This window comes from Rhodococcus coprophilus NBRC 100603 (genome assembly GCF_001895045.1).
Lineage (GTDB): Bacteria > Actinomycetota > Actinomycetes > Mycobacteriales > Mycobacteriaceae > Rhodococcus > Rhodococcus coprophilus.
Map to the genome: position 1 here is coordinate 228092 of NZ_BDAM01000002.1, position 57671 is coordinate 285762.

The following is a 57671-nucleotide window of genomic DNA, read 5'->3' on the forward strand; positions in this document are numbered from 1 at the left end:
GCCGGTGTCCGCGGTGACCACCACCGTGTCGGAGGCCGGGAGCGAACCCCGCGAGGTGGTGCGGATCGCTCCGGTCGCCAGGCAAGAGCAGAACGTCGTGTTGACCACTCGCTCCGAGGTGTTCCAGCAGATCGGCTCCGAGCCGCGCCAAGATTTCTCGACCCCCGAAGTGACCCTTCCCCTCACGGCCACGGTCACCCAGGCGGTGTCGGACAGCGCGCCGAGCACCCTGGTCGACATCACCGTCGGCGAGGCGACGTCACCCGATCCGATGCTCGGTTCCTCGCTCGCCGACGCCACGGGGTCCCGGGCGGGCCTGACCATCGGCCCTACCGGCGCGATCAGCGCACTCCGGCTGGCGCCGTCCGTGGAGACGGCGAACATCGCGCGTTCCGCGATCGAACAGGCCTTCTACCAGTCCGTCTACCGCACGATCTCGTTCCCGGATTCCGAAATCGGTGTGGGAGCGGTGTGGCAGATCCATCAGCAGGTCATGAGCGCCGGCGTCACCATCGACCAACGGAGCACCGCCACGCTCGTGTCTCGGGACGGCGACCGTCTCACGGTCGATGTCCGGGTCGAACAGACACCCAGGGAGTCGGTGTGGATGCTGCCCAACGGGCAGGGCCAACTCGACATCGAGCAGTACACGATGGCCGGGGAAGGCGCCGTGACGTTCGACCCGGCGCTTCCGTTGCCGGTCGACGGAGCACTCGTCCTCTCCGGTGACCAGGTCTACGTCGACCCCGAGGGCACGACCCGGCTCGCCCAGTCGCAGGTCGACCGGGTGGAGTGGCACTCCCCCGAGAATTGATCGCTTCTGTACAACGAAAAACGGTGCCCTACGCGGAGATCCGCGTAGGGCACCGTTTTCGGTGCCGGCCCTGGTATCAGGGGCAGGCAGGGGTCTGCAGCTGTGCGGCCGCGACGATGCCGCACGCGTTGTTCTTCGACAGCTTCCAGACGCCGTCCTCAGCCACGAAATCGACGGTGCCGGTGGCAACCTGATCGCCGAGCTGGGTCTCGATACCGGCGGTCGCGGTGCCGTTCTCGTTGTCGTTGACGTCGATGATGGTGATCACCGCGCCGGCCTGCTTCGCAGCGGCGGCAACCTGGTCGATGAGGGTCGGATCGAGCTCGGCGCCCTGCACCAGGTCGGTCTTCTCCTCGGCCGGCACGGTCTCGTCGAATGCGCGGTCGAGCGAGGCCTGCAGTTCCTCGGGGGTCGGGACGGGCGGGTAGTCCGCAACGACCTCGGTCGTCGTGGTTGCCGTCGTGGTCTTCGCGGTGGTCTCGGTGCTACCTCCGTCATCCGAGCTGCAGGCGGACATCGTGAGGGCGGCGGCGAGCGCCACCGTGGCCACGGTGATCTTGCGAAGCTTCAACTTGTCGTCCTTCTCGTTTCTCGGTCGTGCACGAGTCTTCGTGCCCGGTTCATCCGGTTGCGATCGTCCGCAAGAGTACCCGGCGGTAGTAAGAACTCCATCAGCGTAGCGAGAACCCGTGTCAGTTCAAGCTCGCGAGCGGGTCGGCGGCTTCGAGTTCCGAATCGCCTTCGGCGAGTGTACGAGCAGGTCCCGGTCCTGTCGATCGGGTCTCGAATCGCACGGTCACGACACCGTGGCCGGCGCCCTGGACCCAGCCGTGCCCATATCGGGGGTGGAACACGTCGGTGCCCGGACGCCATCGGTCCGCAGGCACGGGCAAGTTCGCCGGTTGCTGCTCGTCGTCCGATGTCGGTTCCGACGGGTCGCTCTCCATCCGGTCGAGTTCCGGGAACAGTGTGTCCTGCGCCGACGCGGACAGCCCCGCGTACCCGACCCCGACGAGACGGATCGGGCCGATGTCGAGCGGATCGAGACTCAATCGCTGTGCGGCGGTGGTGAGCACGTGCAGATCTTCGGTGGCATACGACAGCGTCGACGACCGTGTGAGCACGGACATGTCGGCTTTCCGCAGCTTGAGCACCACCGTGCGGGCCGCGCGACCGTCCTTGCACAGCCGGCTGTGGGCAGCCAGTGCGCTCGCCGATATTGCGCGCCTGAGGTCCGGGAGCGCCACGATGTCGGTGGCGTAGGTTGTTTCGGCACTGATCTGTTTGGACTCCGCCCGCTCGGCGACGGGCCGGTCGTCGTGCCCGTTCGCGAGCCGGTGCAACCCGGGGCCCACGGTGGGCCCGAGGATGGACGCCGCCTCTGCGACGGGCAGTTCCGCGAGGTTACCGATGGTTTCGATTCCGAGTTTGCGCAGCCGCTCCTCCGAGACCGGCCCGATCCCCCACAGCTTGCGCACCGGAAGACCGTGCAGCAGCGACAGTTCCTCGTCCGGGCGCACGACGAGAAGGCCGTCGGGTTTGGCGAGTCCCGACCCGATCTTGGCGATCTGCTTCCCGGAGCCCGCCCCGATCGACGCCACCAGGCCGGTGCGCTCGCGGACGTGCTCGCGCAGCCGGGTGCAGAATCGTTCGACCTCGTCGGCGGACGCTCCGGCGAGTTCGGTGGGTTCGGCGAACGCTTCGTCGAGAGAGAGCGTCTCGAGGATGGGTACGTGCGCGCGCAGCGTCTCGAACACCACCGAACTGAGGTGGTGGTAGACGACGCCCCGCGGTGGCAGTACCACCGCCGACGCCCCGATGAGCCGGCGCGCGCGGCTCATCGGCATGGCGGATCCGGCCCCGTAGACGCGCGCTTCGTAACTCGCCCCGGCCACGACGCCGCGGGCACCGAGTCCGCCGACGAGCACCGGCCGACCCCGCAGGGTCGGCCGGGTCAGTTGCTCGGCGGACGCGAAGAACGCGTCGAGGTCCAGGTGCAGAACCCAGCGCCGACTCACGGAGGCGGGCATGTCTCCAGGTTAGAGGCTCGCACCGACGCGCTCGTTCCCCGCCCGCCTGCGCTCACGCCTTGGTGATCGACGCGCGGGCTCCTTCACCCAGGTCGATCGGGTCGGCTCCGGCGGTGCCGAGTTCGAATGTCGTGGCGAGCACTTCGCCGGCGATCAGATCCCGATGCCGGGCAGCCCATTCGGCGCGCTCGGCGGGCACCTCGAACTGCACCGAGATACGGTCCGACACGTCGAGACCGAGGTTCCGGCGAGCGTCCTGCAACTCGCGGATGCGGTCCTTGGCCCAGCCTTCCGCTTCGAGTTCCTCCGTCACATTCGTGTCGAGGACGACGAGCCCGTTGCCGCCCGGCAGTGCCGCAGTGGATTCCGGTTCCGCCGCGACGAGCCTGCGCGTGTACTCCTCGGGCAGCAGCTCGATCCCGGCCGCGGTGACGATGCCGTCCTCGGACTCGGTCCAATCGCCGGCCTTGACGGCCTTGATGACCTTCTGCACGTCCTTGCCGAGCCGCGGACCGGCGACCCGTGCGTTGACGACGACCTCGAAACGGCCGTGCGCTTCCACATCGTCGGTCAGCACGACCTGCTTGACGTTCACCTCGTCCTTGATCAGGTCCACGAACGGCTCGAGGTGCGCCGAACCGGGTGTCGCCACCGTGACCAGCGGAAGCGGCAACCGCACCCGCAGGTGCTGTGCCTTACGCAGCGACAGCACCGTCGAGCACGCACCCCGCACCTCGTCCATCGCGGTGACGAGCTCCGGGTCGGCGGGCAGTTCGTCCGCGGTGGGCCAGTCGGCGAGATGCACCGAGCGTTCCCCGGTCAGTCCCCGCCAGATCACCTCGGTGGCCAGCGGAAGAAGCGGTGCCGCAAGCCGGGTCACCACTTCGAGAACCGTGTGGAGCGTGTCGATCGCGTCGCGGTCCTCGTCCCAGAACCGGGTGCGCGAACGTCGCACGTACCAGTTGGTGAGGGCGTCGCAGAACGTGCGCAGCTCGTCGCAGGCGCCTGCGATGTCCACGGCCTCGAGCGCGTCGGTGATGACGTCGCGGGTCTCGGCGAGCTTGGCGAGGATGTACCGGTCGAGCACGTTCGTCGAGTCGGTCCGCCACGTGCCCGGCGTCGAGGCGTAGAGCTGGAGGAAACTCCAGGCGTTCCACAACGGCAGCAGTGCCTGCCGCACACCTTCACGGATGCCCTGTTCGGTGACGACCAGGTTGCCACCGCGCAGGATGGGCGACGACATGAGGAACCACCGCATGGCGTCGGAGCCGTCGCGGGAGAAGACCTCATTGACGTCGGGGTAGTTGCCCTTCGATTTGCTCATCTTCAAGCCGTCCTCACCGAGGACGATGCCGTGGGCAGCAACGGTTTTGAACGCCGGACGGTCGAAGAGCGCGGTCGCCAGGACGTGCAGGGTGTAGAACCACCCGCGCGTCTGCCCGTTGTACTCGACGATGAAGTCGCCCGGGAAGTGCGAGTCGAACCAGTCGGTGTTCTCGAACGGGTAGTGCACCTGCGCGAACGGCATCGAGCCCGACTCGAACCAGCAGTCGAGCACCTCGGGGACCCGTCGCATCGTCGACGCGCCGGTCGGGTCGTCCGGATTGGGCCGGGTGAGCATGTCGATCATGGGCCGGTGCAGATCATCGGGCCGCACGCCGAAGTCACGCTCGAGTTCGTCGAGCGAACCGTAGACGTCCACACGCGGATACTCCGGGTTGTCCGACACCCAGACCGGGATCGGGCTGCCCCAGTAGCGGTTCCGGCTGATGTTCCAGTCGCGTGCGCCCTCGAGCCATTTGCCGAACTGGCCGTCGCGGATGTGTTCGGGCACCCAGGTGATCTGCTTGTTCAACTCGACCATGCGGTCGCGGAACTGGGTGACGGCGACGAACCACGACGGGACAGCCATGTAGATCAGCGGCTGACCGGAACGCCACGAATGCGGGTACGAGTGCTCGATCGTCTCGTGGCGCAGCAGCTTTCCGGCCGCCTTGAGGTCCTTGATGATCACCGGGTTGGCGTCGAAGACCTGCAGTCCCTCGTACGGCGGCACCATCGAGGTGAACTTGCCGCCCGGGTCGAGCGGCTGCACCAGCTCGATGCCGTTGCGCTGGCAGTACTCCATGTCCTCTTCACCGAAAGCCGGTGCGAGGTGGACGATTCCGGTACCGGAATCGGTAGTGACGTAATCCGCGGCGATGACGTGGTGCGCGTTGTCGCGGCCGACGAAGAAATCGAACGGCGGCTCGTACGCGAGACCGACGAGATCCGACCCGGCGTACTCGGCGAGAACCAGCGGCTCGTCGCCGAACTCACGGCTGTAGTGGCCGAGCCGGTCCTTCGCCAGCAGATAGGTTTTCGCGTCGTCGCCCTCGCCGGTCCGCACCGCGACGTAGGTGATGTCCGGGTGCACCGCGATCGCGAGGTTGGACGGCAGCGTCCACGGCGTCGTGGTCCAGATCAGCGCGTTCGCGCCGTCCAGCTCGGTGCCCGGTGCGTGCAGCACCATGTCCACGGTGACGGCAGGGTCCTGACGCATCTTGTAGGCGTCGTCGAGCCGCGTCTCCTGGTTGGACAGGGGTGTCTGCTCGTACCAGCTGTAGGGCAGCACACGGAAACCCTGGTAGATCAGGCCCTTGTCGTACAGCGACTTGAACGCCCACATGACCGATTCCATGAAGTCCAGGTCCAGGGTCTTGTAGTCGTTGTCGAAATCGACCCAGCGGGCCTGCCGGGTGACGTAGTCGCGCCACTCCCCCGTGTACCGCAAGACCGACTGCTTGCAGTAGGCGTTGAACTCGGCCAGACCCATCGTGTCGATCTGCGACTTGTCTGTGATGCCGAGCTGCTTCTCGGCTTCGAGTTCGGCCGGAAGGCCGTGGCAGTCCCAGCCGAAACGACGGTCGACCCTTTTGCCACGCATCGTCTGGAATCGCGGCACGAGGTCCTTGACGTACCCGGTGAGCAGATGGCCGTAGTGCGGCAGGCCGTTAGCGAAGGGCGGACCGTCGTAGAAGACGAAGTCCTCGGCACCCTCGCGGTTGGTGAGCGAGGCCCGGAACGTGTCGTCCTTCGCCCAGTGCGCGAGGACACGCTCCTCGAGGTCCGGGAAGTCGACGCCCGAATCGCGCGGGAGCCCGTAGTCGACTCGCGGGTAACCGGCGCCGGCTGCGGCGTCCGAGGTGTGATCCGGTGCGGTGTTTTTCTCGATCACAGCGTAGATACCTCCGTGCCTGGATGTTCGGCACGGGGACGATCACCGTGCACTGCGCACGGTCACCGCGGTACCACCCCGCTTGCGCCGTTCCGTACGGAACGGGCCACTCGTTCTCCGGGCTGTGACGGGCCCTCCCGTTCGGTTCTACTAAGCGACGCACCGCATGGCGCACCGCTGTTCTTCCGAAGGCTCCCCGGTGATGGCCGGATCGACGCCGCCCCGCTGCGCGGGGATCTTGCCTCATGTTGCGAGTCTTGCTTTTTCCATTGTAGGGAGTGATCAGCCGTCCGAGGAATCCCGGTCTTCCCGGGACTGCTTACGCTTTTTCGACGAGCGGGTCGTGCGTGTCGCGCCCTCTCCGGCCGGGGCGTTACGCGCGCCGAGTGCGCTCGCCAGCAGGAGCACTGCTCCGATCACGCACACCGCGATGCAGCCCCAGGCCCACGCCACCGAACCGGTGATCAGCGCGATGACGAGAAGACCGAATCCGATTGCCGCGAGCATCAGCGTCACGACCAGCACGACGCTCCTCTCAGCTTCGGGACTTCACCGATTGCAGAACAACCCGGTCAGTTGGCGCCCTTCGCGAAGGACGAGGAACCGAACGACGACGAGTTGGACTGGTTGAACGCGTCCTGGCCGCCGTCGACCGGGACCGCGGACCCACGCTGTTCGAGTTCCTCGAGCTGCGATTCGAGGTACGACTTCAGGCGCACCCGGTACTCGCGCTCGAACGTCTTGAGCTGCTCGATGCGTCCTTCCAGCACGGAACGCTGCTGGTTGATCGTCGCCATGATCTCGGTGTGCTTCTTCTCGGCGTCGGCCTGCAGAGCGTCGGCCTTCTCCTTCGCCTGACGCAGCTGCGTCTCGGACCGGGTGCGCGCATCGGAGAGCATCGCGTCGGACTTCTGGCGCGCGTCGGCGATCATCGCCTCGCTCCGCGTCCGGGCGTCGGAGACGAGTTGCTCGGAGTTCGTCCGGGCGTTGCGGACCAGCTCTTCGGCCTCGTTCTTGGCGTCGCCGGTGAGACGGTCGGCCATCTCCTGCGCGAGCCCCAGCACCTTGGCTGCCTGCATGCTCGCGTCGCCGGTCGTCGGCGCTGCGGCCGCCACGGGGGCGGGCGTGGGTGCCGGCTCGGGCTTCGGAGTCTCCACGGCGCGCACGGGCTCGGGCTTGGCGGGCTGTGCAACCTGGTTCGACGAGGTCGACCGCGGAGCCTTCTTGGCTTCGGCCAGTTCTTGGTCGAGTTCGGCCACACGCTGACGCAGGTCGGCGTTCTCCTCGATCAGGGAGGTCAATTCCTGCTCGACGAGGTCGAGGAATGCGTCGACCTCGTCCTCGTTGTACCCGCGCTTCCCGATAGGGGGCTTGCTGAACGCGACATTGTGCACATCAGCTGGTGTCAGCGGCATGGAAGGGTCCCTTCACGCGTCAAATAAGCGGTCAAGCAGGCGTTCGGTGATATCGACAGTGCGTCACGCGTATCAAAACCCACTGTATCTGGCATTCCATTCTGGCACATCGCGGTCGTCGCGAGCCTCGTGGCCGCGCCGAGTCGGCGCGTCATACGACCCCGCCGCGCGGCAGGAAGGCCATCAGGAAGTACACGATGAACAGCAGGACCATGATCGAAAGGTCGAGTCGGACACCGCCGAGATTGAGCGGTGGGATCAACCGCCGCAACAACTTCACCGGTGGATCGGTGACCGTGAAAATCGCCTCGAGTATCACCACGACGAACCCCGAGGGCTTCCAGTCCCGCGCGAAGGTCCTGATGAACTCGACGATGATCCGCCCGATCAGCAGAAGCCAGAAGATGAAGAGCAGGAACCAGAGCACCTCGAATACGGCCACGTTTCCACAATGCCCGACGAATAGCGCCTAGCCAAACCGAAACGCCCGGCCTGCAGTGACCTGCATCATGGCCGGGCGTGTCCGCGAGTCGCGAGGGAGGAGACTCGCGCGCAGTTACTGCTGGTTGTAGAAGCCGGTTTCGGCGATGCGCTTGCGTTCTTCGGCAGAGACGTCGATATCGGCGGGAGAGAGAAGGAACACTTTGGTCGCGACCTTGTCGAACGAACCACGCAACGCGAAGGCCAGGCCCGCCGCGAAGTCGACGAGTCGCTTCGCGTCGGCGTTGCTCATCTCCACCAGATCCATGATCACCGGCGTCCCGTCGCGGAAGCGCTCACCGATCGTGCGCGCCTCCCCGTAGTCGCGGGGACGCAGGGTGGTGATCTTCGACAACGGTCCGCCTTCGTCGAACAGGGCGCCGCGGCGGGGCTCCGCGCGGTCGATTCGGGTCTCGGCGCCCAGCGACGACCGCACCGGCACGCGGGCCGGAGCCACGGGCCGGGGCGCACGCGCGGTGATCGGCTCCACGCGCGGAGTCCGCGCGGGCGGGTCGTAGTGATCGAAGTCGTCGTCCGCGAACTCGCGGACGCTCTCTTCCCGCCGAACCGGCGGGTATTCGTCGCGATGCGACGGTGCATACGAGGAGTAGTCCGGTTCGCCGTAGTCGCGATCCCGCTCACGACGCGCACTCGACGGATCGTCGAGGTAGTCGTCCTCGTAATCCTCGAGCGGCACCATCCCGAAGTAGGCCTTGAACTTGTGGAGCGTGCTCATTCGATCGCCCTTCCCTCGCGCGGCGGTTCCCATCAGGCTATCGGCCGGGTACCCAGAACTGCCGTTCCGACACGCACGCAGGTAGATCCCCACCTCACAGCGTGTTCAAGATCACCCGACATGCCCGCCGAGAGTTCTGTTGCGCCGGGGTGTTCGGCGAGCAGACTCGTGTGGAGTCCGGCCAGCCGAGCGAACGCCGCGTCCGGTTCCCACCCGAGCGGCGGGACACCCATCAGTCCCCCGAGTTCGAGTTCGGGGGCGGAGGCGACGGCGTCTGCGAGAGAACCGAGTTCGTCGGCGACGACACCCCCGCGCTCACGGTCACCGTCGAGGCTGACCTGCAGAAGCACCCGGATCGGCGTCGATCGCTCCCCCGAATCCTGAGCTGCGGCAACGCCTTTGGCGAGTGCGGACGCGAGCCTGAGGCTGTCGACCGAGTGCACCGTGTGCGCCCACCGCGCGACGGCGCGGGCTTTGTTCCGCTGGAGCCGGCCGATCATGTGCCACTCGACCTCGCCCGGCACCGTTTCCCGGAACTGCGCGATCTTCGCCGCGGCTTCCTGTTCGCGGGATTCACCGAACGCGCGGCACCCGAGTTCGTACAGGAGTACCGCGTCGGTGACCGGAAAGTACTTCGTCACCACCAGCAGTGCGACATCCGACGGTTCGCGGTCTGCCGCACGGGCGGCGGCATCGAGGCGCTCGCGCACCGCGACCAACCGGCCCGCAAGTTCCGCACGACGATGCTGGCGGGATTGTTCGGCCGCGTTCACGCGGTGTCCTCCTTCTCACCGCCCGCGGTGATGTTCTCGAGCCAGATCACCGACGCGAACCGTCCCGTGGGCGAACTACGGCGGTGGCTGAACAGCGTCGGGTCCTCGATCGTGCAGCGGGGATCCTCGACGACCGACGTGACCCCGTTTTCCGCCAGCTGCCTCCGCAGGCCGGCACGCAGGTCGAGACCCGGTGTACCGCGCTCGGTGCGGGTCGCGCTACCGGGAAGGTGGGCCTCGACGTCGTCACGCATCGCGGCGGGAACCTCGTAGCGTGCACCGCTGGCCGCCGGGCCGAGCAGTGCCCCAATGCGTTCCGGTCGCGCGCCGAGTTCGCGCATGGCATCCAGCACGCGCGGCAGGATCCCGATCCGGGCACCGACACGTCCGGCGTGCACTGCCGCGACGACGCCTGCTTCGTCGTCCGAGAGCAGGATCGACACGCAGTCCGCGCTGAGCGCGACCAGTGCGAGATCGGTTGCCCGCGTCACCAGGGCGTCGGTAGCGGGCACCTCCCCCACGACCGGACCGTCCACGACCGTCACGTTGCGACTGTGGATCTGTTCCATCCACACGAGTCGTTCTTCGGGCAACCCGATCGCCGACGCCAGACGGCGACGGTTCGCCGCGACAGCGGCGGGGTCGTCACCGACGTGAGCGGCGAGATTGAAGCTGTCGTAAGGCGGGGCCGAGACCCCGCCGGCTCGTGTGGTGACGACCCGGCGGGAACGCAACCCGGTATGCGAATCGCTCAACGGCGCATGAAGATAGGCACGTCGACGTCGTCACCGTCGTCCTCGTCGTCGACGGGACGCGTCTGCTGGCCTCCGGAGGCGGGCGGAAGTCCACCACCGGATGCGGGACCGGAATCGCGCACCGTCGCCGTGTCTGCCGTTTCGCGGTCGGACCGGCCGAGGTCACCGGCGCGCCCGGCACCGATGCTCCCGGGGCGGGTGCCGGAGGTCTGCGTCGACTGCGTGGACTCGACGGGCCGGCGCGCGGGCGGGGTGCCTGCGTCGAACCCGGCTGCGATCACCGTGACGCGCACCTCGTCTCCGAGCGAGTCGTCGATGACGGTGCCGAAGATGATGTTGGCGTCGATGTGAGCGGCTTCCTGCACGAGCGAAGCAGCCTCGTTGATCTCGAACAGGCCGAGGTCGGATCCACCGGCGATGGACAGCAGCACGCCGCGCGCGCCTTCCATCGACGCTTCGAGGAGCGGGGAGTTGATCGCGGCCTCGGCCGCCTTGATCGCACGACCCTCACCGCGCGACGAACCGATACCCATGAGCGCGGACCCGGCGCCGGACATGACGCCCTTGACGTCGGCGAAGTCGACGTTGATCAGACCCGGCGTGGTGATCAGGTCGGTGATGCCCTGGACGCCGTTGAGGAGAACCTCGTCGGCGGAACGGAAGGCATCCATGAGGCTCACGGCGGCGTCCCCGAGCTGGAGCAGCCGGTCGTTGGGGATCACGATGAGCGTGTCGCAGGACTCGCGGAGCGCCTGGATGCCGTTGTCGGCCTGGCTGCCACGACGCTTGCCCTCGAACGAGAACGGACGCGTGACGACGCCGACGGTCAGGGCACCGAGCTTGCGGGCGATGCTGGCCACGACGGGCGCACCGCCTGTGCCGGTGCCACCACCCTCGCCGGCGGTGACGAAGACCATGTCGGCGCCCTTGAGCACCTCTTCGATCTCGTCCTTGTGGTCTTCGGCGGCCTTCCGGCCCACCTCGGGGTCGGCGCCCGCGCCGAGTCCACGGGTCAGTTCACGGCCGACATCGAGCTTGACGTCGGCGTCGGACATGAGCAGAGCCTGCGCGTCGGTGTTGACGGCAATGAACTCGACTCCCTTGAGTCCCTGTTCGATCATGCGGTTGACCGCGTTCACGCCGCCACCGCCGATACCGACGACCTTGATTACGGCGAGGTAGTTGTGCGGGGGCGTCATGGGCTCTCGCCTTCCTGGGTTTTCGGGCCACGCTTCGATCAATCGTTGTCGCCACCGTGAAAACCCTCAACCATAGCTTGAAGGTGATGTCAAGTGCGCGACTGGTTCGAAACGCTATGGCACCGCGACGGGGATTTGCTAGTGGACTCGCCGGAGAGAGCACACGAATTTCGCGCCGGTTTTCTCAGCGCACGGTCGGGAGGTCCGGGCTGGCGACATCGAACTGCTGCCCCGGCTGGGTGAGCAACGGAAGAATCACCGCTGCCTTACGTTCCGATCTTTCCACACTGCCCCACACCACGACCCGGCCGTCCACCAGAACCAGGGAGATGTCCGTGTCCGACCGGGCCTCCACGGCCTCGACCTGTACGCGGACCTCGGGCGGCAGCGCCTCGAGCACCTGCACGGCCGCGACGGTCGCGGGATCGCCGGTACCGGGGGTCGCGGTGACAAGGCGCGGGGTCAGCAGCGGCGGGGGTTCGACAGCGAAATCGACGCCCTCGACGTCGACCGAGTGGGTTCCGTCGGTCGCCTCGAAGTACAGAACCGCCACGCGTTCGGTCACGGTGACCCGCAACGACGACGGATACTCGCGCTGAACGCGGACGGAAACGGCACGGGGAAGGGTAGCCACGCGCTGCGCTGCCGCGGCGGTGTCTACCTGAAGCAGCGGTGTGCCCTCCGAAACCGCGAGCACATCCAGCACCTCCTCGCGGGTCACCGCACCGAGCCCGTCCACGGCGATGGTGCGGACCGACAGCAGCGGCGAGAACCAGGCGACCGCGATCGCGGCGAGGAGGGTCGCGACCACGGCCGCCCCGAGGAACACCGTCCGTACCCGCACGGAGCGCCCGGAGGGCCGTCGCGCGGTGTTGCGGTCGCGTCTGTCCCGCGTTCGGGTGGAGGTGGGCGTCACGAGCCGGCCGGCTCCGGTCCGGAACCGGCCGGGCGGAACCGGCTGGGCCTGGCGTGCAGCGCGTCGAGAATCTGCCGGCCGAGCATGGTGACATCACCTGCGCCCATGGTGATCACGATGTCACCGGGCCGGCTGAGGTTCGCCACCTGGCGGGGCACCGCAGACAGGTCCGGCTGGTAGTGGACGGGCTTGGTCACCGCCCGCGCCACGAGCGCGCCGCTCACACCCGGAATCGGTTCCTCACGAGCGCCGTACACGTCGAGGACGACCACCTCGTCGGCCAGATCGAGTGCCGCACCGAACTCGGTGGCGAAAGTCTCGGTGCGCGAATAGAGGTGGGGCTGGAACACCACGATCACGCGGGGCCGTTCCGTTCCCGATTCGGTGTACCGCAGCGGTTCGCCGGCGACCAGTTCGGCCGCGGCCGCCAGCACTGCACGGACCTCGGTGGGATGGTGCGCGTAGTCGTCGAAGACGCGCACGCCGTGTTCACGGCCGGTGTACTGGAACCGGCGGTGGACCCCGCCGAATCCGGCGAGCCCCTCGATCGCCTCGTCGACCTGCGCTCCGGCTTCGAGTGCGCCGAGCAGCGCCGCGAGCGCGTTGAGTGCCATGTGCCGGCCCGGCACCGAAAGTCGCACGGTGCGCGGTGTGTCCTCACCGGCCAGGTGGAACTCGGCGACACCGCCGATGTCCTTGGCTTCCCAGTCGAGCAGTCTCACGCCGACGGGCACGCCGCGGTATTCGGGATCGGTGCCGATGACGTCGGATGTTCCGTAGCCGAGCACGCGCAGGCCGCGGCGACCGAGAGCGACCACTCGCTCGGCGAGCGCAGCGGAACCCGGGTCGTCGAGACACACCACCAGCAGCCCGCTTTCGGGCAGACGCGCGACGAAGTCGTCGAACACCCGGGTGTACGCCTCGGCAGTGCCGAAGTAGTCGAGATGGTCGGGCTCTATGTTGGTGACGATGATCGTGTCGGGGTCGTACTGCAGCAGCGAGCCGTCGCTCTCGTCGGCCTCGGCGACGAACACGTCCCCGCTGCCGTGGTGAGCATTGGTCCCGGATTCGTTGAGCTCACCGCCCACGGCGAACGACGGATCGAACCCGCAGTGCTGCAACGCGACGACCAGCATCGACGTGGTCGAGGTCTTGCCGTGCGTACCCGAGACGAGGAACGTGCGGTGGCCGCGCATCAAGGATGCGAGCACGGTGGGGCGCAACAGGATCGGAATACCGCGTTGCCGGGCGGCGACCAGTTCGGGATTGTTCTGCGGGATAGCGGCAAACGTGGTGACCACCGCGGTGGGTCCGCCGTCGAGCAGGTCGAGGGCCCCGGCGTCGTGTCCGATGCGGACCTGCGCGCCCCGGGCGCGCAGGGCGAGCACTCCGCGGCTTTCCTTGGCGTCCGACCCGGAGACCTGACCGCCCCGAGCCAGAAGGATGCGGGCGATACCGGACATGCCGGCACCACCGATCCCGACCATGTGCACCCGCTCGAGTTCTGCGGGCAACTGCGCACTCATCGTTCGCTCCTGTTCGGTTCCGTACCGGCGACGGCCAGCACGATCCGTGCCATTTCCGCCGCGGCACTGCGATGTCCGGCCGCGCCGGCACGCCGGCCCATGTCCTCGATTCGCTGACGGTCGCGCAACAACGGGACCACCGTATCGGCGATGTACGCGGGCGTGAGGTCGGCGTCGGCGACAATCATCGCACCCCCGGCGGAAGCGACGGGACGGGCGTTCAGCTCCTGTTCACCGTTTCCGTGCGGAAGCGGCACGTACACGGCAGGCAATCCGACGGCCGACACCTCCGCGACGGTCATCGCGCCGGAACGGCACAGGACGGCGTCTGCCGCCGAATAGGCGAGATCCATGCGTTCGAGGTAAGGCACGGTCACGTACGGCGCGGTCGCATGCCCGGGGTGCGGCGGCACACTCACGGTGTTCTTCGGTCCGTGCGCGTGCAGCACCGCGATCCCCGCGTCGGCGAGAGCCCCGGACGCACCGACGACCGCCTCGTTGAGCGACCGTGCGCCCTGCGATCCACCGAAGACGAGCAGCACCGGCACGTCGTCGGGAAGCCCGAAGTGGCGGCGCGCCTCGGCACGCAGTGCCTGGCGGTCGAGGCGGGTGATCGACGACCGCACGGGAATGCCCACGATCTGCGCGTCACCGCGCCGCACGATTCCCGATCCTGGAACCGCCGCGAGGACCCGCTCCGCCCGGAACGCACCGATCTTGTTCGCGATGCCGGCGCTCGCGTTGGCTTCGTGCACCACGACAGGGATGCGACGGCGTCTCCGGAACGGCCCGGCGCCGGCAGCGAGATAAGCGGGCAACGCGACGTAGCCACCGAATCCGACCACTACATCGGCGTCGACCTCGTCGAGGATCTCGCGCGTGCGTCGCACCGACGCCACCACCCGGGCCGGAAGTTTCGCCAGGTCGAGCGTGGGTTTACGGGGAAGCGGGACCGGCGGGATCAGCTCGAGCGGGTAGCCGCGCCGCGGCACGAGCGTCGTCTCCAGACCTCGCTCGGTACCGAGAGCGGTGATCCTCGCGTCGGGAACGAGTTCCCGGACGGCATCGGCCACGGCGAGTGCCGGTTCGATGTGGCCGGCGGTCCCACCGCCGGCGACCACCACGGACAGGGCAGACTTCTCCCCACTCACCTACGATTCCCTCGCTCTCCGGTTCGTCCATTCGTACCGCGTGTCGTGCGGGTGGTCTTCTGCCGGGCAGCACGGCCCGGTTCTCGCGCGGGCTGGGCCCTGCGCGTCGGGGCACCGTCCACCCGGGCGGGTGCCCGTCGCGTACGGGTGCCTGCGCCGGAGGAACGGCCGCGGTCGTCCCTGGTCGCTCCCCGCGGCTCACCGCGACGCTGCTGCGGTGCCCGTGGTGTGACGGTACGCGTTCCGGCCCGGGGCGGCAGGTACGGCTCCGGCTGACGCAACCGCAGCAGGCGGGCGAACCGGCCGTCCTGACCGGCCTGGAGCGCGGCGATCGCCTCCGGTTCGTGCCGGGCGGCATTCGCGATCAAGCCGAACATGAGAAGGGTCGTGGCCGTGGAGGTGCCGCCCGCAGACACCAGCGGCAGCTGAAGTCCCGTCACGGGAAGCACACCGACGACGTACCCGATGTTGATGAACGCCTGTCCGATGATCCAGGTGGTCGCCGTCGCGGTGAACAACCGCAGGAACGGGTCGACCGACCGCATCGCGATACGGAGTCCGACGAAGGCGAACAGGCCGAACAACCCGATGACCGCGGCGCCGCCGAGGAAGCCCAGTTCCTCCCCGATGATCGCGAAGATGAAGTCGTTGTGCGCGTTCGGCAAGTAGTTCCACTTCGCGCGGCTCTGGCCGAGCCCGCGACCCCACAGCCCGCCGTCGGCCAGCGAGAACTTGGCCTGCCGGGCCTGATAGCCGATGCCCTGGGGGTCGTCGCCGGGATTGAAGAAGGCACGCACGCGTTGCGAGCGGTACCCCGCCGTCACCGTGAGGATCGCGGCGAGCGTGACCGCCGTGCCGAGCATTCCCAGGTACAGCTTGAGCGGCAACCCCGCGAACCACAACAGCGCAAGCACGATGATGACGAGCGAGACCGTCGTACCGAGGTCGGGCTGCAGCACGATCAGCCCGGTGACGAGCAGCGCGGCCGGGATCAGCGGGACGAGCATCTCCTTGAGAGTCGAGTTCTCGCCCCGCCGCGATGCCAGGAGGTGCGCGCCCCACAGTGCGAGCGTGATCTTGGCGATCTCGGACGGCTGCAGGGAGACGCCGAAGACGACGAACCAGCCTCGCGTGCCCTGCGAGAGGGTGCCGATACCCGGAATGAGCACGAGTACCAGCGCGACGACCGACGCCGCGAACGCGACGAACGAGTACTTGCGCAGCACGCGGATCGGTATCTGCAAGGCGATGTAGAAGATCACCATGCCGATCGCGGCGAAGACCACCTGGGAGGTGAACAACCCGTAGGCCGAACCCACGGACACCACGGCCCCGACACTGGACGACGACAGCACCATCACCAAGCCGAGCACGGTGAGCAGCACCGCGATCGTCACCACGAGGTGGAACGATGCGAGGGGCCGGGCCATCCACGCCCCGACCCGTCCGCGTGCCTCCGCGGCCGGATGCTCGGATGCCGGGCCGCGCTTGGAGATCACCGTCCGGTCCCGCCCCGGCGGAGTTCTTCGACGGCGGCGGCGAAACTCCGGCCCCGCTGCGCGTAGTCGGCGAACATGTCGAGGGACGCGGCGGCCGGTGCCAGGAGCACCGTCTCGCCGGGCTGCGCGTACCCGGCAGCCTCCCGCACGGCGGCATTCATCGCGGCGGCGGCGTCGGCGCCGGGCATCGCGATACGCCTGGGTCCGTCCTGCCCGTGTGCGTCTCCGGGGAGCTCACTGGTCATCGGACCATCGTCGCGCGTGTCCAGCAGCACGACGGGGACCTCGGGTGCGTGTCGCGCGAGTGCCTCGACGAATCGGCCGGCGTCGCGTCCGAGCAACACCACCGCCGCGAGTCGCGGCGCCACCTCCGCGACGAGGTCGTCGATGCGCGCGCCCTTGAGCAGCCCACCCGCGATCCACACCACCCGATCATGGGCGAGCAGCGAACTGCGTGCCGCATGTGGGTTGGTGGCCTTCGAATCGTCGATGTAGTCGACCTGGTCGACAGCACCGACGGGCGCGGCGCGGTGCGGCCCGACTCGGTGCCGCAGCAGACCGTCGTGCACAGCAGATTCCGGAACGTCGATGGCACGGGCGAGGGCGGCCGCGGCCAGCGCGTCGGACAGTCCCGCGGGGCCGGGCGGGGTGACATCGGCGACGGAGGCGAGGACTGCGGAGTCGGCGAACGCGCGGTCGACGAGAACGTCACCGCTGATTCCGAGTTCACCCTCATCGGGGTAGCCGAGCGTGAACCCGACCGTGAGCACGGCCCGGGAGCGATCGCGCAGCGACCCTGCGATGGGGTCGTCGAGCCCGAGGACACCGACGGTTCCGGTGAGAGCCCGCAGCTTCGCCTCGATGTAGTTCTCGATCCCGCCGTGCCAGTCGAGGTGGTCCTCGGCGATATTGAGGATCACCCCGGCGTCGGGACGCACCGACGGAGCCCAGTGCAGCTGGAAGGAGGACAGTTCCACGGCCAGCACGTCGGCACGGGGGTCGCTTCTCCGGAGCACGTCGAGCACCGGCAGACCGATGTTGCCGCAGGCAGCGCTCTGAATGCCCGCTGCCTCGAGGATCGCATGGAGCATCATCGTGGTGGTGGTCTTGCCGTTGGTGCCCGTGACGACCAGCCACCTGCGGGAAGGACCGTAGATCTCCGCGCGGTCGATACGCCAGGACAGCTCGATGTCACCCCAGATGGGGACCGCGGCACCCACGGCACGTGACAACAGCGGCGAGCTCGGCGGGAACCCGGGACTCGTGACGACCAGCGCGAACTCCCGCAACGACTCGTTGTCGCCGAGCAGGGCGTCGAGTTCGACCGTGGCGGCCCCCAGTTCGGCGCATCGCGCCAGTGCCTCGGCGTTGCGGTCCGTGACGGTGACGTGGGCGCCGAGGTGCGCCAGGGGTGCGATCGTCGCCCGGCCCGACACCCCCGCGCCCGCGACGAGGACACGGGCTCCGCGCAGTCGCTCGAGATCGTAGGTCATGACGTCAGTCCCCGATCGCCGCGAGGTACTCGCTGTAGAACAGGGCAAGTCCGATGGCCGAGGCGATGGCCGCGAGCAACCAGAACCGGATGATCACCGTGGTTTCCGCCCACCCTCCGAGTTCGAAGTGGTGATGGAACGGTGCCATCCGGAATACGCGTCGTCGGCTGGACCGGAACACCGCCACCTGGACGACCACCGACGCGGCTTCGGCGACGAACAGCGCGCCGATGACGACCATGAGGAGTTCGGTGCGGGTCGTGACGGACAGTCCGGCGAGCATTCCGCCGAGTGCGAGCGAACCGGTGTCACCCATGAAGATCTTCGCGGGCGCGGCGTTCCACCACAGGAAGCCGATGCACGCCGCGGCGGCAGCGGCACACAGCAGCGCCAGATCGAGCGGGTCGCGGACGTCGTAGCAACCGGCGGTGGGTTCGACCACACACGCGTTGCGGTACTGCCAGAACGTGATGATGACGTACGCGCCGAGCACGAGCGCCATCGATCCCGCGGCGAGTCCGTCGAGTCCGTCGGTGAGGTTCACCGCGTTCGACCAGGCACTGACCAGCAGGTACACGAACAAGATGAAGACGATCGACCCCATCGACACGGTGGCGATGTCGCGCACGTACGACAGGTCGGTGCTGGCGGGCGTCAGTCCGTCACTGTTGCGGAACTGAAGGGCCAGGATGCCGAAGGCAACGGCGGCGACGAGTTGGCCGACGAGCTTGGCCGTCTTGTTCAGACCCAGGTTGCGTTGCTTGCGGATCTTGATGAAGTCGTCGAGGAAGCCGACACCGCCGAGTGCGGTGGTCAGACCGAGGACCAGCAGGCCCGACGCCGTAGGGCCCTGGGCGTCGTATCCGAGGCCGATCAGGTGCGAACCCCAGTACCCCGCCCACAGTCCGGCGAGGATCGCGACGCCGCCCATTGTGGGTGTGCCGCGCTTGGACTGGTGGCTCTGCGGGCCCTCGACCCGGATCTCCTGACCGAAGCCCTGCCGGGAGAACGCCTTGATCAGCACGGGAGTGAGCAGGATCGACACCGCAAGTGCGATACCTGCGGCAAAGAGAATCTGTCTCACCGGGCGTCCTCCGTCCCCGTAGCAGCGGTGTTCTCACCGCGATCGGCGAGGACGGCGTCGGCCACCGACCACAGTCCGACCGATTGTGATGCCTTGACGAGCACGATGTCGCCCGGCTGCAATTCCTCACGAAGCAATGCGATCGCGGCGTCCGCGTCGGGCACGTGGCAGGCCTCCTCGCCCCAGGATCCTTCCATCACGGCGCCCTGGTACAGCCCGCGCACCTGCCTCGACGCTCCGACCGCGATGACGCGGGAGACATCGACTCGCACGGCGAGCCGGCCGATCGCGTCGTGCTCGATCACGGAGTCGTCTCCGAGTTCTGCCATCTCCCCCAGTACGGCGAAGGTGCGCCGGCGTTCGCCTCCCGAGCGCGCCATCGTGACGAGTGCCTTGATGCCCGCGCGCATCGAATCCGGGTTGGCGTTGTACGCGTCGTCGATGACCGTGACTCCGTCGGCGCGGGTGCGCACAGCCATGCGGTGCGCCGATACGGGCGCTGCGGCAGCGAGGGCAGCGGCCGCCTGCTCGGGGGTCGCGCCGCACTCGACGGCGACGGCGAGCGCCGACAGAGCGTTGCCGACCTGGTGCTCACCGTGCACGGCCAGCGTCACCGGGACGCGGCGCTCGTCGGCGCCGTCGCGGAACACCGCGGTGAACGAGGCACGCGCTTCGTCGTCGAGGTGCACTTCCTCCGCGCGGATGTCGGCCGACTCTCCGCTACCGACCCACACCACGCGCGCGCCGGTGCGTGCCGCCATCTTCGCCACGAGCAGATCGTCGGCATTGAGCACCGCGACGCCACCCTCCGAGGCGTCGGGCAATGCCTCGACCAGTTCGCCCTTGGTCTGGGCGATGACTTCCTGCGACCCGAACTCCCCGAGGTGAGCGGTGCCGACGTTGAGCACCACGCCGATCTTGGGGGGCGCGATAGCCGCGAGCGCGGCGATGTGGCCGCGGCCGCGTGCCGACATCTCGAGGACGAGGAACCGGGTGTCCTCGGTGGCGCGCAGCGCGGTCCACGGGTGCCCGAGTTCGTTGTTGAACGACCCCGGCGGCGCGACAACCGGTCCGAGCGGCTCGAGAACCGCTGCGAGCAGGTCCTTCGTCGAGGTCTTACCGGCAGATCCCGTGACGCCGACGACCGTGAGTCCGCGTTCGGTGAGCGTGTCGACCACCGAACGGGCCAGCGCGGCGAGCGCTGCAAGCACCGCGGCACCGGAACCGTCGGTGTCGTGTTCGAGTGCAAGCGCGTTCGTGGCACTCGGGGTGGGCGTCGGTACCACGATCGCGGGAACGCCGACCGGACGTGCCGCGAGCACCGCGACCGCGCCGGCCTCGATGGCGGCGGCCGCGTGGTCGTGCCCGTCCGAACGGGCGCCGGGCAGCGCGAGGAAGAGTCCTCCGGGCCCGATCTTGCGGGAGTCGAATTCGACGGTTCCCGTCACCTCTACAGAGGGATCGTCGGCGTCGTGCAGGGTGCCCCCGACCACCTCCGCGATGCGTTCGAGTGTCATCGGGATCATGCAGTGCCTCCGTGATGCGGACCGCCCACAGCGGGCGGGTTGTGACCGTGATGCCCGGAGGCCCTGAGCCGGTCGATGGACGCGGCCAGCACCTCTCGGTCGTCGAAAGGATGCTTGGTGCCGTCGATCTCCTGGCCGGTCTCGTGACCCTTGCCGGCGACCAGGACGACGTCGTCCGGCCCGGCCCATTGCACGGCAGCGTCGATGGCGGCTGCGCGGTCGCCGATCTCGAGGATCTCACCGCGCTCGTCGCCGGGGACGGCCCACGCACCGTCGAGAACGGCCGCGCGGATGGCGGCGGGATTCTCGCTCCGGGGATTGTCGTCGGTGACGACGAGTAGATCGGCGCCACGAGCGGCGACTTCGCCCATCAACGGCCGCTTGCCGCGGTCGCGGTCTCCACCGGCACCGACGACGACTGCGATGCGTCCGGGGACACTGTTGCGCAGGGTCTCCACCACCGCCGAGAGAGCAGCGGGCTTGTGGGCGTAGTCCACGATCGCGAGGAAGCCCTGGCCGCGCTCGACACGCTCGACGCGTCCGGGCACCGCGACGGTGGCGATCCCCCGTATGGCAGCGTCGAGGTCGGCGTCCACCGCGTCGCAGATCGCTACCGCGAGAGCCGCGTTCGTGACGTTGTACCGGCCGGGCAGCGCGACCGACACGCGGCGCGGAGCGTCGTCCGGTCCCGCGAGGGTGAATTCCTGTGCGCCGGCGGGCCCGGCGGATTCTTCGGACACCGTCCAGTCCGCCGCCACATCAGCACCGGTCGCGACGGTGCGCACCGATTCCTCGTCGGCGCGGCCGACCGCGGCGATCTCGGCCATCCGCTGCCCCCAGGTGTCGTCGACGCACACCACGGCACGGGCGGCACGGACCGGGGAGTCGGGCGTGAACAGCCGGGCTTTCGCGGAGAAATAGTCCTCGAAGTCTTTGTGGAAGTCCAGATGATCCTGCGACAGGTTCGTGAAGGCGCCGACGGCGAACTCGGTCGCGTCCACGCGTCCGAGTGCGAGCGCGTGACTGGACACCTCCATCACCACGGTGTCGACGCCCTGCTCGAGCATCGCGGCGAAGAGGGCGTGGAGTTGCGGGGCCTCCGGCGTGGTCAGCGCGCTGGGGATCCGGACGCCGCGGATGCGGGTTTCGACGGTGCCCACCAGTCCGGTGTCGCGTCCGGCCGCAGTGAGACCGGCTTCGACGAGATAGGCCGTGGTGGTCTTACCGGAGGTGCCGGTGATCCCGATGATCCGCATCCGGCGGGACGGATGGCCGTACACCGTCGCCGAGGCCGCACCGAGCACGGACCGGGGGTCGGGATGCACCAGGACGGGAACCGAGGTGGAGGCGACCTCGGCGACGAGGTCGCGCCCCGCCGCATCGGTGAGAACGGCGACAGCGCCCCGCTCGAGCGCATCGGCCGCGAAGGACGCGCCGTGCGCGCGGGCACCGGGCAGAGCGGCGAAGACATCACCCGGCCGGATACCCTGCGCCCGGAGATCGATGCCGGTCACCGCGGTGTCCCCCGCAGGCGGGGCGTCCCCGACCGAGGACAGCTCGGCGCCGACCGCGGCGGCGAGGTCTCCGATCCGCGTCACCGGTGGATGTTCGGGCCGACGGCTCTCCTCCGGAGGCGTCGGATCCGGACTCGATGACACAGGCACCAGGTTCCTCTCACTATCACCGCAGCGTCTTGCTGCCGGGCTCCAACAATTGCGTTCGTTCCGGCGTATCACGTTACCGACGTGCCGGGGTAAGGACAGCAGGCGGTCGGGCGATCAGTCGATCTGCAGGATCAACTTGCTCCCCGGGTCGGTGGACAGCGGCACTCCCGTGCGCTGCAGCAACCACGACGCGATGTCGCGGAACAGCGGAGCGGCGGACTGACCACCGGTGCCGTCGGAACTACGGTCGGGCGCGTCGAGCATGATGCCGATTACGTAACGCGGGTCGTCTGCCGGGGCGATACCGGCGAACGTGATCCAGTAGTCCGAGTTCGAGTAGCACTTGCAGTTCGGATCGATCTGCTGGGCAGTGCCCGTCTTACCCGATATCTGGTAGCCCTCGATCGCGGCGCCCGTACCCGTCCCCCGCTGATTGCCGGTGTCGTCCTGCACCACCGACCGGAACATGTCGCGGACGGTCGCTGCGGTCTGAGGGCTCACGACCCTCACCGGATCGGGGCGGGGGGTTTCGGTCCGCGACCCGTCCGGTCCGATCGTCGCGCGGACGATGCGCGGCGGCACACGCTCTCCGTCGTTGGCGATGGTCTGGTAGATGCTCGTCATCTGCAGCAGCGTCATCGACAGGCCCTGCCCGATCGGCAAGTTGGCGAAGGTGCCGCCCGACCACTGTTCCCGGCTGGGCACCAGTCCGGCGGATTCGCCCGGCAGGCCCACCTCGGTACGTTGCCCGAGCCCGAACAGGCTCAGCATCTCGGCGTAGCGATCTTCTCCGACGCGGTCCGCGAGCATGAGCGTGCCCACGTTCGACGACTTTCCGAAGACGCCGGTCGTGGTGTACGGAACGACGCCGTGATCCCACGCGTCCTTGACCGTGGCACCGGACATGGTGATGGTGCCGGGAACCTGCAGCACCTCCGAAGGAGTCGTGAGACCGTCCTCGATCGCCGCCGCCGCAGTGATGATCTTGTTGACCGACCCGGGCTCGAACGGCGAACTCACCGCGAGGTTGCCCTGCTCCGCATCGCGTGGATTGTTGGCGACACCGATCGACGGGTCGAAGGTGTTGTCGTTGGACATCGCCAGTACCTGGCCGGTGTGTGCGTCGAGTACGACGGCCGACGCGTTCTTCGCTCCGGACAGGTCGCGGGCGCGTTGCACCTGCTGCTGGACGTAGTACTGGATGTCGTTGTCGATGGTGAGTTCGACCGACGAGCCGTTGACGGCAGGCTGCCGGTCGCGCCAACTGCCCGGGATGACCGCGCCGTCGGATCCCCGGTCGTAGGTCGACGAGCCGTCCGTGCCCGCCAGCATCGAATCCATCGATGCCTCGAGACCGATCAGCCCGTGCCCGTCCCAGCCCGTCGCGCCGACGATGTTCGCGGCGAGCGACCCGCCCGGATACAACCGGATATCCTGTCGTTCCAGACCGACCATGTCGTAGTCGGCGACGATCTCGGCGGCTACACCCGGGTCGACCCCGCGGGCGAGGTAGACGAAACTCTCGTCGCTCTCGAGCTTTTCGAGGACATCTTTCTCCGGGGCCGCCGAACCCAGCGCCTTGTGCACAGCCTTCGCGACGCCCGCGAGGTACTCGTCGGTGGCGGGCGCGGACGGATCCTTCTCGCGGGCTTCCTCGAGTTCTTTGCGGACGCGCACAGGCTGGAAGGTGAGTGCTTTCGCTTCCATCGTGTAGGCGATCGGATTGCCGTTCCGGTCGCCGATCGTCCCGCGCGTGGCCGGTTCGACGAGACGGGTGGTCCGCTGGCTTGCGGCCTCCGCCGACAGGGTCGGCGCCTGGAACACCTGGACGATCAGCAACTGCATGGCGACCCCGGCCAGGGCGAGGAACATGACGCCTCGGCCGATCTTGGTGCGGAAGTCGAATCCGGCGGTGCCGGAACGCCGTCGAACCGGACGCATCCGGGTGCGTCCGGTTTTGCCGCGGGGGGCCGGCGTCGCACGACCCCGGGGTACACGGCGGGTGGAGCCTCGCGTCACCGGCGCCCGTCCTCGGGTTCTACCGGTCCGCCCGGCGCCTCGGCCAGGGGCGCCACGACCTCCGGTTGCGGCATCTCGCTCACAGCCGCCAATTGTTCCGCCTCGCGCGCCGGGGTCCCGTCATTCGCGATCCCCGGCGTGGCGGGGACCTGCTGATCGGCGGGGCGAGGACCGGCGTCGCCGGCCAGCGCGTCCGTACTTCTCGGTCGCGGCGTCGGCGCCTCTCCCACCTCGGACAGGGGGCGGGGACTCTCGACTCCGGCGCTGCCCGACAGCGGAGCCTGGCCCTGCGCATCGGTGCGCGGGCGCGCGTTGTTGAGCGGAGCAGGCGGTGCGCCCTGCGCCGGGACGGGCTCGCCCACGACGCTGACGGATCCGTCCTCGGCGACGACGATCCGCGCCACCTGCGTGCTGGGGATCATGCCGAGCTTCGCGGCTTCCACCGCAAGTACGGGCGCGGAGTTTCCGGCCTCGACGTCGCGCTGGAGTACTGCTCGTTGCTGAACGAGAGTCTCGTTGTGGGCCCGGGCGGTGCTCAGGTGATAGGAGTCCTCCGCGGCGCCGGTGGTGAGCAGCAGGGTCGCGGCCATCCCGACTCCGAGGAGGGCGAGGATCGTCGCGACGAACGGGATCCGTGTCCGGACGCGTCCGGCGCCGGTGGTGCGCCCGCGTGTCTGCGCCACGGGGATACCGAGTTGCGCGGCACGCTGGTTCCGGCGCTGATAAGCGCGTTGCGCCGCCGTGGATCGAGCCGGCCCGCGGCGGGGCTGCGACGCCACCTGTAGGGTCATCGGTTACCTCCTGGCGATTCGTTCTGCAGCACGCAGGCGGACGGGAGCCGAACGTGGGTTGATCTCGATCTCTTCGTCGGAGGCGCGTTCGGCGCCACGGGTGAGAATCCGCAGTTCAGCTCCCATTCCCGGCAACTCCACGGGAAGTCCTTCGGGGCTCCGCGACTTCGCGCGAGGCGTCAGTTCTTGCTTGACGACCCGGTCTTCGAGCGACTGGTACGACATGAAGACGATCCGTCCGCCGACGGCGAGCGCGTCGAGTGCCGCAGGAATCGCGTCGCGCAGCGATTCGAGTTCACTGTTGACCTCGATCCGCAGTGCCTGGAAGGTGCGCTTTGCGGGGTGGCCACCAGTGCGGCGTGCCGCGGCGGGAATGGCGCGGTAGAGCAGTTCGACGAGTTCGCCGCTCGTCCGGAACGGGGACTTCTCACGGGTGCGGACGATGTCGGAAGCGATCTTGCCTGCGAACCGCTCCTCACCGTAGGTGCTGAGGATTCTCGCGAGGTCGCCGTGACTGTAGGTGTTGAGGACGTCGGCGGCGGTGATCCCGATGGTGGGATCCATGCGCATGTCGAGAGGAGCGTCCTTCGAGTACGCGAAGCCCCGGTCCGCCTCGTCGAGTTGCATCGACGAGACCCCGAGGTCGAACAGAACGGCGTGGACCGACCCGACCCGGTCGAGCCCGCACTCTTCGAGCGCGTCGGCGATTCCGTCGTAGCGCGTGTGTACGAAGTCGGTTCGGTCGCTGAACTCGGACAGCCGGTCCTGGGCGATCGCCAGGGCGTTCGGGTCGCGGTCGAGTCCGACGAGGCGCAGACCCGGATACGTTCTCAGGAAATGCTCGGCATGCCCACCGAGACCGAGCGTGGCATCGACGTAGATCGCGCCCTCACCACCGGGACCCACCGCTTCGATCGCGGGGCCGAGGATCTCGACCGCTCGGCCGAGGAGGACGGGAACGTGCCCGAATTCTCCCTGCTCGTCCGCGGTCGACTCGTCCTCGCCGTCCACCATGTCTCCTCCGGAATCCTGCTCGGGCCGCATACGGTCTGTCGGGTACTCGATCGAGATGCTCGGTGTCGCACTGGTTCCGGAAACGGCTGCGGCGAATGCCTCGAGGTCTCTGTCCGAGCGCGGGAGACCTGACGCTGGGGAAGTGCGTCAGGGCTTCCCTGTCCGAACCTGGCGCTGGGGAAGTGCGTCAGGGCCGGCGTCGGGCAGAGACCTCGCGGCATTCGCCGCGCAGCCGTGGCTCCGTCACGAGGTGTCGCGGTCACAGGATGTCGCGCAGCGCCTCGTCTCTCGCTTCGGAGAAGTCCTCTTCGTGTTCGGCCAGGTAGGCGTCCCACGCCTCGGCGTCCCAGATCTCCAGATACTTGACCGAGCCGATCACCACACAGTCCTTCGTCAGCCCCGCGTACTTGCGGTGCGCCGATGACAAGGTGATGCGACCCTGGCCGTCCGGACGCTGCTCGTCCGTTCCGGAAGCGAGGCTCCGCAGAAACGCACGAGCCTGGGGGTTGCTGCGCGAAGCACCCGCAGCTCGTTCCGCCAAGGCAGCAAACTCTTCGCGAGGGAACACGGTGAGGCTGTGATCCTGCCCCTTGGTGATCATCAGCCCTCCCGCCAATTCGTCTCGGTACTTCGCCGGCAAAGTCAGCCGACCCTTTTCGTCCAGCTTCGGCGTGTAGGTACCGAGGAACACCCGGCACCTCCCGCCTTCGTCGGACGGCTGTTACGTCTACGGCGGGCGATCCTGCCCCCGCCGCGACCCACAGTACCCCACTTTCCCCCACCACAGCCCGAATACCGCACCCGTTTCGGGTGTGTTGTACGAAAAGCGCCAGCTCACCCCGGGTGGAGCAAGGTGGGGCCGATTTTCACTTCTCGCCGGCGACGATCGACATGCCGCCATGCCGGTGCGATAGAGGTCACACCGCCACCGGTAAAAGCCGTGGTCGCGGCGGATGGGTCGACGCTCCCGTAGGCGCCGGAACGGACAAGGTGGGCGGCGGTGGGGGACCGCTCTCGCCGTCGTCGGCGGTGGACCGGACACCGCCTGGAAAACGACTACGGCGCGACCCGTCGGGTCGCGCCGTAGGACGTGAGAATCGGCGATGCGTCAGTCTTGTTCGAAGCGCTTTCGGAAACGTTCCTCCATGCGGTGAGTGAACCCTCCGCCGGATTTCTTTCCGCCCCGGGATCCGGTGCCGCCGGATCTGCCCGAGGCTGGCCGACTGGTTGTGTCTCCCGGATTCGAACGGCGACGACCGTCTACAAGGAGCAGAACACCAGCCGCGAACATCACCAGAAACCCGAGCAAACTGATGATCGGGAATCCACCGGGCTTGACCGGTAACGCGACTCCAGCGATCAACAGTGTCAATCCCAAGACGAACAGCACGCCGGCCTGTAGCCGACGCCGGTTCGACGCCATTCCCAGCCGCTTCCCGCGGACGGTCGAGGCGAACTTGGGGTCCTCAGCATAGAGCGCGCTCTCGATCTGATCGAGCATGCGCTGCTCGTGCTCGGAGAGTGGCACGGTACCTCCCCCGGCACTAAACGGTGGCCACCGAATTCTGGGTGAATCCGACGGGGGGCCGACTTTGACGGCCGCCTGAGTTGATAATACGAGTACATCTCTCCCGGGACCACCAACTCTGCTTCCGAGTTCCCGGAGAGACCCGGTAAGCAACGTGCCTACGGGGACAAAACTCACCGCGCAGAGGCGGTTCGAGCGTCGTCGCTACCGGGATCACTGTCGCCGCCCTGGTCGCTGCCGACATAGTCCTCGACGTCGTGCAGGAAGCGCCCGACCTCGTCGTAGAACTCGTCGGACCGGTCGGCATCGACCGCACGGGCGACCCCCGCTTCGATCGCGGTACGCGTCGCCGAGCGGTCGGCGAAGTAATCCGCCCAGGCCGCGAAGGAGTCGTCGGCGCGAGCCATCAGCACCCACGCGTTCCGGGTGTTCGGACGTCGCAGCGGACGCTGCGGCGCACGGAGCTCCGCCGCTGCCACCACCGCGCCCGCGCCGCGCAGCGCCGCGAGGTACGCGAGCCGGAAACGTTCGGCCGCCGTATCGGCGCCGGCTGCCGCAGACAGCAGTCCGTCCGCTTTGCCGAGCAGCGTCGCCGCGCGGGCCGACGTCGAACGTCCGACGCAGCGGGGGCCGCTCGCCGACTCGCCCGGCAGGTGGCGTGGCCCTCGTATCCCGAAATCTATGGTGGACATGCTGTGCACCTCCTCGACCGCACCACCGGCTCCCGGCAGTGCCGCACCACCGAGGTCTCGATGGTGGTATTACCGAAGTTCCGGTAGTAGCCCGGAGTGATCCGGGGATGTTCGCTTCCCTCGAACATCACCGGATCACCGGTATCGAACATGCGTTCGATGTATTGAATGATAGCCGGACCGACCGACAACCCGTCAAGAGAAGGCAGCCTCCGATCCCAGACGAGCACCGATTCTCTGTGAACCCACCCGCCGAACCGCCCGCCGAGACGGGCACCGCACGTCACGAGCCTGCTCGTGGCGCACCCATCTTCGTGGACCTGACCCCCGCAGCGTTCCGGGCGCATCTGCCCCAGCTACTGTCGGTGTACGTCGCCGCGATGAAATACCCTCGCGGGACGGAAAGCCACCGCGCACCGATGTGGTCCGAACATGCCGGACGCACCGGATGGCAGGCAGTCACCGTCGCCCTGCCCGAAGATCCGGGCACCTTCGTCGGCATCGCCTACGGATACCGCGGCGACCCGCACCAGTGGTGGAACCAGCAGGTTCGCACCGGAATGCGGCACACCGGTAAGAGCCGGGAGTACATCGACTCCGTTCTCGGCGACTACTTCGAACTGACCGAACTGCATGTCCGACCCGACACTCAGGGTCTCGGTCTCGGCCGTTCCCTGCTGTACCGGTTGCTGCGCGATCGCACCGAACGAACCGTGTTGCTCTCGACCCCGGAGGTTCCGGGCGAGGACAATCGGGCATGGCGCCTGTACCGGCGCTTCGGGTTCGTCGACGTCGTACGACGATTCGTCTTCACCGGCGACGCGCGACCGTTCGCTGTGCTCGGCCGCACGCTCCCGCTCGAACCGCATCTCGCCCCTCCCGCTTCGACAGGACCCTCATGACGCAAGTGCTGGACACGCTCGTCGTCGGCTCAGGACACAACGCGCTGGTGTCGGCGTGTTATCTGGCCCGAGAGGGCTGGTCCGTCCACGTGCTCGAACGCGACACCGTGCCGGGCGGAGCCGTGTCCACCGTCGAACGGTTTCCCGGCTACGCGGTGGACCGCGGGTCGTCTGCCCACATCATGGTTCGGCACTCCGGAATCGTGGAGGAACTCGATCTCGCCGCCCACGGTTTGCGGTATCTGGACTGTGATCCGTGGGCATTCGCCCCGCCACCTCCGCGCTCCGACCGTCCCGGCATCGTGTTCCACCGGGACCTCGACCGGACGTGCGTCTCGATCGAACAGGCCTGCGGCAGACGGGAGGCCGACGCGTATCGCCGCTTCGTGACCGACTGGGGTCCCCGCAGTGCCGCCGTCATGAAGTCGTTCGCGAACCCTCCGACGGGCCGCCACCTGCTCTCGTCGTTCTGGGGACTCGACGCGAAGGAAGGGGGCAGCGCACTGTCGCGGCGTTTCCTCACGACGGGCGACACACTCCTCGACGAGTACTTCGACGACGAACCGCTCAAGGCTGCGCTCGCGTGGTTCGGTGCCCAGTCCGGCCCACCGATGTCCGAACCCGGAACCGCCGCGATGGTCGGCTTCGCCGCGCTCATGCACACCCTCCCCCCGGGCCGGGCGATCGGCGGCAGCGGCGCACTCACTCAGGCGCTGCTCTCGCGCCTCGAGTCGGACGGCGGGTCGGTCACCCTCGGCGACGCCGTCGCCGAGATCCGCAGAACCGGTTCGACGTGGACGGTGCACACAACCGGGGGCAGCGTCTTCACCGCTCGCACCGTGATCGCCGGATGCCATATCCTCACCACTCTCGATCTGCTGGAACGCGGCGGTTACGACCGCGACAAGCTCGAGCAGTGGCGCCGCGCGGTACGGGTGGGGCCGGGAATCGGGATGGTGCTCCGCCTGGGCACCGACGCTCTTCCGGACTACCTCGGAGCCGACGACCCCGCCGACACCACCACCGGCCTGCAACTGCTCGTCGACGACCGCGCGCAACTGCGTCTCGCGCACGGCGCCGCAATGGCGGGTGAGCTTCCGCCGCGCCCGTCGGTCCTCGGCATGAGCTTCTCCGCGATCGATCCGACGATTGCCCCCGAGGGCGAGCACCAGGTCACCCTGTGGTCGCAGTGGCACCCCTACCGGCTCAGTGGCGGACGGACCTGGGACGCGGTGGCGGAGAGCGAAACCGAACGGATTCTCGCGGAGATGGAACTGCGCGCGCCCGGCTTCACCGACAGCATCCGGCACCGATACGTGCAGACCCCCGCCTCGATCGAGAGCGAACTGGGCCTGCTCGGTGGCAACGTGATGCACGTGGAGATGTCGCTCGATCAGATGTTCCTGTGGCGGCCGCTCCCCGAACTGTCCGACTACCGGGTCCCCGACGCTCCCGGGATGTATCTCACCGGCGCGTCGACCCATCCGGGAGGCGGAGTGTCGGGCGCGAGCGGCCGCAGCGCCGCCCGGGCCGCACTCGCGGATGCACGAGGCGGAGTTCTGCGGCGAACGTGGAAACGGTTCTCGGGGTGAGCACCGTCCGTTCCGAACGGACATCGCCGCGGTCGCTGACGGCCGTGCCGATCGTGATCGCGGCGGCGGCGGTCGTCGCGCAGATCGCGTATCCCCTCACCGGCGGAGCCGCGCGGGACGGGGTCACGGTCGCAGTGGTGGTCCTGCTCGCCGCAGCCGCCCTCACACACGCTGCGATACACCGCGGCGTCTGCTGGGCGACGATGCTCCTCGTCGTCTCCGCGGGCGGCGGTTTCGCCTCCGAGGTGATCGGGACAGCGACCGGCTACCCGTACGGCTGCTACGCCTACGCCGTCGACCGGCTCGGCCCGGCACTGGCCGACGTGCCGTTGGTCGTTCCGCTGGCCTGGACCGCCGGCCTCTACCCGGTGTGGTGTGTCGCCACGCGAATCACCCGCGCGGCCCCGGGTCGCGTCGCCGCGGTCACCGTCGGGATGCTCGGCTGGGATCTGTATCTCGACCCGCAGATGGTCGCCGACGGCCAGTGGACGTGGTGCAACGGCGGGGGGTTGCCCGGCATCGCGCACATCCCGCTCACCAACTATGCGGGCTGGGTGGTCGTCGCCGCGGCGATGGCCGTCGCTCTCCTCGCGTTCGAGGCCCGGTCGCCGCGACCCGCTCCCCGGCACGACGCCGTTCCTATCGCCCTGTTCCTGTGGACGTGGCTGGGTTCGGCGCTGGCCCACAGTGTCTTTCTCGACGCGCCCGAGCTGCGATTTTCTTCGATCTACGGTCTGGTGGTCATGGGTGTGCTGGGTGTTCCGCTGCTGCGATCCCTCGTGCCGTCGTCGCCGGACGAGACCGACCGGCGACTCGCCGCAGCGACCCGGATGGCCCGCCGACCGTGACCGCGCCTGGCACCATATTCCTCGTGCAGCAGTCCACTTCGTCCGTCCGCCGCGCCCTCACGGTCGCGGGACTCGTACTTCTCGCCCTGCCGTTCCTCACCGGCTGTCTCCGGGTCCAGGCGTCGATGGGAATCTCGTCCGACGACCGGGTGTCGGGGCAGATCGTCGCCGCGACCATCCCGGCCGACGAGAACGACCCGGGCCCGATACTCGTCGCACCGGTGTCGCTCGAAAGCAAGGTCCGAGTCCAGGAGTACGAGCAGGACGGTTACGTCGGCAGCCAGGTCTTCTTCAGCGACCTGACCTTCGGGGATGTGCAGCAGTTGGCGACGATGTCCGAGCAGGGCTCGGGGATGCTTCAGCTCAACCTTCAGCGCAACGGCGATCTGGTCACGCTCAACGGCCGCGTCGACCTCGAATCGGCGCCGACACAGGGTACGGATGTGCAGTTCACGATCGCTTTCCCCGCCCGGGTGGCGACAACCAACGGCACGCGTGAATCCGACTCCATCGTGACGTGGAAGCTGCCGGCGGGCGAGGTGAGCACCATGCGCGCCGAGGTGCGCTACTCCGACCCCAACACGCGTGGTTTCGCTGGGTGGGCGGGAATCATGGCGGGCGGGACCTTCGGTGTCGCACTCCTCATCGGCGTCCTCGCATGGTGGACCCGCGACCCGGTGCCCCAGCGAACCCTGCCTGACGACGAGGACCGGACCTGAGCCCGATGATTCCGCCGTCCGCCGGCGACAGTTTCTCCGCTGCCGGGCGTTACGGCCCGCGGGTCCTGCGCCGAACGGTTGCCGTCGGCGCGGGTGCTGCGCTGTACGGGGTGCTCGTCGCGGCCACCAACCGGTTCACTCTCCCGCGCCTGCACGACGGTGCCGACGTCACCGAACCGGTGACCGTCGTCGTTCCGGCCCGCGACGAAGCCTCCCGGATCGCGTCCGTCGTCGCCGACCTCCGCGCACAGCGCGGGGTCCCGCAATTGCGCATCACGATCCTGGACGACGACTCCTCCGACGACACCTTCGAAATCGCCCGGCAGGCTGCGGGCGACGATCCACGTGTGACGGTGGTGCGTTCCACCACGCCGCCCCCGCCCGGCTGGACCGGCAAGGCCGCAGCGTGTGAGCGCGCCTTCGCCCTGGCCGATCCGGGTGAGACCGGCGTCGTGGTGTTCATCGACGCAGACGTCCGGCTACGACCCGGCGCGATCGCCGCAGCGGTAGCACTGCTGCGCGCACGTTCTGCGGCGCTCGTGTCGCCGTGGCCGTTCCAGGTCGCGGGCTCCGCGGCGGAGCGCCTCGTGCAGCCCCTGCTGTTCTGGTCGTGGTTCTCGCTCTTGCCGGTCGCGCTCTCCCACCGCACGCGGCGGCCGTCGATGGCCGTCGCCTGTGGGCAGTTCCTCGCCTTCGACACAGCGGAATATCGCGGCATCGGGGGGCATTCGGCGGTCGCGGCAAGCGCCACCGAGGACCTCGATCTGGCGCGGTCGCTGCGCCGGGCCGGACGGGCGACGGTCGTCGCCGCGGGTGGCCCACTCGTGTCGTGCCGCATGTACGAGGGCCGCGCTGCCGTGTCGCGCGGTTACACGCGCTGGCTGTGGTCGGCGTTCGGATCCCGGACGGGCGCGGCTGCCGTCGTCACGGCTTACACGGTCGCGTACGTGATTCCCCCGGTGGCCGCGCTGACGGGACGTGGCCGCGTCCGGCGCTGGGGGGTACTGGGCACGAGCGCGGCGGTGCTCTCACGACTGATCGCGAGGTCGGCCGAACGGGGCACCAGGCTCGGCGCCGCCGACACCCTGGGCGCTGCCGCGCACCCGCTGTCCATCCTCGTCTTCGGGTGGCTGACCGCCGCTTCCGTCCGCGTCCGCAGCGCGGGCCGAGCGGTCTGGAAAGACCGTCTCCTGCCCTGATCGGTCGGGTGATCGGACAGGCCGATCGGATGCCCGGGTCGCTCAGACCGGCTGCCCGGCAGGCACGGTGGACCGGACCTCGATACCGAGGCGCGTGAGCACCTCGCTGGTCGCGCGGGCGAAGTTGAGAGTGATGAAATGCAGGCACGGTGCGCCTTCGGCGATCAGCCGTTCGCACATCTCGGTCGCAACCTCGATGCCGACCTCACGCACGGCGGCGCGGTCCTCTTCGGGTCCGTCTCCTGCCGCGCGCACCAACCGTTCCTCGAGGGACGGGGGCAGCTTCGAGCCGGACAGTTCGAGGCTCCGGCGCGCCGAACGCAGCGAGGTGATCGGCATGATCTCCGGAATGATCGGCTTGGCAGCCTGTTCCGGATCGCACGCCTCGACGCGGTCGCGCAAGCGCAGGTAGTGCTCGACATCGAAGAACATCTGCGTGATCGAGTATTCGGCGCCGGCGCGCAGTTTCCGGACGAGATACCGGGTGTCGTGATCGAGGTCCGGCGAGCGGTGGTGTCCTTCGGGGAACGACGCGACCCCGACGTGGAAATCACCGAGGTCACGAACCAGCCGCACGAGTTCGTCGGCATGCTCGAGACCGTCGGGGTGCTTCTCCCATTCGCCCAGCGGATTACCCGGCGGGTCTCCGCGCAACGCGAGGATGTTGGTGATGCCACGGTCGGCGTAGGCACCGACCATCGCGCGGATCTCGTCGATGCTGTGCCCGACGGCGGTGAGGTGGGCAACCGGGAGAAGGGTGGTCTCCTCCGCGAGGTCACCGGTGACTCGCACGGTTCGGTCCCGTGTCGATCCGCCGGCCCCGTAGGTCATGGACACGAAGGCCGGGCCGAGCCGTTCGAACGTGCGCACGGCACGCCACAGTCGCGCCTCGGCGTCCGCGTCCCGAGGCGGCGAGAACTCGACCGAGAAGGGAATCCTGCCTGTCCGTGCGGCACCGAGACGGTCCACGATGGATGGGGTGCGGGACTCTCCGCCGTCCTCGGTCGCCCTGACCAGATCGTTTTCCACCCATTCAGCATAGGGCGCGGGCTTTCCGGTCCGGTGCTCGGCGACCCCTGCCGGGGACCGATAGGGTGGTCCGAGGTGCCGGGACCGTTGCAGTCCGACGGTGCCGAGCACATCGACCAGGAGGTTTGTCCTGTCCACCGGAGCCGATCCCGTGCCCGCCCTTTCGCTTCCCGGCCTCGTCGAGGACACACTGCGCGAGTTCTTCGCCACCCGCGCCGAGCTGGTCGATTCGGTCGGCGGTGGTTACCGCGAGGCCGTCGCCACACTGCAGTCGTTCGTGCTGCGCGGCGGCAAGCGAGTCCGTCCGTCGTTCGCCTGGACGGGCTGGCTCGGCGCCGGCGGCGATCCGGCCGGTCCCGATTCGCAGGCCGTGCTGCGTGCATGCTCCGCACTCGAGCTGGTGCAGGCGGGTGCGCTCGTCCACGACGACATCATCGATGCGTCCACCACTCGCCGAGGCTTTCCCACCGTGCACGTGGAGTTCGCGGCCCGGCACCGCGGCGCCGGCTGGCACGGCGCGCCGGAGCAGTTCGGTGAGGCCGCTGCCATTCTCCTCGGCGATCTCGCCCTGGTCTGGGCCGACGACATGGTGCGCGAGTCGGGGTTGTCCGCCGAGCAGCTCGCGCGGGTGACGCCGGTGTGGTCCGCGATGAGGACCGAAGTCCTCGGCGGCCAGTACCTCGACATCGTCGGCGAGGTCGCGTCGGACGAAACGGTCGAGGCCGCGACCCGTGTGAACCGGTACAAGACCGCCGCCTACACGATCGAACGGCCGCTGCACATCGGTGCAGCGATCGCCGGTGCGGACGACGAGCTGATCGCCGCGTACCGGCGGTTCGGCACCGACATCGGCCTGGCGTTCCAGCTTCGCGACGACCTGCTGGGAGTTTTCGGCGACCCCGCCGTCACCGGCAAGCCCTCCGGGGACGACCTTCGCGCCGGCAAACGCACGGTCCTGCTCGCACTCGCGCTCGAATCCGCGGACGCCACCGACCCGGCCGCGGGACGCGCCCTGCGCGACGCGATCGGGGCCGACCTGACGGAGGACGAAGTGGAGCGGATTCGTGGCCTGCTCGTCGACCTCGGCGCGGTGGACCTGGTCGAGCAGCGCATCACCGCACTCACCGACAGCGCGTTCGAGGCGCTCGACTCGTCTGCCGCCACCGACGAGGGGAAAGAGCGGTTACGCGCGTCCGCGTACGCCGCGACTCGCCGCACAGCCTGATGCCCACACGCACGGTGCCGGGCGCGCATCGCGTCGTCGTGGTCGGCGCCGGACTGGCGGGCCTCGCTGCGGCCCTGCATCTTCGTGGTGCAGGGAAAGAGGTGACGGTGCTCGAGCGGGCCGGCACTGTCGGCGGCCGGGTCGGGACCTACACCGGGCCCGGCTACGAGATCGACAACGGCGCGACGGTGCTGACCATGCCCGAACTGATCGCCGACGCACTCGCCGCGGTGGGAACCGACTTCGCGTCGGTGGATCCGCCGCTGCGCTTGTCCCGCCTCTCCCCCACCTATCACGCCCGGTTCGACGACCGAAGCACCCTCGACGTCCACTCGGACCCGGACGCGATGGCCGCGGAGATCACGCGGCTGTGCGGCCCGGACGAAGCCCAGCGCTATCTCCGCCTCCGCCACTGGCTCGCCGACATCTTCGACGCCGAGTTCGACCGGTTCATGGACGCGAATTTCGATTCGCCGCTCGATCTGGTCTCTTCGCCCGCCGCCGTCCGCGACCTGCTGCGCCTGCTCCGGATCGGCGGCTTCGGGCGGCTCGGGGCGCAGGTCGGCCGACGGGTCACGGACCCGCGATTGCGCCGGGTGTTCACCTTCCAGGCGCTCTACGCGGGAGTCGCTCCCGCGCGGGCGCTCGCGGTGTACGGCGCGATCGCTCATATGGACACGACACTCGGCGTGTACGCCGTCGAAGGCGGCATGCGCCGGATCGCCCGGTCCATGTCCGAGGCATTCGTCGGCGCGGGCGGGCGACTGCACCTCGGCGCCGACGTGGATTCCCTCGACCTCGAGGCCGGGCGGGTCACAGCGGTGCGCACGGCGGACGGTCGCCGCTTCGAGTGCGACGCGGTGGTGCTCACCGCCGGTTCGCCCCTCGTCGACGATCTGCTGCCTGCGCGCCGACGCCGCCGAACTCTTGCGGCTCCGTCGGCTGTGGTGCTTCACGGCACCATCCCCACCGAGGTCTCCCGCACCTGGGACGCCGGGCACCACCACGTCATCGACTTCGGCGGTGCGTGGGAACGCACGTTCGCCGAGATCACCCGGCCGCGGGGACGCGGACGGCTGATGTCGGATCCTTCCTTACTGATCACGCGGCCCGCCGTCTCCGATCCGGGGCAACTCCTGGAGCGCGACGGCACCGAGCACGAACCGCTGTCGGTACTCGCACCGTGCCCGAACCTCGACAGCGCACCGTTGGACTGGGCCGCGCTGTCCGACCCCTACCGGCGCGACCTGCTCGCCGTTCTCGAATCCCGCGGCTACCGCGGCGTGGCCGACGGGTTCCGGGTCGACCATGTCGACACTCCCGCGACGTGGCACGCCCGGGGGATGATCGCCGGTAGTCCGTTCGCTGCGGCGCACGTGTTCCGTCAGACGGGGCCGTTCCGCCGTCGCAATCTCGACCCCCGGTTCCCGAATGTCGTGCTCGCAGGGTCGGATACCGTGCCCGGAGTCGGTGTTCCGACCGTGCTGATGTCGGGGCGCCTGGCCGCCGAACGTCTCGGCGCGGGGCGCGTGCCACGGACTAGGGAGTCGCCGGGCGCACGCCTCCACTAAACTGTCAGCGTTCGTCAGCACACTGCTCGTCAGCACACCCGTTGTGAGCACACCGTTCGTCAGACCCTGCGCTCCGCGCCGGCACCGCTTCCGGGGAGGAACCCACACCCATGTCGTCCCCTGCCGCCCCCGATGCCGACCCGCAGGACAGATCGGCGGCGGGCCCGGCAGCGTCCGCCTCTTCGGAGGGTGACGTCTCTACCGGCCGCGCGCCGAACAGTCGCGTGACGACGAACCGGGTCACGGCCTTCCTTCGCAGTCCTGCCGGCAATGCCGCCGTTCTCGGCACATGCGGCTCGATCCTCATGACCTTCGGAAGCTTCGGCGCCGGCAGCGTCCGGCGGAAGGATCCGCTGCTCGAGGAGATGTTCCTGTCCTGGCTGCGGTTCGGCCACGGCCAGTTGCTGTCGGTGATCATTCTCTGGGTCGGTGTGCTGATCATGATCGGCGCATGGGTCCGCGTCGGGCGGGCGACTCTTGCCGGCACGGTCGGCCTGCGCGACCTGTGGACCATGCTCCCGGCCTGGACGGCACCGCTGCTGGTAGCGACCCCGATGTTCAGCCGCGACGCCTACTCGTACCTCGCGCAGGGCGCGATGCTGCGCGCCGGCTTCGACCCGTACACCGACGGCCCGGTGGTCAATCCCGGAGTGTTGCTCGACAACGTCAGCAACGTGTGGACGACGACGACCACCCCGTACGGTCCGGTCCACCTGCTGCTCGGCTCCGGCATCACTGCGCTCACCGGCGACAACGTGGTCTCGGGCACCTGGCTGTGGCGGATCACGATGCTGCCCGGCCTGTTCCTGATGGCCTGGGCCGTACCCAAGCTGGCACGCCGGATGGGCGGCAACCCCGCGATCGCACTCTGGCTCGCGGTGCTCAATCCCCTCGTACTCATCCACCTCGTCGGTGGGGTCCACAACGAACTGCTCATGGTCGGACTGATGACGGCGGGCATCGTCCTCGTCCTCCAGGGACGTCATATGGGAGGCATCGCGCTGGTGTCCCTCGGGGCGGCGATCAAAGCCACCGCCGGGCTCGCGCTGCCCTTCCTGATCTGGGTGTGGATGATTCACGAACGCGACCGCGCACTCGCCGAAGGGCGGGAACCCGCCGCGCCGGTGCGATCGTTCTTCAAGGCCGTCGGGGCCGGGTTCGCGGTGTTCGTGGCGGTCTTCGGAGGCGCCTCACTGCTCGCCGGCGTGGGTATCGGCTGGCTGACGGCGCTGTCCGGCTCCTCGAAGATCATCAACTGGCTGTCGGTCCCCACGGTGATCGCACACGTGGGCACATGGATCACGCCGTGGCGACTCGGTTCGATCCTCGACATCACCCGGATGCTCTGCGCGCTCGCGCTCGTCGCGATCCTCGCGTGGGCGTGGTGGCGCTTCCGCCGCACCGAGCGCGACGCCGTTCTGGGCATCGTGGTGGCGCTGACCGCCGTGACTTTGCTGTCCCCCGCCGCGCTGCCCTGGTACTACTCGTGGCCGCTCGCGGTCGCCGCGGCCTTCGCCCTGTCGACCCGCAGCCTCATGATCCTGGTGGGCCTGTCGACATGGCTCATGCTGATCTTCAACCCGGACGGGTCGATCGGCATGTACAACCTTGCGCACGTGGCGCTCGCGGTGGTGGCAGCCGTCATCGCCGCGCGATCGCTCACGACCCGCGATCCGCTGCGGCTGGGGTCCCGGCCCAAGCCTGCCCACGACACGGCTGCCCCCGGCAAGCCTGCCCACGACACGGCTCTCCCGGACAAGCCGGCGCAAGCGGTCCGCGAGGACTGACTCCGGACCGCCGGGCGCGACGGGCGACGGCCGCGGCGCACCTGTGCAGCCGTCGGGCTCACACAGGTCGCCTCAGCGTCCGCCCGTTCCGTCCGTCAGAAGGCGAGAGCCTGAGCCCGCCGCACGACCTCACGCGCCGAGTCGGTGTGCAACGCCGCGATCGGACACCCACCCGGAAGCGTGTCGTCGTCGTGGAACAGCCACTCGAGGATCTCCTCGTCGCGGAATCCGCCGTCGTGAAGCACGGCGAGCAGCCCCCGAAGCGGCCGCAGGACTTGCCCGTCCTCGTCGAAGAACGCCTTGGGCACCACGGGCACGCGGTTGCGCTTGAGCGCGAGCAGCTGGCGGTCGCGCAGCATCTGGTGGACGCGGACGATCGGGACGTCGAGGCGTTGTGCCACGTCGACGAGCTGATATACGGAGATGGATGGGTCGAGGACGTCGTCGCAATAGGGAATCGCACTCACTCCACCACGGTATCGTCGCTCATCCACGGGCATCTACGCGGCTGCCGGTTCGACGGTCTGGCTACCATCTACAGAGGACGAGATCGGCTTGCGCGGCAGCGACGACGTACTCCGTCTCGCCGGCACCACGGCAGTGGTGTCCGGTGCCGGTTGTCGATGATCCACACCAGAGACGGGGGTACACCGGGTGACCGCTGGAGGCGACCGAATGGTCGGTGTCGTGCTCGACCGGCGCTATCGCATCGAATCGCGTATCGCACGCGGTGGGATGTCCACGGTCTACCGCGCGACGGATCTGCGCCTCGACCGTCCGGTCGCCGTGAAGATCATGGATCCGCAGTTCGCGGCCGACCCCCAGTTTCTCGCCCGCTTCGAATTCGAGGCCCGGGCGGTCGCCCGGCTCAACCACCCCGGTCTCGTCGCCGTGTACGACCAGGGCCAGGACGGTGACCACGTATTCCTGGTGATGGAACTGGTCGAAGGTGGCACCCTCCGCGAACTGCTGCGCGAACGCGGCCCGATGCCGCCTCACGCGGCCGCGGCCGTCGCCGCGCCCGTCCTCGGGGCGCTGGCCGTCGCCCACCGTGCCGGCCTCGTCCACCGCGACGTGAAGCCGGAGAACGTTCTCATCTCCGAAGCCGGCGAGGTGAAGATCGCCGACTTCGGACTGGTACGTGCGGTCGCCGCAGCGACCACGACCTCGCGCAGCGTCATTCTCGGCACAGCGGCGTACCTGTCGCCGGAGCAGGTCACCACCGGTAGCGCGGACGCCCGAAGCGACGTCTATTCCGCAGGGGTGCTCGTGTTCGAGATGCTCACCGGACACACCCCGTTCACAGGCGACACCTCTCTGTCGGTGGCGTACCAGCGGGTCGAAAAGGACGTCCCCGACCCGGGATCGTGGATCGAGGGGGTACCCGAGGAGTTCGACGAACTGGTTCGCCGAGCCACCGAACGCGAACCCGGCGCGCGGTTCGACGACGCCGAGGCGATGGCACGCGCGCTCGGCGAGGCGTGCGACGCACTCGATCTTCCCCGGTATCGCGTACCGGCCCCACGCAAGTCGGCCGATACGCCGAACGCGGCACCCGTTGCCGCTCCGGCCGTTGCGGCCGCGTCGCACAAAGAACCCGCGACCACGGTCATCACCACAGCCACGGCGTCGGCAGGGTCGTCGGCGTCGCCGTCGACGCATGCTCCCACCGCCGTCCACCCGGTCGTGCCCGGTCGGCGCGCTGCCGACACCGACTCTCCCGACCACGGATCTCCCGACCACGCCGACCCGGCGATACCCCCGGGTGGACACCACCCCACCCGCACGATGCACACCAAGGTCGTCACGCAGCCGCACCCGCGCAACGACCCGGAGCCGCCGGCGCCTCGTACCGACCACGTGAGCGACCAGCGCCGGCACCGGCACTCGGTGATCGGGTGGATCGTGGCGATCCTCGTGATCGCGTTGTTCATGGGTATCGCAGGATGGTGGCTCGGCGCCGGGCGGCTCACCGATGTACCGACGGTGAACGGACTCGACCGGGCTGCGGCCGTCTCCGCCATCGAGGCAGCCGGCCTGACGAGCGAGGTCCGCGGGGAGTATTCCGACGACATCCCACCCGAGACGGTGCTCGGTACCGATCCCCCGGCCGGCTCCCGGGTCCCGGACGGGGGCTCGGTGGCACTGCTGGTCTCGTTGGGCCCGCCCACGGTGCCGAATATTCCGGGGTCGGGTGAGCGATCGGTCGTCGAGGACGAACTGCGCCGGCGCACGTTCGAGCCGGTCGACGGCGGCAGCGCGTTCAGCACGACAGTGCCCGAGGGTGGCGTGGCAGCCCTCGACCCGGCGCCCGGCGCGGTTCTGCCGGTCGGTTCGGAGGTCCGAGTCGTGGTGAGCAAGGGCTCACCACCGGTCGAGCTGCCCGATCTCACCGGACGCACCGTCGACGATGCGCGACGGATCCTCGACGACGCCGGACTGACGGTCAGTGAGGTGGACGAGGTGTTCGATCCGGAGGTCGACGCCGGGCTCGTTTCGGGTACCGATCCGGAGGCCGGCACCGAGGTCCGTGCCGGTGGCACGGTGACGTTGCTGGTGTCCGACGCGGTCAAGGTGCCGTCGATGCTCGGACGGTCGGTCGGCTCTGCCCGCGCCGAACTCGAAGATCTGGGATTCGTGGTGTCGGTGCGGCAGGTCGCCGACTCCGACAGGTCCGTGGTGATCGCTCAGAGCCCGGGTGCGAACGGTCGCGCAGAAGAGGGCAGCACGGTCACGTTGACCGCGCTGCCCTGATCGGTGAATCCGGGACTCTCATCGGCGACGGGCTGTCACCGCTGGCTGTTATCCGCGCAGCATCTCGGCGACGAGGAACGCCAGTTCGATCGACTGCTGGGTGTTTAGGCGGGGATCGCATGCCGTCTCGTACCGGCCGTGGAGGTCGAGGTCGGAGATGTCCTGCGCTCCGCCGAGGCACTCGGTGACGTTCTCACCGGTGAGCTCGATGTGGATGCCACCCGGGTGTGTGCCGAGTGCGCGGTGCACCTCGAAGAAGCCCTGCACCTCGTCGACGATGCGGTCGAAGTGGCGGGTCTTGTAGCCGGTGGACGCCTCATGGGTGTTGCCGTGCATCGGATCGCACTGCCAGATCACCTTGTGACCGGTGGCTTCGACGGCCGCGACGATGCCCGGAAGGACCTCCCGAACCTTCGAATGACCCATCCGCGAGATGAGCGTCAGGCGCCCCGGCGTGTTGGTCGGGTCGAGGCGCTCGACGTACTCGACGGCCATCTCCGGGGTGGTCGAGGGGCCGATCTTCAGACCGATCGGGTTCGACAGCAGTTCGGCGAACGCGATGTGCGCGCCGTCGAGTTGGCGCGTGCGGTCGCCGATCCACAGGAAGTGCGCAGACAGGTCGTACAGACGCGGTTCGTCGCCGGACTTGTCCAGACGCAGCATCGCGCGTTCGTAATCGAGGACGAGGGCCTCGTGGCTGGCGTAGATCGTCGCGGCACGCAGGTTGGGGTCCACCACACCGCACGCATCCATGAACCGCAGGCCCCGGTCGATCTCGGAGGCGAGGGCCTCGTAGCGCGCACCCGCGGGCGACGACGCGACGAACTCGCGGTTCCAGTCGTGCACCCGATGCAGGTCGGCCTCGCCGGCGGCGGTGGCCGCACGCACGAGGTTCATCGCGGCGCTCGCGTTGGCGTAGGCCCGCACCAGCCGCGACGGGTCGTGCACTCGCACGCTCTCCTCGGCGACGAGGGAGTTGATCATGTCGCCGCGGTACGACTTCAGGCCGAGCGCGTCCGTGTCGGACGAGCGGGGCTTGGCGTACTGCCCGGCGATCCGGGCCACCTTGACGACGGGCGTCGACGCCCCGTAGGTGAGGACGACGGCCATCTGCAGCAGCGTGCGGATGTTGCCCTTGATGTGCGGTTCGGTGTTGTCGGCGAAGGTCTCGGCGCAGTCGCCTCCCTGCAGCAGGAAGGCCTCACCGCGAGCGACCGCCGCGAGCTGCCTCCGGAGCTCCTCGACCTCGCTGGGAACGGTGATGGGAGGCACGCTCTCGAGCACGGTCCGCATCGCTGCGGCCTGTTCCTCCGGCCAGCTCGGCTGTTGCAACGCCGGCTTCGAAAGTGCCACGTCGAGCTGTTCGCGCAACTCCGACGGCAGTGGAGGCAGTTCGGGCAAGCGGTCGATCGGCACGTCCACAGTCCAGTTCACAGAACCAGGATATGACCCGGCGCGACCGGTCGTGCGGTGACCCCGGAAGCAGCTGCTATTGCTGGCGGCGCGCGGCCTCGATCGCTTCGAACTTCGCGAGGTTGTGGCGGGCGTCGGCGAGCGCATCGTGGTTGTCGTCGGGTACCCGGGGCAGCGGCGGTCTGCCCGCGTATTCCCAGTGCTGACGCAGCTCGCGGGTGTACCGCGGGAGGACCTCCGGCAGTTCGGGCATGGTACCCCACAGCTGCACGAGGACGACGTGGTCGTACGCACCGATCCATGCCCAGAGTTCCGGTAGGACGCCGGGCCTGGGAACGAGGAACTTCAGCAGGTCGTCGCGGATCCGGTCGCGCGAGCGCCACGCCGGGTGCGACCGTGCCGGTAGCTTGGGAAGCACGTTCCGTCGGACCCACTCCCCCGCCCGGTCGGGATCGAATTCCGTTGATACCGCATAGAATTCTCGGCCGTCTTCACAGGCGACACCGATCGATACGAGTTCGATGGTTCGACCGTCCTCGATGAACTCGCAGTCGTAGAAGTAGCGCACGTACTCACATTATGCCGGGGTAGCCGCGCCCGAGTCCTGCGGGGTCGTGCTCTCGATCAGCCCGCCTGGGTGTCCGGCAGACGATCCGCATCCGGTGCCTGCGCGACGGCCGGCCCTTCCGCGACGTCGTCGGGCTTGGGATCCTTGAGCGTGGCCGCGTAGATGTCGACGTATTCCTGGCCGGACAACTGCATGAGGGCGTACATGACCTCGTCGGTGACCGTACGTTCGACGAACCGGTTACCGCCCATGCCTTCGAAGCGGGAGAAGTCGATGGGCTTGCCGATGCGCACGGTGACCTTCGCCGGCCGCCACATCTTCGACCCGATCGGGTTCATCTGGTCGGTTCCGATCATCGCCACGGGAATGACGGGGACCCCGGTCTCGAGCGCGAGCCGCGCCAGTCCGGTCTTGCCCTTGTACAGACGACCGTCGGGCGAGCGGGTGCCTTCGGGGTAGATGCCCAGCAACTTCTGCTGGCCGAGGACGCGGACACCGGCAGCGAGGGCGTCCTGCGCGGCGTCGGCGCTGGTGCGGTCGATGGGAACCTGACCCGCGGCGGAGAAGAACCAGCGCTGGAGCCGGCCCTTGAGGCCCGGTCCGGTGAAGTACTCGCTCTTCGCGAGGAAGGTGATCCGCCGCCGCACCAGCAGGGGAAGGTAGAACGAGTCGAGCACCGCGCGATGATTACTCGCCAGGATGGCCGGACCGTTGGCGGGAATGTTCTCGCCGCCTTCGAATTTCGGACGTCCCATGAGCAAGAGCAGCGGGCCCAGCAGAACGTACTTCAACAGCCAATACCACATGGCATCCTTCCCCGAACTAGATCGGTCCCCGATATGCGCCGGCGCGGAGGCAGCACAACCGTCCCGTCGGTCGACTCTACGACGGCGCGCCCATCACACGCACATCGGCAACGTGCGCGGCCCCACGCACGGGCCCGCGAGGTGATCAGGATCTCGCCTCGCCGACCGCGGCGCGGGCAAGGTCCGCGGCGCCGACGAGTCCCGCCGCGTCACCCAGTTGGGTGACGCGGACCCGCGCGAGCGGACGGTGACCGGCGCCGGTGGTCGCTGCCGCGTAGTGCTCCCGCGCGTCGTCGAGGAACAACGATGCCGACCCGGACACCCCACCGCCGATCACGACGATCTCGGGATCGTAGATGTCGGCCACCATCGCCAGGCCGAGCCCCAGCCAGCGGGCGAAATCCGCGACCGCAGCGACCGCAAGGGGGTCACCGTCCTGCGCGGCCCCGGCGATCCGGCGCCCGGTCAGCGAACCGGGATCTGCGGCGACGCCCGCTGCGAGCTGAGATCTGCCGGGATTCGCAGCAAGCATCTCCACTGCGGTGTCGACGAGTGCCGTTCCGCTGCAATACCTCTCCCAGCAGCCGCGCTTCCCGCACGGGCAAGGCCGCCCGTCCGGCACGACTTGCAGATGACCGAGTTCCGGCGCGACGCCGTAGGCGCCGCGGTACAGCACACCGTCGACGAGCAACGCGGCGCCGATCCCGGTGCCGAGCGCGACGATCACCGCCACCCGGCTCCCTGCAGCGGCACCGAACCGGTACTCGGCCCACGCCGCGGCGTTGGCGTCGTGCTCGAGCACCACCGGCAATCCGAATCGCTCCGTGAGCGTCGCGCGGACGGGTGCACCCACCCACGGCAGGTGCGGGGCGAACCGCACCGTGCTGCAGTCGGCAGTGAGGAAACCCGCGACCGCGAGACCGACCGCCGCCACGTCGTTGCGTTCGGCGAGTTGTCCGACGACCCGGTGAAGGGCGTCCTCGAGCACGGGTGCCGACCGGGGGGTCGGTGCTCTCACCGAGTCCACCACCTCACCGTCGCGATTCACGACGGCAGCCCGGATGCTGGTGCCACCCACATCGATTCCGATGGTGTGGCGCGCGGAGGAAACGGGCTGACGCGAGTCCGGGCTCATACCTACAGACTGCGGGGTCAGGGTCGGATGGTGACGGAGATCGGTACGAATCCTCTGCCGGGGTCGCGGGGCTCGGGTGGCGCCGGATCGGTGGGCGCCGACGGGTCGGGCCGCCCCGGAAGATGACGGGCGAGCCATTCGCGTATCAGGGCGACGAACATGGCGAGCTGAGCCGCGAGACGCGTCAGCAACTCGTGATTCTCACCGCGGAACAACGCCACCACGGCGCACACCGGACACCAGGAGCAGCCTGTCGTCGCCGGAGTGCCCGATTCGGCGGCGCCGCGCGGGTCGCCGCCGTGCTCACCCGACGCGTGCGCGGTATGTCCTGCGCCCGCGGCGTCACCGCGGTCCGCAAGCTGATCCACCATCCCGTCCATGAAGTCGAGGACCGTGTCGGCCAGGACTCTCAGGTCGGCGAGGAGCATGTCGTAGTCGTCGGTCACTGCGGCCACACCGCCGGATCGGGCACGAAGCGTACGACCAGATCGGTGCCGTCGAATTCTGCTTCCGACACCGTGCACCTGCGTAGCACCGAGGCGAGTCGCATGCGCCGGCGGATGCCGTCGGCACCGACGACGAGATCGTCGTCGACTCGTCCCAGCGTCAGCGACGTCGGATCGGCCAGCGGCAGATGCATCCGCATCGCATACACCGCATCCACCCCCGTCCCAGACTCGTGCTGTACGCGAACCCGTTCCACGCCGCCGCCCGGAAGGGCGTGCGGATCGCGGAGATCCCGGAGAAGCCCGGTCGCCAACTCCCCGAGAGACGCCCACCCTACCGGTTCCTCGTCGCGCTGCTCACACGCCACCACCGGCACCTCCGTGACGATCGCGGTCATCTCGTCGAGGACCGCCGATTGGTCGCCGCGCCGGCGAGCCAGCCACTGCCCGGCCGGTCCGTCGTCGTCGAATGCCGGCACGATGCCGTTGGCGACCACGGCTTCGAGCGTCAACCCGGTCAGGGCCGTCCACGATCGCAGCCGGATCAGTTCGGTGAGCCCGACACGGTCGGGGGTCGACACCAGCACGGCGGTGGTCCTGGCGGGGTCCTCGAGCAGATCGCGGGTGGCCTCGATGCCCTTCAGGACCCGGTCGAACAGCGCCACGACGACCGCCAGTCGCGGGTCGGGCCCGACCGCCGCCTCGACACGGCTGTGTTGCGGCCAGATGCGGTCCATGTATTCGGAGATCGTGCGCGGTGCCGCAAGCATCCGCACCGCGTCGGCCGACGCCGGTGCATCGACGATCACGGTGCTCCACCGGCCGCTCCCGGCGAGACGTGCGACCTCCGACAGCGCGAGCAGTCCCTCGATCCCCGGCAGCCCGGTGAGTTCCTCGGGTGCGGGAAGAGCGAACCGGTCACCGTGCTCGTGGCCCGCTGCCAGGGACGCCAGCGACGCCACGCTCGCGTACCGCTGCTCGAGCAACGCCAGCGAGTCGATCTCGATCAGGTCGAGTCCGTCCGCTGCGGCGCGCACACCCGGGCCGGTTGCGACGCCCAGTACGCCGGACAGCGAATGAGCTTGGTCGATCGAAGCGATGAGCACCGCTTCCCCGGTGCGGGCGAGGCCGACTGCCGTCGCCGCGGCGAGTGTGGTCTTCCCGGCGCCACCCTTACCGAAGAACACGCGCACCCGCGCGGGGTCCGCCCCACCCGAGGTGCTCAGCCCTCCACCTGCTTCTTCAGTTCCTTGAGCGCGGTGTCGGTGATGACCTTCTCCGCCTTGCGCTTGAACAACCCGATCATGGGGATATTGACGTCCACGGTGAGCCGGTAGTCGACGACCGTCCCGCCGTCGGCGGTGTCGTTGAGAACGTACGAGCCGGACTGTGCCTTCTGGATCTCACCGGATTCCAGCTCCCAGCTCACGGCACGGCCGTCTTCGGCCCACTGGTACCGGAGAACGTAGGTGTCCTTCACGATTCCCGCGTCGAGCACGAAGCGGACCCGGTCGGCGAGACCGTCGGGCCGGGTGTCGAGCACTTCGACGGTCTTGGCGGCGGCCACCCAGGTGGGGTAGGCGGCGAAATCGGCGATGACAGCCATGACCCGATCGGCCGGCGCATCGATGGTGATCGACCTCTTGGTCTTCTCGGCCATGCGATGAATGCTCCCTTTCGTCCGTCCACCCGACGCGGCGCGTTCGCCGTCGTCCGTTGTCTACCACACACCGTATCGAGCGGCTAAGACGTCAGAAGTGCGGGGATTCGCCTGCCGGACGACCTGCCTCGAGGCGCGCCTTCACCTCGAATGTCATCTTCTTTCCCGCGATGCGACGCGCGTGGGTGAGACTCGCCGTGTCCACCGACGCGATGCGCTCGGGTGCCACGCCTGTGGGTTCACAGTGCAGGAAGTAGTGCACGACCGCTCCGTCGAGAACGGGCTCGATCCACACTTCCATCGTTCCGTTGACGGGGCCCGTGACGGCCCACCGGATGCCCTTCTCGGCTCGGTCCTCACGGACCGTGAGCGCGAGGTCGGGCCACCAGGCGCGCCAACGCGAGGGCGACGCGAGGGCCGCCGCGATCCGTTCGGGGGGTGCGGCGATGAAGGTTTGGTCCGCCACCTGAATGCTGCTCACGGGGACAGCTTCACATACCCGCGGACGGGGTTCGTCCGTCACCCCGCCGATCGGCATCGGGGGACGACGGCACCGGTGCGACCTCGAGCAACCGGCGCAGCTTCGCGCCCAGCACGTCCCATCGCCAGTCCTCGGACACCCATGCCCGGCCCGCCGCGCCCATCGCCGCGGCCCGGTCCCGGTCTGCGAGGATGCCGGCGACGGCCGTCGCGATCGCCGTCACCGACGTGCCGTCCACCACGAATCCGGTCTCCCCGTCTCGCACGGTTTCCGGGGCGCCACCGGACCTGCCCGCGACGACCGGAACACCTGTCGCGGACGCTTCGAGGTACACGATTCCGAGACCTTCGACGTCGAGTCCCCCACCGCGGGTCCGGCACGGCATCGCGAACACGTCGGCGATCGTGTGATGTGCCGCGAGCTCGGCGGCGGGGACCCCACCGGTGAAGACGACGTGCTCCGCGACGCCGGTACGCCGCGCGAGGTCGCGCAGACTGTCCTCGTAGGGGCCGCCGCCGACGATGACCAGTACGGCACCGTCGATCCGGCGGCGGATCTCGGGCAGCGCGCGGATGAGCATGTCCTGGCCCTTGCGCGGAACCAGTCGTGACAGACACAGCACCGTCGGGCGGTCGCCGAGGCCGTATCTGGCCCGCAATTCGGCGCGCGCCACCGGGTCCGGGCAGAAGACATCGGTGTCGACGCCCGACGGGAGGTGCTCGAGGCCGGCACGAGGGCCGAACGCCGAGGCGAACCGGCCGCGTGTGTAGCGGCTGACATATGTGATCGTGTCGACGGTTTCGCCGATTCGCCGGAGGGCCGCGCGTCCGCCCGGCACCATCGACCATCCGACTTCGTGGCCGTGGGTGCTGGCGATCACGCGTCGCGCTCCCGCTCGGCGCATGGCCGGAGCCATCAGTGCCAGCGGGGCGGCTGCGCCGAACCAGACGCTGTCGCAGTCGTGCTCGGACACCAGTCGCGCGGCATGGCGCGCCACGTCGGGGGTGGGGAGCATCAGTGTGGTGGGGTGCCGGACCACCTCGTACGGCTGCTGCGCGTCGAACTCGACGTGGCTGTCGCCGCGCCACCGCGGTGCGTAGACCACCAGATCCTCGGCGGGCAACTGTCCTGCGAACGCCTGCAGATACGACTGGATACCGCCGGGCCTGGGCGGAAAGTCATTCGTGACCAGCAGAGTTCGCGACATGGCTACACGGTAGCGATGCCGGTGCCGGTCCCGGGTGGACGGGTCGGCTCAGCCCGCTGTCAGACGCTCGGTCACCCACTCGCCCCACCGGTCGATGTAGTCGTCGGTGCCGATGCCCACGACCTTTCGGAGCGCGTCGTCGACCCCGTCCTGATCGACCGGTCCGGTGGCGAGTTCCCGGTACAGCGACGTCAAGGTGTCTGTTCCGAACTCCTCGGCGGTGAATGCCGCCACCGACCATGCCGTCTCGTAGGCGGTACGTGCGACCTCGGAGGCACTGAACTCCCTGTCGCCGGGTAACGAATCGGGCGGACCGTCCTCGCGAACTGTCGCGACGAGGGTCGGGGCTGTCCGCCGGAGATCGTCGGCGGTGACGCCACCCGTGGGTGCGGTGCCCGTCCCTCGGTATCCGATGTAGTCGGCATAGCCCTCGAGGATCCACAACGGCGAGCCGTCCACCGTCTCGGTGCGGGCGGCGATGTGCACCATTTCGTGGCGCAGCACGGCGCGCAGCCCCGCACGGGACAGTCGTTCCGCCGCGTTCGGAGCGAACACTATCCGCTGGCCGGTCGCGACGGCGCTCCCGGGCCGCACGACGTCCGAGACGGCGACGGCGGCGATCTCTTCCCCGTCGTGGTTCGATCCCACCTGGTGCGTGAATTCCTCCCGAGAACCCGTCGCGACGACGAGGGCACGCCGCGGCCAGTCGTCACCCCATACCTCGGAGACGGCGTCGACGGCGGAGTCGAGTTCGAGGGCCGTCGCCTCGATGAGGTCGCGGCGCTCGGCCGGCCCGATCACCAGTGATCGACCGCCGGAGGTGGGCACCTCGAGTACGTACAGCCGCCCGTGATCCCACGGTCCGCGCCAGGTCACGGCGCCGGGAAGGTCGGGCGCGTCGTCGGCGAGCAGCCAGCCACCGGGACGCTCGACGAACAACGCGGTCACGGGGCGACGGGTCGGTTCGTCGTCGATGCCGTCCACCGCGTAGCGGAGGTACACGATGTGGGCGCGGACCGCATCCGTGCCGAAGGCAGCGGCGAGACTCGCGGGCACGTCGACGTCCGGTTCGGGACCGAGTTCGTATCCGAAGTCGGTGAGCGGGAGCGCCGCGAGTGACTCGGCACGCGCAGTCTCGGCCTCGAGCAGTGCTGTGGCGGTGTGGTCGATGACCGAGGCGAGGGCGTCCCGGTCCGCGGCGCGTACCGCATCAGCCCAGCGGTCGATCAGCGACTGCAGTTCGGCGCGTGTGGAGCGGTCGGTGTCCGCCGAATCGGCCGGTGCGACGACGAGGAGCACACCGGCAGCCACGACGGCGAGGACGAGCCCGGCCAAGCCGAGTCGTTCCCACCGGCGATGACGGTTCGTCGACGCGGGCGCAGGCACGGCGGCCAGTGTAAGGGGCCGCCGATCGTGTCAGTAGCGGCGTGCGCTGTGGAACGGGAAGCTGGCCATCGACTGCACCTTGACGGGCACGCCGAACGTGGACGCGTGCACGATGTTGCCGTCACCCGCGTACAGGCCCACATGGGAGGCGTCGTCGTAGAAGATCACCACGTCGCCGGGCTGCAGATTGTCGCGCGAGACGGGGACACCGCCCTGCGCCTGGGCCTGACTCGACCGCGGCAGGGTCTTGCCGACCTGTTTGTAGGCCCAGACGACGAGACCCGAGCAGTCGAACTGGTTCGGTCCGGTCGCGCCCCACACGTACGGGTCGCCGATGCGGGTGAGGGCGGCACGCAACGCTCCCCCGCCGTTGCCGGGAACGAGATGCTGCAGGATCTTGTCGGCGTCGAGGCCGGGAGGGAAGGGCGTGCCCGCGAGCACTGCCTTCTCCTCGTCGCTGAGCGCGTCGAACGCGTCGAGGACTCCGGCGATTTCGCTCTCGAGTTCCGACTTCCGGCGCTCGAGATCGTCGCGGAGTACCTGCGCCTCTTCGGCGGCGCGAGCGGCCACCTCCGCCGACCGCTGCGATGCCGCTGCGACTTCGGCGGCCGCGGCCGTCGCGACCTTGAATCCTTCGACGTCGCGTGCGGTCTGCGCGCCCAGGACGTCGAGGAGCACCATCTGGTCGAGCATCTGCTGCGGCGAATCGCTGACCATGAGGGCGAACAGGCGGTTGGTGCGGGCGCCGCGGTAGTTGGCCTGCGCGAGTTTGTCGACGGTGGGCTTGAACCGCGCGACCTCGGCTCGCGCCAGATCCAGCGCGGTGCGATCCTCGGCGGCGACCGTCTCGGTCGCGTGCTGGTCTGCGATCTTGGCTTCCAGGTCGAGTCCGGCGTTGTGGAGCGCCTCGGTGGTCTGTTCGGACCGGCGGGAGAGGTCCGCGAGATGCTCGAGTTTCGCCGTGGGACTGTCGTCCGTCGGGTGCGCGCCCGCGGGCGGAATGGATATGGCCAGAGCCATCAGCACCGCTACAGCCAGAAACGCGCGAATTGCCTGCTTCGTCCTACCGGAAACCACGAAGGCGCATCCTTTCGAAAGGTCTCGATGAGGTTACGGAATGGCATACGTCCGTGTCTACCCGGTGGTAACGGACCGGCAGACGACGTGAGGGTGGGTCCGACTCGAGTCGGACCCACCCTCACGTCGTCGAAGAATCTGCGGTCAGAAGCGACGTGCGCCGTCGACCGGCATGGAGTCGAGTGGCGCGACCTTCACCGGCTGGCTGGAGGTGGAGGCGTGGACGATGTTGCCGCCACCGATGTAGATCCCGGTGTGGCTGCCGCCGTAGAACGACACGACGTCGCCCGGCTGCAGGTCGGAGATGCTCACGGCCTGGCCGGCGACGGCCTGGTCGTAGCTCGTGCGCGGGACATTGACGCCGGCCTGCTGGTAGGCCCACTGCACGAGACCGGAGCAGTCGAACGAATTCGGGCCGGCGGCACCGTAGACGTAGGGAGCTCCGATCTTGCTCTGAGCGGCATCGGCCGCACGCTGGCCGACCGAAGTGAACGGGGCGGTGTACGCCGCCGGCGTGGGGGCAGCGCTCGGCTGCTGAGGAATGAGGTCGGCGACCTCGGGCGGCAGGCTGACGCCGGCGGGGAGGTCGAACGTACCGACTCCGGGGATGTTCACGGGGTCCGCGGCGGCAGGGCCGGCGGAAACGGTCACTGCGCCGAGCGCGATGGCTCCGGCGACGAGCGCGCGCCGAACGGTGCGCTTGTTGTTGTGCGAAACCACGAGGGGGTGCTCCATTCTTCCGTTCACCCGCCGACCGAGTTAGCTGACGGGTTCGGGCCGGAAGTCAGCCCTACCCTTCGCCGCGAGCGGCGGAAGGGATTCACCCCAGATACCTAGTGGGTCCCCGGCTCGGACGCTCCGTCAGTGGAGCACTCCGATTAGGCGGTTACCGAGCGGCTCCGACACCGGGGGTGGGTCGGAAAACTCTCCGCTTGGTCTCATTAAGGTTACGAAACGGCAACGGTGAAGTCGAGCGACCCCGTTGCAGGATGTCCTTTTTGCTCTATTTTCGGCCGAAATCGCAGTTTTTGTACGCATTCGGTAACAACGACATAACGACCGGTCTGCTTCGCGCTCCATCCCGGGCGTGTCGATTTCCTCCGGTCACGAACAGTCGGAGCGACCGCGAGCGCCTCCCCTGGTCTCCGGCCTTTCCGGCCGCTTCTGCGCGCTGGTGTCGCCATCGTCCCCGGGCGACCCCGAAGGCAGGCCCACCGGTATGTTTCGGCGTTCCCCGGCCTCCCGATATCCCAAACCGAGACCCGCGTGTGACGCTCGTCTCGATCCGGTGTCGGCATCCGCTACGTCCGTATTTCCCCAGGTGGTCGCCAAGGTGTCGCGAAGCCGGTCGCGGCACCCGCACCCAGCGGTCGTCACCCGTGTCGGTGCCGATTCCTAGGCTTCCCGCATGACGTCGCCGCCACGATTCATCGAGTCCGGGCCGGGGGTCCAGCTCGGCTTCGACGAATTGGACACCCCCTTGCGAGACACCACGTTCGTCGTCGTCGACCTGGAAACCACCGGAGGCAGGGCAGGTGACGATGCGATCACGGAGATCGGCGCGGTCAAGATCCGCGGCGGAGAAGTACTGGGCGAGTTCGCGACACTGATCGACCCGGGTCGCGCGATTCCGCCGCACATCGTGCAGCTCACCGGGATCACGACCGCGATGGTGTACGCCGCACCGAAGATCGAGGAAGTCCTGCCGGCGTTTCTCGAATTCGCCGAGGGGTCGGTGCTCGTCGCGCACAACGCCGGGTTCGACGTCGGATTCCTCAAGGCCGCCACCGCGCGCTGCGGGGCGGCGTGGCCCCGGTTCCCGGTGGTCTGCACCGTCAAGCTGGCTCGCCGGGTCCTGGGCCGCGACGAGGCGCCCTCGGTGAAGCTGTCGGCACTGGCCCAGCTCTTCCGCGTCTCGACCCAGCCGACCCATCGTGCACTCGACGACGCCCGCGCCACCGTGGACGTGCTGCACGCGCTCATCGAGCGCGTGGGCAATCTCGGCGTCCACAGTCTCACCGAACTCCGCGACTACATCCCGGCCGTCACCAGCGAACAACGGGCCAAACGCACGCTGGCAGCGCATCTGCCGCGGCGTCCGGGCGTCTACATGTTTCGTGGACCCTCCGACGAGGTGCTCTACGTCGGCACCGCCGTCGATCTCCACCGCCGGGTCCGCTCCTACTTCACCGGGTCGGAAACCCGGCCACGGCTACGTGAAATGGTCGCGGTCACCACGCGCATCGACCACGTCGAGTGCGCCCACGGCCTCGAAGCCGGAGTGCGCGAACTGCGGCTGCTGGCCGCCCACACTCCGCCTTACAATCGGCGCTCGAAATACCCGATGCGGGGCTGGTGGATCGTGCTCACCGACGAAACGTTCCCCCGCTTCTCGGTGAGCCGCACCCCCACCACCGACGCGATCGGGCCGTTCTCTGCCCGTGCCGCCGCGGCGGAGGTCGCCACCCACCTCGCCGAACTGTGCGGGGTACGCACCTGTACCCGCCGGATCGGCCGGACGGGCACGCACGGGGACCGGTGTCAGCCCGAGGCAGTGGGCGCGTGTGCTGCCGCGGCGTTCGGCATCCAGGATCCGGCGGCGTACTCGCGGCAGGTCGAGCGGGCCCGCACGGTGATCCACGGAAGCGACGACGGCGTTCTCCTCGACCTGCAGGAGCGCCTCGACCAACTTGTGCGCGAGGAGTTGTTCGAGAACGCGGCGCGCCTTCGCGACCGCGCAGCGGGCACCCTGCTCGCGCTGCGACGCACCCAGCGACTCGCTGCACTCGCCGCGGTGGACGAACTCGTCGCGGCCCGCCCGCGCGACGAGGGAGGCTGGGAGTTCGCAGTCGTGCGGGCCGGGAGGCTCGCATCCGCCGGCGTCGCACCCCGCGGTGTGCCACCGATGCCGGTTGTGGAAGCCCTCACTGCGGCCGCCGAGACGGTACGACCGGCGCCGGGGCCGTTCCGGGGCGCGTCACCGGAAGAACTGGGCCTGGTCGCACGCTGGCTCGACTCCGGGGGCGTCCGAATCGTCCGCACGAGCCACGGCTGGTGCGAGCCCGCTCTCGGGGCCGGACGCTGGCACGACTGGGCAGAACTCGCCCGCGACGCCCGGGCCGTCTCGGCGGTGACACCCGGCGAACGGACGACCACATAGTCTGATGGAACCCGAGGAAGGCAAGGAGCCCTCATGATCAACGCCATCGTCCTGATCGACGCCGAAGCGCACCGCATTCCGGAGACCGCGCAAGCGGTGGCCGACCTCGCCGGGGTCGACAAGGTCTATTCGTGTGCCGGGGACGTCGACCTGGTGGCTCTGGTGCGCGTGCGTGACCACGAGCAGATCGCCGAAGTGGTCACTCGCGGCATCAACAAGGTCGAAGGTGTGACGAAGACCGTCACACACATCGCCTTCCAGTCCTACTCGAGCGCCGACGTGGACGCGGGATTCTCGATCGGCAGCTGACCCGTTCGAAACACGATCGTGGGCCCGGACTCCGACGAGTCCGGGCCCACGATCCGTTTCGTCGTCCTAGTCGCGCGGCGCCGCGCCGAGACGCGTGGTCACGTCGGCCCAGGTGCGCAGGACCTCTGCGGCCCGGCCGCTGTCGATCGCGGCCGCGGCGGCCTCGAGTCCTTCCGCCAGTGCTTCTTCGAGACTGCCGTCGATGCCGCGGAACGCTGCGATTGCACCGGCTGCATTGAGAAGGACAGCGTCTCGCACCGGACCGGTCTCTCCCGCCAGCACGGTACGGGCGATGGCAGCATTCTTCTCTGCGTCGCCACCGCGCAGCGCTTCGAGAGGAACCCGGGTGATGCCGAGGTCGGTGGGGTCGAGGGTCACGACCCTGATCTCGCCGTCCCGCACGATGTGCACCGTCGAGGTGGTCGAGGTGGTGAGTTCGTCGAGGCCGTCGTCGCCGCGCACCACCAGTGCCGAGGTGCCGCGCTGGGCGAGCACACCGGCGACGGTGCCGATGAGATTCTCGAACGCGCATCCGATCAGTCCCGCGCGCGGGCGCGCGGGGTTCGTGAGCGGACCGAGCACGTTGAACGCCGTCGGGATGCCGATCTGCTTGCGCGGGGCCGCGGCGAAGCGGAGTGCGGGGTGGTAGACCGGCGCGAAGCAGAATCCGATTCCCGCCTCGGCGACCGACTGCGCCACCTGCTCCGGCCCGAGGTCGATGTGCACACCGAGCGCTTCGAGCACGTCGGCGCCGCCGCTCTTCGACGACGCTGCCCGGTTTCCGTGCTTGACGACACGGATCCCGGAGGCTGCGACCACGATCGATGCCATCGTCGAGATGTTCACGGTGTCGGCGCGGTCCCCGCCGGTACCCACGACATCGACCACGTCGTTGTCGACGGGAACGAGCCGGGCGTACCCGAGCATGGTGTCCGCCAGCGCGCGCAACTCGTCGGGGGTTTCCCCTTTCATCTTCAGCGCGACGCCGAAGGCGGCGATCTGTGCCGCCGTCGCATTGTCGGAGAAGATCTCCTCCATCGCCCACTGCGCTTGCTCACGGGAAAGATCGTGTCCGGCGGTCAGTGCGCCGAGGACCGAAGGCCAGGTGGTCACCACCTCGTTCGCCACTCGCGTCACGTTCATCGCACCTGCCCTCGCCGCATTCCGCTCCCTACCGGGCACCGGTGTGCCCTTCCGCCCGGAAGCTTAGCCAGGGGTCTGAGGGGGCTGTAGTGCGTCCCACCCGTGCGCGGTGCCACCGAGTCGCTGCGCGAGCGAGACCATCCGCGACTTCTCCTGCGCGCAGTGCATTGCGTCGAGCACCTGGACGCGCTGCAGCATCAGGGCGGTGTGGCCGTCCGCGCCGGCGGGAGTCCCAGCCGGTGCGGCGCCGACGGTGTAACCATCCTGCGCGGCCAACTCGACCGCGCGGTCGACACCGCCCGGCGGAATCGAGAGGTGGTGACGCAACACCGCCTCCTCCGACTCGGACCAGTACGGCTCCGATTCGGCGCCGCGCGCCAAAGCCGTCGAACACGCCTCGGCGTCGTCGAACGAAGACACCACCACCACGAGGTCCGTACGCTCGCGGTCGAGGGGCTCCCGGCGACGGGACACCATCGCGCAAAGCCGGTCCCACATGCCACTTACGGTGCTCATTGCACCACGATTGCACGTCCCCTAAGACCCCGCACGACCACCCCACCAGGGGAATTATCGGTCTACGACCAGCACTGACGCGCCGATTTCGGCCCCGATTGCCCAAGACGTACTACGACGGGTCATACTAGCCAGCGTGACGAGCGCAGTAGGGACTTCAGGATCTGCAATCACACAGCGCGTGCACTCGTTGAACCGGCCCAACCTGGTCAGCGTCGGCACCATCGTGTGGTTGTCCAGCGAGCTCATGTTTTTCGCAGGGCTCTTCGCCATGTATTTCGTGGCACGGGCGCAGGCGCCGGAGGGCATGTGGCCCCCGCCGCCCACCCACTTGAACCTGTGGCTGGCGGTTCCGATCACCACAGTGCTGATCGCTTCCTCCTTCACATGCCAGATGGGCGTATTCGCAGCGGAAC

Annotated in this window: 53 protein-coding genes and 1 riboswitch (2 of these 54 running past the window's edge); of the genes, 13 read left to right on the plus strand and 40 right to left on the minus strand. The window is 68.7% G+C overall.

What is annotated here, in order from left to right; genetic code table 11:
* Nucleotides 1-814: the 3' portion of a hypothetical protein gene (locus RDCOP1_RS05440; protein WP_072699096.1), read on the plus strand. It extends 143 nt beyond the left edge of the window; the window shows 814 of its 957 coding nt (coding positions 144-957); the start codon falls outside the window, past its left edge; its stop codon occupies nt 812-814.
* 76 nt (nt 815-890) lie between these two features.
* Here RDCOP1_RS05440 and RDCOP1_RS05445 read toward each other — a convergent pair whose 3' ends face one another.
* The 24 genes from RDCOP1_RS05445 to RDCOP1_RS05560 form a co-directional block, all read right to left on the minus strand.
* Nucleotides 891-1385 carry a WKL family lipoprotein gene (locus RDCOP1_RS05445; protein WP_072699097.1) on the minus strand — a complete coding sequence of 165 codons (495 nt, stop codon included), beginning with the start codon at nt 1383-1385 and terminating at the stop codon, nt 891-893.
* A gap of 121 nt (nt 1386-1506) precedes the next feature.
* Nucleotides 1507-2844 (minus strand): DNA polymerase IV, encoded by a 1338-nt coding sequence (locus RDCOP1_RS05450; protein ID WP_072699098.1) that lies wholly within the window; start codon nt 2842-2844, stop codon nt 1507-1509.
* 52 nt (nt 2845-2896) lie between these two features.
* Nucleotides 2897-6058 (minus strand): isoleucine--tRNA ligase, encoded by a 3162-nt coding sequence (gene ileS / locus RDCOP1_RS05455; protein WP_371836805.1) that lies wholly within the window; start codon nt 6056-6058, stop codon nt 2897-2899.
* Nucleotides 6059-6343: 285 nt separating this feature from the next.
* Entirely contained in the window at nt 6344-6586 is a 243-nt protein-coding gene (locus RDCOP1_RS05460; protein WP_072699100.1) for a hypothetical protein, read from the minus strand.
* Nucleotides 6587-6633: 47 nt separating this feature from the next.
* Nucleotides 6634-7476: a DivIVA-like cell division protein Wag31 gene (wag31, locus tag RDCOP1_RS05465; RefSeq protein WP_072699101.1), complete on the minus strand. Its 843-nt coding sequence runs from the start codon at nt 7474-7476 to the stop codon at nt 6634-6636.
* A 151-nt stretch (nt 7477-7627) separates the two neighbouring features.
* Entirely contained in the window at nt 7628-7918 is a 291-nt protein-coding gene (locus RDCOP1_RS05470; protein WP_072699102.1) for a YggT family protein, read from the minus strand.
* A gap of 114 nt (nt 7919-8032) precedes the next feature.
* Entirely contained in the window at nt 8033-8692 is a 660-nt protein-coding gene (locus RDCOP1_RS05475) for a cell division protein SepF (RefSeq protein WP_072699181.1), read from the minus strand.
* A 32-nt stretch (nt 8693-8724) separates the two neighbouring features.
* Complete coding sequence (locus RDCOP1_RS05480; RefSeq protein WP_072699103.1) at nt 8725-9465, minus strand: YggS family pyridoxal phosphate-dependent enzyme; 741 nt, start codon at nt 9463-9465, stop codon at nt 8725-8727.
* Nucleotides 9462-10220 (minus strand): peptidoglycan editing factor PgeF, encoded by a 759-nt coding sequence (gene pgeF, locus RDCOP1_RS05485; protein ID WP_072699104.1) that lies wholly within the window; start codon nt 10218-10220, stop codon nt 9462-9464. The genes RDCOP1_RS05480 and pgeF overlap by 4 nt, the downstream gene beginning before the upstream one ends.
* Complete coding sequence (gene ftsZ / locus RDCOP1_RS05490) at nt 10217-11419, minus strand: cell division protein FtsZ (RefSeq protein WP_072699105.1); 1203 nt, start codon at nt 11417-11419, stop codon at nt 10217-10219. Before ftsZ ends, pgeF begins: the two co-directional genes overlap by 4 nt.
* 184 nt (nt 11420-11603) lie before the next feature.
* Nucleotides 11604-12263, minus strand: coding sequence for a cell division protein FtsQ/DivIB (locus RDCOP1_RS05495; RefSeq protein WP_072699106.1), 660 nt, complete (start codon nt 12261-12263; stop codon nt 11604-11606).
* A gap of 68 nt (nt 12264-12331) precedes the next feature.
* On the minus strand, nt 12332-13861 hold the full coding sequence (gene murC / locus RDCOP1_RS05500) for a UDP-N-acetylmuramate--L-alanine ligase (RefSeq protein WP_072699107.1): 1530 nt from the start codon (nt 13859-13861) through the stop codon (nt 12332-12334).
* Nucleotides 13858-15012 carry an undecaprenyldiphospho-muramoylpentapeptide beta-N-acetylglucosaminyltransferase gene (murG, locus tag RDCOP1_RS05505; protein WP_072699108.1) on the minus strand — a complete coding sequence of 385 codons (1155 nt, stop codon included), beginning with the start codon at nt 15010-15012 and terminating at the stop codon, nt 13858-13860. The genes murC and murG overlap by 4 nt, the downstream gene beginning before the upstream one ends.
* The gene (gene ftsW / locus RDCOP1_RS05510; protein ID WP_072699182.1) at nt 15009-16442 is read right to left on the minus strand and encodes a putative lipid II flippase FtsW; all 1434 of its coding nucleotides are present in this window, start codon (nt 16440-16442) and stop codon (nt 15009-15011) included. The genes murG and ftsW overlap by 4 nt, the downstream gene beginning before the upstream one ends.
* 65 nt (nt 16443-16507) lie before the next feature.
* Nucleotides 16508-18004 carry a UDP-N-acetylmuramoyl-L-alanine--D-glutamate ligase gene (murD, locus tag RDCOP1_RS05515; RefSeq protein WP_072699109.1) on the minus strand — a complete coding sequence of 499 codons (1497 nt, stop codon included), beginning with the start codon at nt 18002-18004 and terminating at the stop codon, nt 16508-16510.
* A 4-nt stretch (nt 18005-18008) separates the two neighbouring features.
* Nucleotides 18009-19088, minus strand: coding sequence for a phospho-N-acetylmuramoyl-pentapeptide-transferase (gene mraY, locus RDCOP1_RS05520; protein ID WP_072699110.1), 1080 nt, complete (start codon nt 19086-19088; stop codon nt 18009-18011).
* The gene (locus tag RDCOP1_RS05525) at nt 19085-20614 is read right to left on the minus strand and encodes a UDP-N-acetylmuramoyl-tripeptide--D-alanyl-D-alanine ligase (protein WP_072699111.1); all 1530 of its coding nucleotides are present in this window, start codon (nt 20612-20614) and stop codon (nt 19085-19087) included. The genes mraY and RDCOP1_RS05525 overlap by 4 nt, the downstream gene beginning before the upstream one ends.
* Nucleotides 20611-22272 carry a UDP-N-acetylmuramoyl-L-alanyl-D-glutamate--2,6-diaminopimelate ligase gene (locus RDCOP1_RS05530; RefSeq protein WP_371836806.1) on the minus strand — a complete coding sequence of 554 codons (1662 nt, stop codon included), beginning with the start codon at nt 22270-22272 and terminating at the stop codon, nt 20611-20613. The genes RDCOP1_RS05525 and RDCOP1_RS05530 overlap by 4 nt, the downstream gene beginning before the upstream one ends.
* Before the next feature lie 120 nt (nt 22273-22392).
* On the minus strand, nt 22393-24219 hold the full coding sequence (locus RDCOP1_RS05535; RefSeq protein ID WP_072699113.1) for a peptidoglycan D,D-transpeptidase FtsI family protein: 1827 nt from the start codon (nt 24217-24219) through the stop codon (nt 22393-22395).
* A gap of 74 nt (nt 24220-24293) precedes the next feature.
* Entirely contained in the window at nt 24294-25088 is a 795-nt protein-coding gene (ftsL, locus tag RDCOP1_RS05540; protein ID WP_072699114.1) for a cell division protein FtsL, read from the minus strand.
* A 3-nt stretch (nt 25089-25091) separates the two neighbouring features.
* Nucleotides 25092-26102: a 16S rRNA (cytosine(1402)-N(4))-methyltransferase RsmH gene (rsmH, locus tag RDCOP1_RS05545; protein WP_072699183.1), complete on the minus strand. Its 1011-nt coding sequence runs from the start codon at nt 26100-26102 to the stop codon at nt 25092-25094.
* A gap of 259 nt (nt 26103-26361) precedes the next feature.
* The gene (mraZ, locus tag RDCOP1_RS05550) at nt 26362-26793 is read right to left on the minus strand and encodes a division/cell wall cluster transcriptional repressor MraZ (protein WP_072699115.1); all 432 of its coding nucleotides are present in this window, start codon (nt 26791-26793) and stop codon (nt 26362-26364) included.
* 417 nt (nt 26794-27210) lie between these two features.
* Nucleotides 27211-27630, minus strand: a complete 420-nt coding sequence (locus RDCOP1_RS05555; RefSeq protein WP_072699116.1) for an SCO2097 family morphological protein — start codon at nt 27628-27630, stop codon at nt 27211-27213.
* 173 nt (nt 27631-27803) lie between these two features.
* A complete protein-coding gene (locus RDCOP1_RS05560) occupies nt 27804-28322 on the minus strand; it encodes an SAV_6107 family HEPN domain-containing protein (RefSeq protein WP_072699184.1) in 519 nt (172 codons plus the stop codon).
* Nucleotides 28323-28561: 239 nt separating this feature from the next.
* On the opposite strand from RDCOP1_RS05560, the gene RDCOP1_RS05565 reads away from it, so the two are divergent.
* Genes RDCOP1_RS05565 through RDCOP1_RS05585 form a run of 5 tightly spaced genes read left to right on the plus strand, consistent with a single transcriptional unit; the run spans nt 28562 to nt 33582 of the window.
* The gene (locus tag RDCOP1_RS05565) at nt 28562-29224 is read left to right on the plus strand and encodes a GNAT family N-acetyltransferase (RefSeq protein WP_371836803.1); all 663 of its coding nucleotides are present in this window, start codon (nt 28562-28564) and stop codon (nt 29222-29224) included.
* Nucleotides 29221-30816: a phytoene desaturase family protein gene (locus RDCOP1_RS05570; RefSeq protein ID WP_072699117.1), complete on the plus strand. Its 1596-nt coding sequence runs from the start codon at nt 29221-29223 to the stop codon at nt 30814-30816. The genes RDCOP1_RS05565 and RDCOP1_RS05570 overlap by 4 nt, the downstream gene beginning before the upstream one ends.
* Nucleotides 30817-30851: 35 nt before the next feature.
* Complete coding sequence (locus tag RDCOP1_RS05575) at nt 30852-31664, plus strand: carotenoid biosynthesis protein (protein ID WP_111731645.1); 813 nt, start codon at nt 30852-30854, stop codon at nt 31662-31664.
* A complete protein-coding gene (locus RDCOP1_RS05580; RefSeq protein ID WP_072699119.1) occupies nt 31661-32383 on the plus strand; it encodes an LppM family (lipo)protein in 723 nt (240 codons plus the stop codon). The genes RDCOP1_RS05575 and RDCOP1_RS05580 overlap by 4 nt, the downstream gene beginning before the upstream one ends.
* A gap of 5 nt (nt 32384-32388) precedes the next feature.
* Entirely contained in the window at nt 32389-33582 is a 1194-nt protein-coding gene (locus tag RDCOP1_RS05585) for a glycosyltransferase family 2 protein (protein ID WP_072699120.1), read from the plus strand.
* A gap of 42 nt (nt 33583-33624) precedes the next feature.
* Here the strand turns inward: RDCOP1_RS05585 and metF are convergent, their stop codons facing one another.
* Nucleotides 33625-34611 (minus strand): methylenetetrahydrofolate reductase [NAD(P)H], encoded by a 987-nt coding sequence (metF, locus tag RDCOP1_RS05590; RefSeq protein ID WP_371836804.1) that lies wholly within the window; start codon nt 34609-34611, stop codon nt 33625-33627.
* A gap of 151 nt (nt 34612-34762) precedes the next feature.
* On the opposite strand from metF, the gene RDCOP1_RS05595 reads away from it, so the two are divergent.
* From RDCOP1_RS05595 to RDCOP1_RS05605, 3 genes are all read left to right on the plus strand, one after another.
* Nucleotides 34763-35836, plus strand: a complete 1074-nt coding sequence (locus tag RDCOP1_RS05595) for a polyprenyl synthetase family protein (protein ID WP_084722433.1) — start codon at nt 34763-34765, stop codon at nt 35834-35836.
* Entirely contained in the window at nt 35836-37407 is a 1572-nt protein-coding gene (gene crtI, locus RDCOP1_RS05600; protein WP_072699121.1) for a phytoene desaturase family protein, read from the plus strand. The genes RDCOP1_RS05595 and crtI overlap by 1 nt, the downstream gene beginning before the upstream one ends.
* A gap of 110 nt (nt 37408-37517) precedes the next feature.
* Nucleotides 37518-39194 (plus strand): alpha-(1->6)-mannopyranosyltransferase A, encoded by a 1677-nt coding sequence (locus tag RDCOP1_RS05605; RefSeq protein ID WP_072699122.1) that lies wholly within the window; start codon nt 37518-37520, stop codon nt 39192-39194.
* A 95-nt stretch (nt 39195-39289) separates the two neighbouring features.
* Here the strand turns inward: RDCOP1_RS05605 and RDCOP1_RS05610 are convergent, their stop codons facing one another.
* Nucleotides 39290-39661: an Rv2175c family DNA-binding protein gene (locus RDCOP1_RS05610; RefSeq protein ID WP_072699123.1), complete on the minus strand. Its 372-nt coding sequence runs from the start codon at nt 39659-39661 to the stop codon at nt 39290-39292.
* 187 nt (nt 39662-39848) lie between these two features.
* Between RDCOP1_RS05610 and pknB the strand changes: the two genes are divergently transcribed.
* Nucleotides 39849-41948 (plus strand): Stk1 family PASTA domain-containing Ser/Thr kinase, encoded by a 2100-nt coding sequence (gene pknB / locus RDCOP1_RS05615; RefSeq protein WP_084722435.1) that lies wholly within the window; start codon nt 39849-39851, stop codon nt 41946-41948.
* A gap of 48 nt (nt 41949-41996) precedes the next feature.
* On the opposite strand, the gene RDCOP1_RS05620 is transcribed toward pknB, so the two are convergent.
* From RDCOP1_RS05620 to RDCOP1_RS05675, 12 genes are all read right to left on the minus strand, one after another.
* Entirely contained in the window at nt 41997-43382 is a 1386-nt protein-coding gene (locus RDCOP1_RS05620; RefSeq protein ID WP_072699124.1) for a class II 3-deoxy-7-phosphoheptulonate synthase, read from the minus strand.
* Between the two features lie 55 nt (nt 43383-43437).
* Entirely contained in the window at nt 43438-43929 is a 492-nt protein-coding gene (locus RDCOP1_RS05625) for a polyadenylate-specific 3'-exoribonuclease AS (protein ID WP_072699125.1), read from the minus strand.
* Between the two features lie 56 nt (nt 43930-43985).
* The gene (locus RDCOP1_RS05630) at nt 43986-44735 is read right to left on the minus strand and encodes a lysophospholipid acyltransferase family protein (RefSeq protein ID WP_072699126.1); all 750 of its coding nucleotides are present in this window, start codon (nt 44733-44735) and stop codon (nt 43986-43988) included.
* Nucleotides 44736-44880: 145 nt separating this feature from the next.
* Nucleotides 44881-45870: an ROK family protein gene (locus RDCOP1_RS05635; RefSeq protein WP_072699127.1), complete on the minus strand. Its 990-nt coding sequence runs from the start codon at nt 45868-45870 to the stop codon at nt 44881-44883.
* Nucleotides 45871-45887: 17 nt separating this feature from the next.
* The gene (locus RDCOP1_RS05640) at nt 45888-46316 is read right to left on the minus strand and encodes a hypothetical protein (protein WP_072699189.1); all 429 of its coding nucleotides are present in this window, start codon (nt 46314-46316) and stop codon (nt 45888-45890) included.
* Nucleotides 46313-47509 (minus strand): ArsA family ATPase, encoded by a 1197-nt coding sequence (locus tag RDCOP1_RS05645; RefSeq protein ID WP_072699128.1) that lies wholly within the window; start codon nt 47507-47509, stop codon nt 46313-46315. Before RDCOP1_RS05645 ends, RDCOP1_RS05640 begins: the two co-directional genes overlap by 4 nt.
* A gap of 29 nt (nt 47510-47538) precedes the next feature.
* Nucleotides 47539-47976, minus strand: a complete 438-nt coding sequence (locus RDCOP1_RS05650; protein ID WP_072699129.1) for an SRPBCC family protein — start codon at nt 47974-47976, stop codon at nt 47539-47541.
* Nucleotides 47977-48067: 91 nt separating this feature from the next.
* On the minus strand, nt 48068-48457 hold the full coding sequence (locus RDCOP1_RS05655; protein ID WP_197713471.1) for a polyketide cyclase / dehydrase and lipid transport: 390 nt from the start codon (nt 48455-48457) through the stop codon (nt 48068-48070).
* A 10-nt stretch (nt 48458-48467) separates the two neighbouring features.
* A complete protein-coding gene (locus RDCOP1_RS05660; protein ID WP_072699131.1) occupies nt 48468-49664 on the minus strand; it encodes a glycosyltransferase family 4 protein in 1197 nt (398 codons plus the stop codon).
* Between the two features lie 48 nt (nt 49665-49712).
* Nucleotides 49713-51050, minus strand: a complete 1338-nt coding sequence (locus tag RDCOP1_RS05665) for a hypothetical protein (RefSeq protein WP_072699132.1) — start codon at nt 51048-51050, stop codon at nt 49713-49715.
* 30 nt (nt 51051-51080) lie between these two features.
* A complete protein-coding gene (locus RDCOP1_RS05670) occupies nt 51081-52127 on the minus strand; it encodes a C40 family peptidase (protein WP_072699133.1) in 1047 nt (348 codons plus the stop codon).
* A gap of 144 nt (nt 52128-52271) precedes the next feature.
* Complete coding sequence (locus RDCOP1_RS05675) at nt 52272-52847, minus strand: C40 family peptidase (RefSeq protein ID WP_072699190.1); 576 nt, start codon at nt 52845-52847, stop codon at nt 52272-52274.
* A 12-nt stretch (nt 52848-52859) separates the two neighbouring features.
* Nucleotides 52860-53022: riboswitch (cyclic di-AMP (ydaO/yuaA leader) on the minus strand.
* 513 nt (nt 53023-53535) lie between these two features.
* Between RDCOP1_RS05675 and RDCOP1_RS05680 the strand changes: the two genes are divergently transcribed.
* Nucleotides 53536-55287: a DEDD exonuclease domain-containing protein gene (locus RDCOP1_RS05680; protein ID WP_072699134.1), complete on the plus strand. Its 1752-nt coding sequence runs from the start codon at nt 53536-53538 to the stop codon at nt 55285-55287.
* 33 nt (nt 55288-55320) lie between these two features.
* Nucleotides 55321-55596, plus strand: a complete 276-nt coding sequence (locus RDCOP1_RS05685; RefSeq protein ID WP_072699135.1) for an Lrp/AsnC family transcriptional regulator — start codon at nt 55321-55323, stop codon at nt 55594-55596.
* Between the two features lie 66 nt (nt 55597-55662).
* On the opposite strand, the gene trpD is transcribed toward RDCOP1_RS05685, so the two are convergent.
* Nucleotides 55663-56739 (minus strand): anthranilate phosphoribosyltransferase, encoded by a 1077-nt coding sequence (gene trpD / locus RDCOP1_RS05690; RefSeq protein WP_072699136.1) that lies wholly within the window; start codon nt 56737-56739, stop codon nt 55663-55665.
* 63 nt (nt 56740-56802) lie between these two features.
* The gene (locus tag RDCOP1_RS05695; protein WP_231922924.1) at nt 56803-57255 is read right to left on the minus strand and encodes a hypothetical protein; all 453 of its coding nucleotides are present in this window, start codon (nt 57253-57255) and stop codon (nt 56803-56805) included.
* A 136-nt stretch (nt 57256-57391) separates the two neighbouring features.
* Between RDCOP1_RS05695 and ctaE the strand changes: the two genes are divergently transcribed.
* A protein-coding gene (gene ctaE, locus RDCOP1_RS05700) for an aa3-type cytochrome oxidase subunit III (RefSeq protein WP_072699138.1) crosses the window boundary here: on the plus strand, nt 57392-57671 show its start. It continues 335 nt past the right edge of the window; 280 of the gene's 615 nt are visible here — the first part of the coding sequence; it begins with the start codon at nt 57392-57394; its stop codon lies beyond the right edge, outside the window.

Excerpts from the sequence above, each read along its gene's own strand:
- crtI (WP_072699121.1), top strand. The coding sequence starts at position 35,836 with ATGCCCACACGCACGGTGCCGGGCGCGCATCGCGTCGTCGTGGTCGGC.
- RDCOP1_RS05475 (WP_072699181.1), bottom strand. The coding sequence starts at position 8,692 with ATGAGCACGCTCCACAAGTTCAAGGCCTACTTCGGGATGGTGCCGCTC.
- RDCOP1_RS05680 (WP_072699134.1), top strand. The coding sequence starts at position 53,536 with ATGACGTCGCCGCCACGATTCATCGAGTCCGGGCCGGGGGTCCAGCTC.
- RDCOP1_RS05605 (WP_072699122.1), top strand. The coding sequence starts at position 37,518 with ATGTCGTCCCCTGCCGCCCCCGATGCCGACCCGCAGGACAGATCGGCG.
- RDCOP1_RS05535 (WP_072699113.1), bottom strand. The coding sequence starts at position 24,219 with ATGCGTCCGGTTCGACGGCGTTCCGGCACCGCCGGATTCGACTTCCGC.
- RDCOP1_RS05695 (WP_231922924.1), bottom strand. The coding sequence starts at position 57,255 with ATGAGCACCGTAAGTGGCATGTGGGACCGGCTTTGCGCGATGGTGTCC.
- wag31 (WP_072699101.1), bottom strand. The coding sequence starts at position 7,476 with ATGCCGCTGACACCAGCTGATGTGCACAATGTCGCGTTCAGCAAGCCC.
- RDCOP1_RS05660 (WP_072699131.1), bottom strand. The coding sequence starts at position 49,664 with ATGTCGCGAACTCTGCTGGTCACGAATGACTTTCCGCCCAGGCCCGGC.
- RDCOP1_RS05560 (WP_072699184.1), bottom strand. The coding sequence starts at position 28,322 with ATGTCCACCATAGATTTCGGGATACGAGGGCCACGCCACCTGCCGGGC.
- RDCOP1_RS05685 (WP_072699135.1), top strand. The coding sequence starts at position 55,321 with ATGATCAACGCCATCGTCCTGATCGACGCCGAAGCGCACCGCATTCCG.
- RDCOP1_RS05570 (WP_072699117.1), top strand. The coding sequence starts at position 29,221 with ATGACGCAAGTGCTGGACACGCTCGTCGTCGGCTCAGGACACAACGCG.
- murC (WP_072699107.1), bottom strand. The coding sequence starts at position 13,861 with ATGAGTGCGCAGTTGCCCGCAGAACTCGAGCGGGTGCACATGGTCGGG.
- RDCOP1_RS05585 (WP_072699120.1), top strand. The coding sequence starts at position 32,389 with ATGATTCCGCCGTCCGCCGGCGACAGTTTCTCCGCTGCCGGGCGTTAC.
- ftsW (WP_072699182.1), bottom strand. The coding sequence starts at position 16,442 with ATGGCCCGGCCCCTCGCATCGTTCCACCTCGTGGTGACGATCGCGGTG.
- RDCOP1_RS05635 (WP_072699127.1), bottom strand. The coding sequence starts at position 45,870 with ATGAGCCCGGACTCGCGTCAGCCCGTTTCCTCCGCGCGCCACACCATC.
- RDCOP1_RS05450 (WP_072699098.1), bottom strand. The coding sequence starts at position 2,844 with ATGCCCGCCTCCGTGAGTCGGCGCTGGGTTCTGCACCTGGACCTCGAC.
- ftsL (WP_072699114.1), bottom strand. The coding sequence starts at position 25,088 with ATGACCCTACAGGTGGCGTCGCAGCCCCGCCGCGGGCCGGCTCGATCC.
- rsmH (WP_072699183.1), bottom strand. The coding sequence starts at position 26,102 with ATGGTGGACGGCGAGGACGAGTCGACCGCGGACGAGCAGGGAGAATTC.
- trpD (WP_072699136.1), bottom strand. The coding sequence starts at position 56,739 with ATGAACGTGACGCGAGTGGCGAACGAGGTGGTGACCACCTGGCCTTCG.
- ftsZ (WP_072699105.1), bottom strand. The coding sequence starts at position 11,419 with ATGACGCCCCCGCACAACTACCTCGCCGTAATCAAGGTCGTCGGTATC.
- RDCOP1_RS05630 (WP_072699126.1), bottom strand. The coding sequence starts at position 44,735 with ATGTGGTATTGGCTGTTGAAGTACGTTCTGCTGGGCCCGCTGCTCTTG.
- RDCOP1_RS05525 (WP_072699111.1), bottom strand. The coding sequence starts at position 20,614 with ATGATCCCGATGACACTCGAACGCATCGCGGAGGTGGTCGGGGGCACC.
- RDCOP1_RS05650 (WP_072699129.1), bottom strand. The coding sequence starts at position 47,976 with ATGGCCGAGAAGACCAAGAGGTCGATCACCATCGATGCGCCGGCCGAT.
- murD (WP_072699109.1), bottom strand. The coding sequence starts at position 18,004 with ATGACCTACGATCTCGAGCGACTGCGCGGAGCCCGTGTCCTCGTCGCG.